Annotated in this window: 46 protein-coding genes, 1 tRNA gene and 3 pseudogenes; 27 read left to right on the top strand and 23 right to left on the bottom strand. The window is 49.8% G+C overall.

Features of this window, described 5'->3' with window-relative positions:
• Positions 1-75: 75 nt before the first annotated feature.
• Positions 76-1,611, bottom strand: coding sequence for a carbohydrate porin (locus NXT09_RS10070; RefSeq protein WP_205554080.1), 1,536 nt, complete (start codon positions 1,609-1,611; stop codon positions 76-78).
• Between the two features lie 198 nt (positions 1,612-1,809).
• On the bottom strand, positions 1,810-2,733 hold the full coding sequence (cscK, locus tag NXT09_RS10065) for a fructokinase (RefSeq protein WP_268579591.1): 924 nt from the start codon (positions 2,731-2,733) through the stop codon (positions 1,810-1,812).
• Between the two features lie 459 nt (positions 2,734-3,192).
• Here cscK and NXT09_RS10060 point away from each other — a divergent pair, with 459 nt between their 5' ends.
• From NXT09_RS10060 to NXT09_RS10045, 4 genes are all read left to right on the top strand, one after another.
• Complete coding sequence (locus NXT09_RS10060) at positions 3,193-3,744, top strand: bactofilin family protein (protein ID WP_268579590.1); 552 nt, start codon at positions 3,193-3,195, stop codon at positions 3,742-3,744.
• 157 nt (positions 3,745-3,901) lie between these two features.
• Positions 3,902-4,213, top strand: a complete 312-nt coding sequence (locus tag NXT09_RS10055; protein WP_039504225.1) for a type II toxin-antitoxin system HigB family toxin — start codon at positions 3,902-3,904, stop codon at positions 4,211-4,213.
• Positions 4,210-4,626 (top strand): helix-turn-helix domain-containing protein, encoded by a 417-nt coding sequence (locus NXT09_RS10050; protein WP_095993507.1) that lies wholly within the window; start codon positions 4,210-4,212, stop codon positions 4,624-4,626. Before NXT09_RS10055 ends, NXT09_RS10050 begins: the two co-directional genes overlap by 4 nt.
• 207 nt (positions 4,627-4,833) lie before the next feature.
• A complete protein-coding gene (locus NXT09_RS10045; protein WP_014913932.1) occupies positions 4,834-5,292 on the top strand; it encodes a hypothetical protein in 459 nt (152 codons plus the stop codon).
• Positions 5,293-5,386: 94 nt separating this feature from the next.
• Here the strand turns inward: NXT09_RS10045 and NXT09_RS10040 are convergent, their stop codons facing one another.
• Positions 5,387-6,739, bottom strand: a complete 1,353-nt coding sequence (locus NXT09_RS10040) for a pyridoxal phosphate-dependent decarboxylase family protein (protein WP_268579589.1) — start codon at positions 6,737-6,739, stop codon at positions 5,387-5,389.
• Between the two features lie 53 nt (positions 6,740-6,792).
• The gene (locus NXT09_RS10035) at positions 6,793-8,049 is read right to left on the bottom strand and encodes an MFS transporter (RefSeq protein ID WP_268579588.1); all 1,257 of its coding nucleotides are present in this window, start codon (positions 8,047-8,049) and stop codon (positions 6,793-6,795) included.
• 152 nt (positions 8,050-8,201) lie between these two features.
• On the opposite strand from NXT09_RS10035, the gene NXT09_RS10030 reads away from it, so the two are divergent.
• The 3 genes from NXT09_RS10030 (at position 8,202) to NXT09_RS10020 (ending at position 9,894) form a co-directional block, all read left to right on the top strand.
• Positions 8,202-8,648, top strand: coding sequence for a winged helix-turn-helix transcriptional regulator (locus NXT09_RS10030; protein ID WP_268579587.1), 447 nt, complete (start codon positions 8,202-8,204; stop codon positions 8,646-8,648).
• 9 nt (positions 8,649-8,657) lie between these two features.
• On the top strand, positions 8,658-9,104 hold the full coding sequence (locus NXT09_RS10025) for a YhbP family protein (protein ID WP_268579586.1): 447 nt from the start codon (positions 8,658-8,660) through the stop codon (positions 9,102-9,104).
• A 136-nt stretch (positions 9,105-9,240) separates the two neighbouring features.
• Positions 9,241-9,894, top strand: a complete 654-nt coding sequence (locus tag NXT09_RS10020; protein WP_205554319.1) for a Rossmann-fold NAD(P)-binding domain-containing protein — start codon at positions 9,241-9,243, stop codon at positions 9,892-9,894.
• An 11-nt stretch (positions 9,895-9,905) separates the two neighbouring features.
• Here NXT09_RS10020 and nrdG read toward each other — a convergent pair whose 3' ends face one another.
• The 5 genes from nrdG to pyrB all read right to left on the bottom strand — a co-directional run bounded on the left by nrdG (position 9,906) and on the right by pyrB (position 14,891).
• Positions 9,906-10,370: an anaerobic ribonucleoside-triphosphate reductase-activating protein gene (nrdG, locus tag NXT09_RS10015; protein ID WP_268579585.1), complete on the bottom strand. Its 465-nt coding sequence runs from the start codon at positions 10,368-10,370 to the stop codon at positions 9,906-9,908.
• An 81-nt stretch (positions 10,371-10,451) separates the two neighbouring features.
• Positions 10,452-12,590, bottom strand: a complete 2,139-nt coding sequence (gene nrdD / locus NXT09_RS10010) for an anaerobic ribonucleoside-triphosphate reductase (RefSeq protein WP_268579584.1) — start codon at positions 12,588-12,590, stop codon at positions 10,452-10,454.
• Positions 12,591-12,990: 400 nt separating this feature from the next.
• Entirely contained in the window at positions 12,991-13,377 is a 387-nt protein-coding gene (ridA, locus tag NXT09_RS10005; RefSeq protein ID WP_014913940.1) for a 2-iminobutanoate/2-iminopropanoate deaminase, read from the bottom strand.
• Between the two features lie 98 nt (positions 13,378-13,475).
• A complete protein-coding gene (gene pyrI, locus NXT09_RS10000; protein ID WP_268579583.1) occupies positions 13,476-13,940 on the bottom strand; it encodes an aspartate carbamoyltransferase regulatory subunit in 465 nt (154 codons plus the stop codon).
• A 15-nt stretch (positions 13,941-13,955) separates the two neighbouring features.
• Entirely contained in the window at positions 13,956-14,891 is a 936-nt protein-coding gene (pyrB, locus tag NXT09_RS09995; RefSeq protein ID WP_268579582.1) for an aspartate carbamoyltransferase, read from the bottom strand.
• A gap of 449 nt (positions 14,892-15,340) precedes the next feature.
• Here pyrB and NXT09_RS09990 point away from each other — a divergent pair, with 449 nt between their 5' ends.
• Positions 15,341-15,808, top strand: coding sequence for a NanQ anomerase/TabA/YiaL family protein (locus tag NXT09_RS09990; protein WP_268579581.1), 468 nt, complete (start codon positions 15,341-15,343; stop codon positions 15,806-15,808).
• A 47-nt stretch (positions 15,809-15,855) separates the two neighbouring features.
• Here the strand turns inward: NXT09_RS09990 and argF are convergent, their stop codons facing one another.
• Entirely contained in the window at positions 15,856-16,863 is a 1,008-nt protein-coding gene (gene argF / locus NXT09_RS09985) for an ornithine carbamoyltransferase (protein WP_268579580.1), read from the bottom strand.
• Between the two features lie 305 nt (positions 16,864-17,168).
• On the opposite strand from argF, the gene rraB reads away from it, so the two are divergent.
• Positions 17,169-17,594, top strand: coding sequence for a ribonuclease E inhibitor RraB (gene rraB, locus NXT09_RS09980; RefSeq protein WP_010298271.1), 426 nt, complete (start codon positions 17,169-17,171; stop codon positions 17,592-17,594).
• Positions 17,595-17,718: 124 nt separating this feature from the next.
• On the opposite strand, the gene NXT09_RS09975 is transcribed toward rraB, so the two are convergent.
• On the bottom strand, positions 17,719-18,222 hold the full coding sequence (locus NXT09_RS09975) for a GNAT family N-acetyltransferase (protein WP_268579579.1): 504 nt from the start codon (positions 18,220-18,222) through the stop codon (positions 17,719-17,721).
• A 422-nt stretch (positions 18,223-18,644) separates the two neighbouring features.
• Between NXT09_RS09975 and NXT09_RS09970 the strand changes: the two genes are divergently transcribed.
• The 4 genes from NXT09_RS09970 (at position 18,645) to NXT09_RS09955 (ending at position 24,255) form a co-directional block, all read left to right on the top strand.
• The gene (locus NXT09_RS09970) at positions 18,645-19,823 is read left to right on the top strand and encodes a YjgN family protein (protein ID WP_268579578.1); all 1,179 of its coding nucleotides are present in this window, start codon (positions 18,645-18,647) and stop codon (positions 19,821-19,823) included.
• A 9-nt stretch (positions 19,824-19,832) separates the two neighbouring features.
• The gene (locus NXT09_RS09965) at positions 19,833-20,870 is read left to right on the top strand and encodes a M48 family metallopeptidase (RefSeq protein WP_268579577.1); all 1,038 of its coding nucleotides are present in this window, start codon (positions 19,833-19,835) and stop codon (positions 20,868-20,870) included.
• Between the two features lie 474 nt (positions 20,871-21,344).
• A complete protein-coding gene (locus tag NXT09_RS09960; RefSeq protein ID WP_268579576.1) occupies positions 21,345-22,424 on the top strand; it encodes an alpha/beta fold hydrolase in 1,080 nt (359 codons plus the stop codon).
• Between the two features lie 211 nt (positions 22,425-22,635).
• Positions 22,636-24,255: a methyl-accepting chemotaxis protein gene (locus tag NXT09_RS09955; RefSeq protein WP_205554044.1), complete on the top strand. Its 1,620-nt coding sequence runs from the start codon at positions 22,636-22,638 to the stop codon at positions 24,253-24,255.
• A 73-nt stretch (positions 24,256-24,328) separates the two neighbouring features.
• Here NXT09_RS09955 and NXT09_RS09950 read toward each other — a convergent pair whose 3' ends face one another.
• The 4 genes from NXT09_RS09950 to pepA all read right to left on the bottom strand — a co-directional run bounded on the left by NXT09_RS09950 (position 24,329) and on the right by pepA (position 29,931).
• Positions 24,329-24,892 carry an RNA 2'-phosphotransferase gene (locus NXT09_RS09950; RefSeq protein WP_268579575.1) on the bottom strand — a complete coding sequence of 188 codons (564 nt, stop codon included), beginning with the start codon at positions 24,890-24,892 and terminating at the stop codon, positions 24,329-24,331.
• A 105-nt stretch (positions 24,893-24,997) separates the two neighbouring features.
• Complete coding sequence (locus NXT09_RS09945; RefSeq protein WP_268579574.1) at positions 24,998-27,853, bottom strand: valine--tRNA ligase; 2,856 nt, start codon at positions 27,851-27,853, stop codon at positions 24,998-25,000.
• A gap of 12 nt (positions 27,854-27,865) precedes the next feature.
• A complete protein-coding gene (locus NXT09_RS09940) occupies positions 27,866-28,315 on the bottom strand; it encodes a DNA polymerase III subunit chi (RefSeq protein WP_010284626.1) in 450 nt (149 codons plus the stop codon).
• A 104-nt stretch (positions 28,316-28,419) separates the two neighbouring features.
• Entirely contained in the window at positions 28,420-29,931 is a 1,512-nt protein-coding gene (gene pepA, locus NXT09_RS09935; protein ID WP_010284628.1) for a leucyl aminopeptidase, read from the bottom strand.
• A 282-nt stretch (positions 29,932-30,213) separates the two neighbouring features.
• Here pepA and lptF point away from each other — a divergent pair, with 282 nt between their 5' ends.
• From lptF to NXT09_RS09910, 5 genes are all read left to right on the top strand, one after another.
• Positions 30,214-31,329 carry an LPS export ABC transporter permease LptF gene (gene lptF / locus NXT09_RS09930; protein WP_268579573.1) on the top strand — a complete coding sequence of 372 codons (1,116 nt, stop codon included), beginning with the start codon at positions 30,214-30,216 and terminating at the stop codon, positions 31,327-31,329.
• The gene (gene lptG, locus NXT09_RS09925; protein WP_119880592.1) at positions 31,329-32,405 is read left to right on the top strand and encodes an LPS export ABC transporter permease LptG; all 1,077 of its coding nucleotides are present in this window, start codon (positions 31,329-31,331) and stop codon (positions 32,403-32,405) included. The genes lptF and lptG overlap by 1 nt, the downstream gene beginning before the upstream one ends.
• A gap of 218 nt (positions 32,406-32,623) precedes the next feature.
• A tRNA-Leu gene (locus NXT09_RS09920) sits at positions 32,624-32,708 on the top strand.
• A 220-nt stretch (positions 32,709-32,928) separates the two neighbouring features.
• Positions 32,929-34,182, top strand: coding sequence for a tyrosine-type recombinase/integrase (locus NXT09_RS09915; protein ID WP_268579572.1), 1,254 nt, complete (start codon positions 32,929-32,931; stop codon positions 34,180-34,182).
• Positions 34,183-34,260: 78 nt separating this feature from the next.
• On the top strand, positions 34,261-35,493 hold the full coding sequence (locus tag NXT09_RS09910) for a hypothetical protein (RefSeq protein ID WP_137740703.1): 1,233 nt from the start codon (positions 34,261-34,263) through the stop codon (positions 35,491-35,493).
• 209 nt (positions 35,494-35,702) lie between these two features.
• Here NXT09_RS09910 and NXT09_RS09905 read toward each other — a convergent pair whose 3' ends face one another.
• The 7 genes and pseudogenes from NXT09_RS09905 to NXT09_RS09875 all read right to left on the bottom strand — a co-directional run bounded on the left by NXT09_RS09905 (position 35,703) and on the right by NXT09_RS09875 (position 40,226).
• Positions 35,703-35,987 (bottom strand): helix-turn-helix domain-containing protein, encoded by a 285-nt coding sequence (locus NXT09_RS09905; protein WP_137740704.1) that lies wholly within the window; start codon positions 35,985-35,987, stop codon positions 35,703-35,705.
• On the bottom strand, positions 35,977-36,297 hold the full coding sequence (locus tag NXT09_RS09900) for a type II toxin-antitoxin system RelE/ParE family toxin (RefSeq protein WP_005971241.1): 321 nt from the start codon (positions 36,295-36,297) through the stop codon (positions 35,977-35,979). The genes NXT09_RS09905 and NXT09_RS09900 overlap by 11 nt, the downstream gene beginning before the upstream one ends.
• Before the next feature lie 285 nt (positions 36,298-36,582).
• A complete protein-coding gene (locus NXT09_RS09895; protein ID WP_268579631.1) occupies positions 36,583-37,671 on the bottom strand; it encodes a helicase RepA family protein in 1,089 nt (362 codons plus the stop codon).
• 63 nt (positions 37,672-37,734) lie between these two features.
• Positions 37,735-38,619, bottom strand: a pseudogene (locus NXT09_RS09890) (primase-helicase zinc-binding domain-containing protein); the annotation flags it as partial.
• Positions 38,612-39,148 (bottom strand): ash family protein, encoded by a 537-nt coding sequence (locus NXT09_RS09885; RefSeq protein WP_268579571.1) that lies wholly within the window; start codon positions 39,146-39,148, stop codon positions 38,612-38,614. The pseudogene NXT09_RS09890 and the gene NXT09_RS09885, both read right to left, overlap by 8 nt.
• The gene (locus NXT09_RS09880; RefSeq protein ID WP_005971237.1) at positions 39,145-39,345 is read right to left on the bottom strand and encodes a helix-turn-helix transcriptional regulator; all 201 of its coding nucleotides are present in this window, start codon (positions 39,343-39,345) and stop codon (positions 39,145-39,147) included. Before NXT09_RS09880 ends, NXT09_RS09885 begins: the two co-directional genes overlap by 4 nt.
• A 2-nt stretch (positions 39,346-39,347) precedes the next feature.
• Positions 39,348-40,226 carry an integrase domain-containing protein gene (locus NXT09_RS09875; RefSeq protein WP_268579570.1) on the bottom strand — a complete coding sequence of 293 codons (879 nt, stop codon included), beginning with the start codon at positions 40,224-40,226 and terminating at the stop codon, positions 39,348-39,350.
• Between the two features lie 1,020 nt (positions 40,227-41,246).
• On the opposite strand from NXT09_RS09875, the gene NXT09_RS09870 reads away from it, so the two are divergent.
• The 9 genes and pseudogenes from NXT09_RS09870 (at position 41,247) to NXT09_RS09830 (ending at position 56,281) form a co-directional block, all read left to right on the top strand.
• Complete coding sequence (locus NXT09_RS09870; RefSeq protein WP_039277280.1) at positions 41,247-41,606, top strand: type II toxin-antitoxin system RelE/ParE family toxin; 360 nt, start codon at positions 41,247-41,249, stop codon at positions 41,604-41,606.
• A complete protein-coding gene (locus tag NXT09_RS09865; RefSeq protein ID WP_268579569.1) occupies positions 41,590-41,913 on the top strand; it encodes a helix-turn-helix domain-containing protein in 324 nt (107 codons plus the stop codon). Before NXT09_RS09870 ends, NXT09_RS09865 begins: the two co-directional genes overlap by 17 nt.
• A gap of 112 nt (positions 41,914-42,025) precedes the next feature.
• Positions 42,026-43,108 (top strand): DUF262 domain-containing protein, encoded by a 1,083-nt coding sequence (locus NXT09_RS09860; RefSeq protein WP_268579568.1) that lies wholly within the window; start codon positions 42,026-42,028, stop codon positions 43,106-43,108.
• A complete protein-coding gene (locus tag NXT09_RS09855) occupies positions 43,105-44,241 on the top strand; it encodes an AAA family ATPase (protein ID WP_268579567.1) in 1,137 nt (378 codons plus the stop codon). Before NXT09_RS09860 ends, NXT09_RS09855 begins: the two co-directional genes overlap by 4 nt.
• A complete protein-coding gene (locus tag NXT09_RS09850; RefSeq protein ID WP_268579566.1) occupies positions 44,241-45,185 on the top strand; it encodes a hypothetical protein in 945 nt (314 codons plus the stop codon). The genes NXT09_RS09855 and NXT09_RS09850 overlap by 1 nt, the downstream gene beginning before the upstream one ends.
• A 499-nt stretch (positions 45,186-45,684) precedes the next feature.
• Positions 45,685-46,868 (top strand): annotated as a pseudogene (locus tag NXT09_RS09845) (tyrosine-type recombinase/integrase).
• 1,137 nt (positions 46,869-48,005) lie between these two features.
• Complete coding sequence (locus NXT09_RS09840) at positions 48,006-52,715, top strand: hypothetical protein (protein ID WP_268579565.1); 4,710 nt, start codon at positions 48,006-48,008, stop codon at positions 52,713-52,715.
• Positions 52,712-54,943 (top strand): hypothetical protein, encoded by a 2,232-nt coding sequence (locus tag NXT09_RS09835; protein ID WP_268579564.1) that lies wholly within the window; start codon positions 52,712-52,714, stop codon positions 54,941-54,943. Before NXT09_RS09840 ends, NXT09_RS09835 begins: the two co-directional genes overlap by 4 nt.
• 238 nt (positions 54,944-55,181) lie before the next feature.
• Positions 55,182-56,281 (top strand): annotated as a pseudogene (locus NXT09_RS09830) (IS3 family transposase).
• Positions 56,282-56,777: 496 nt separating this feature from the next.
• On the opposite strand, the gene NXT09_RS09825 reads toward NXT09_RS09830, so the two are convergent.
• Positions 56,778-57,293 (bottom strand): hypothetical protein, encoded by a 516-nt coding sequence (locus tag NXT09_RS09825; protein WP_268579563.1) that lies wholly within the window; start codon positions 57,291-57,293, stop codon positions 56,778-56,780.
• Between the last annotated feature and the right edge of the window lie 378 nt (positions 57,294-57,671).

The following is a 57,671-nucleotide window of genomic DNA, read 5'->3' as shown; positions in this document are numbered from 1 at the left end:
TTCCTCTTTTTCAATAGGATATGCTGTTTCTTTGGCGTCGATTAGCGCGTAATCGACGCCAAGTTTAGGCCATTATCAGAACCAGGTTTCCATCTGGATACCGAAGTTCCATTCGCCGCCTGCTTTAAAGCCGGTGGAGCCAAACGTATCTTCACTGGAGTAGTTATCTAGTCGTTTATCCCAGTCCATGTAGCTGGCAAACACGCGCAGTTCAGGGCGGCTAAAGAAGTTACCGATATCACCGACCTTGAACGTCGGTGCAAAGGTCAGCTTGTAGAAGCCGCCGCTAACCTGATTCAGGCTCCGATAACCGCGCGGATCGAGATCCATGTATTGATAGCTGCCTTCATAGGCCAGTGCAAAGTTTTCGGTGATTTCCTGAATCAGGCGCGCATTAAACGTCACCCATTCGTAGCTATCCCCGCTGACGTAACGGTCTTTACTGGTTTGCGCCAGAATGGACGGCGCGAAGCTCCAGGTCTTGTTCAGCGCCGTTGTGCCGTAGGTCGCAAAGCGCCAGGTGTTGGCATCGTTGGTCAGGTTGCCATCGGCGCCGATGTTCTTCACTTCGCCGCCCAGTCCGTGACCGTAGAGGATCGCGGTTTTCGATGTCCCGTCGCGTAAGCCGTAGAAGCTGTCGCCATGGTAAGCCACCATCGCGTGATAGCCTTTGTCGCCTGCATTGGTGTTGGTGACGACAGTGTTATCGCGGCTTGTTCCGGTGTTTTCTTTTACATCGTTGTTCTTCGCGGTTAATCCGCTCAGCATGAACTGGAATGGCCCGACGTAGTTGTTAGCGGTAAAGACGTAGTTTTTGATGTCGTTATCCAGCGAGGTAATTTCGCCGAGGCTGCGGCCATACAGCGAGAAGTTACTCTTGGCGCTATCCGCCCATTTCACGTCATAGATCCCGCCGCCGGTGCCCGCGAGGAAGACCACGTCGCTGTCCAGCCAGTGAATATCGAAGTTATCGCGATCGAAGCGTTTACCCGCCCACAGCGTGGTGTCCTTAAAGGCACCGGTGAAGGTTGGCAGTGAGCCCAGCTCGACGAAGGCTTCACGAATGTTCAGGTCGCTGGTGGCCGCTGTCCAGTCGTTATAGCTGCGCTGGCCGTCCGCCATCATCACCTTGAAGCGGGTGGTTGCGCCGTTATCCAGCTTCTGTTTGTGCTCCAGTTTAATTTCGACGTAGGTGTCGTCTTCATTGCCTAAACGGCCAATATGTCCGCCAGTTTGACCGGCAGGGGACATGCCCGGTCCGATATCGGTTTTGGCGCTGGTGGCAGAATCATTGATCGACAGGCCAGAACGCGCGTAGCCGTGGAATTCAAATCCATCGGCAAACGACTTCTGCTTGGCCAGCGCCGTTGTACGCTGTTCCACCTGCTGGGTTTTTTGTTCGGTTTGGGTGGTGCGGGTTGCCAGCTGTTGGGTTTGCTTTTCTGCGGCGTCGGCTCTGGCTTCGGCGGCCTGAGCGCGGGCTTCAGCCTGTTGCAGACGCTGTTCCATAGCGTTCAAACGGGCTTCAATACTGTCGGTGTTGGCAGCGGAAACATAAAACGGGGAGGAAAGTAATAATCCTATCGTCACAGCAAGGTGGCTTGGCTTCATTTTTTCGTTCTCGTCGTGAAGGAGATTTATTGTTTTTGGATTTTTCTTGTTTAGCTAAATTGCTAAACCGGTTTTTCATGAGGAAAATAAAAGCCAAAAGAAGGGTTCGCAAGAAATTTCACTCACCCGATTCTGTAACTGTGATCCTGACTACAAAACCGGGCGGTAACCGTATCAAACGAGGGGATTAGGGCTTGGCTAAGGGCGTGCGTGCAATTGCTGAGCGTAGGGGAGTGCGGTCATCGCGCCTTTTGCTGTGGTCGCCAGTGCACCGCACTGCTGCGCCTGCTCGATAATAGGGTCCCAGCTCAGCGGTTGTGACAGATCGTCATACTGCGCCAGGCCGTGCAGCAAACCAGCGACGAAGGCATCCCCCGCGCCAGTGGTATCGACGGGCGTCACCAACGGCGCGGCAAAATGCCGTAGCTGACGGCGGTCGTGCAGCCAGACGCCTTCGCCGCCCAGCGTCACCAGCAATAGTTGGGTAGGGTAGCGCTGCATAAACTGCTGAATCCCCGCTTCAACATCCGGTGTTGAACAGAGAAAGGCCAGTTCTTCACGCGATAGCTTTACCACGTCGGCTAGCATCAGCGCCTGTGTCAGACAGTCGCGCAGTTCCTGCTCGCTTTGCCAGAGGTCGTCACGGATATTCGGGTCGAAGCTGATCCATCCCTGTGTCGCTTTCACCTGCTGCATCGCCGCAAATGCGGTACTGCGCGAGGGTTCCTGCGAAAGTGCGATGGAACAGAGGTGCAGCCACTCTCTCTGGCTGAATTCTGGTAGGTCTTCCGGCTGTAAAAACAGATCGGCACTCGGGCGAACCATGAACGTGAAGGTGCGTTCCCCTGCTTCATCAAGGCTCACGACCACGGTTGAGGTTCGATGGAGCCTGTCGTGTGCCATATAACGGGTATCAACGTTTTCCTGTTCCAGCACCGTTTTTAGAAAATGGCCAAAAACATCGTCGCCGACGCGACCAACAAAGGCGCTGTTTCCCCCGAGTCTGGCAATGCCGACCGCCACATTGGCGGGCGCGCCGCCGGGGCATTTCAGATAGCGTTCCGTATCTTCCGGGATGAGATCGACAACCGCGTCGCCCATGACCCAAATTCTGTTTGCCATAACGTTACTCTTATCAATGATAATTAGACTGTTTGCTAAAATAGAAGAATCGGTTTAGCTAAGCAATACTCTTCACCGCAGAGACGCACCCACATCAATAAAACGCACATTTCCACATCGCGTTGGCGAAAATTCATGCGATAGTCATCACGTTGCCACGCTCATCGGACTAAATAAAAGGGCTTGTCATCCGATATCCTATGGGGCGTGGCGAAATCAAGCTGCAAAAAGGACGAATGGAGAAGGATATGCATTACCCCACCTCTTTCCGGGTTTGCCCCGGTGCGTAATTACAACCTGCTTTGGGGAATATGGGCGATATGGGCTTTATTGGTGATCGCCTGGCTTATTGATATTTATAGCGAACTTCCCCTTCGATATTACGGTCAGGGAGTGGCTGCCGTACTAGCCGCAAGTGCCACGATCGCATTTTTCTATACTGTTAAAAGGAATAACACGATGTTTTCATTTGATAAAAACAAAAAAGACGCCAAAGAACCGCAAGAGCGCAGTGAAATAAACAGCTCTCCCGCTATCAGTCCATCGAACGAGTTGATTAATTCAGTGAACCCTGTGCGCGTGAAAAAAGACACCTTCATTTCTCAGGGCGCGCGTATGACGGGCTCTCTGGCTGTGGATGGCAACATTACCGTGGAAGGTCGGGTAGAAGGTGATGTGCAGTGTGATAACACGATTAAAGTGGAGCACACTGGTCAGGTCAACGGCGAAATGAAGTCGCAGCAGATCGTCATCAACGGCCGCGTGGAAGGACGCATAGCCGCCAGCATTGTAGCCATTCTGGCGCAGGGAAAAGTATTCGGAGACATTTTCACCGATGAACTCTCCATCGAAAAAGGCGGCGTCTTCACTGGCCAATCCCATCCGCTGACCCCGCCAGCGCAGAATCAGGAAAAACTGACCTACGTGGAAAAGAAAAAAGAGAAACCCGGCAAAGCCCCCGCAGAGCAAGAGAACGTCGTCGCGCTAGCGAGTAATGCGCCAACAGCGTGAGGTTCTCCCTTACTCTCTGGATGTAAGCTTAGTATTCCCCGCTCTGCGGGGATAAACCGAACTGCAGGGATGTAGATTATAACGGTTTCCTTATTGTCAACTCGTTCCATTTACGGCATATTGTTTCCAATCTGGAAACATCAGGGAGTGAATCCAGATGCATGTTATTTCGCGGGCACCTTTCGACACTGCAACCACTCAGTTTCCGAATCAGGCGGCAGCACTTGCTGACCTATATCGGGTTATCAAACGCGAAATGTATGCAACACCGGACGATATGAAAAAACGTTTCCCTAGCCTAGATAGGATGAAATACCGGGAAAAATGGTGGGTTATTGATATTGGTGGCGGGCATCTTCGAGTGATGTTTTTTGCTGATTTTGAGCGGGGGAAAATCTTCATCAAGCACATTACATCTCATGCAGAGTACGACAGGCTGACAGAGTATTACCGGAGGAATAAAGAATGATGTACGCAGACGCTATCAAAGCAGCTAACAACCTGACGAGTATCGTACCATTCCTCGGAGGCAGCACCTCTCGTAAGGATTATGAGGATGCGCTGAAACTCACTGAATACCTGATCGAGAGTGAGCCTGATAGTCCGCTAATCGATATGCTGACTGCCAAAATTGACAAATACGAGAATGATGCACCGGAGTTTGCAGCCTTCAACGAACGTGTTAAAGCACTCCCGGCCGGTATCGCTTTACTGCGCGTCCTTATGGATCAGCATCAGCTAACGCAGAGTGATTTTGAAGCTGAGATTGGTAAAAAGTCTCTGGTATCCCGCATTCTAAACGGTGAGCGCACTCTAACGCTTGATCACATGAGAGCGCTTGCTAAACGATTCGATATTCCTGTGAGTGCTTTTGTTGATTGACACGACTGTTCTGCGATTTTTGCTAAGAGCAGCATAATTCACCGCGCTATAACGTGTTCCCACATCAGCGGGAGCAAATCCCGCTTCTGGCTGGCGCGATGGGGGATTGCGTGTCAGTATTAAAGCACGCCATTTATTGCACCCACCGTCACGGTGAGGCGCTATGCCAATGATTTTGTCTTCCATACGTTACCGTAAGGAGGTGATATGAAAGTTGAAGCCGCAGAGTCGTCCGTTTTTGCCAGCCAGCAGGTGATGGCGAAGCGTTCGACAGAGCATGCAGAGAAAGCGGCGCTGTCCGAACAGCTTCAGTCTTATCAGGCGGGCAGCGGTGCCGTTCCTGTCGGTCAGACGACGCGGTATGATTTCACTCGCATTAGCCCTGCCGAACTGTATGAAACGGTTGAAGGCCTTGTCAGCAGTGGGCGGTTGGGACGTGAAGAAGGTTCCGCGCTGCTGGGTTTTGTCTCGTCGCCGAGAGCCGAAGGGGGAAGTATTCCGCCTTCCAATGTGTTCCAGCCGATTAATGTTTTCGACACCATTCAGCAAGGTGTCGCGGGTGCATCATCCCGTAGCGAAGTGCAGAATACCGAAAGCCTGCAACGTGCCGCAGAGGCGCTGAACCGCTTTCAGGGGCAGGTTTCCAGCATTAGCGTTTACGTCTAGCGTATTCCGACGCACCGTAGTCTGATGACGTCTCTCTATCCCCGCATTTGCGGGGATAGTCGTTTTATACCATGCTCGATGCTTTGGGCTTCGCTCAGCATTGGGCCTGAGCTTTGATTTCCGTCAGCAGCGTGATTAGCGCCTGTACGTTGTCATCCTGCGTGCGCCAGGATGACACGCTGATGCGCAATGCTGGGCGCCCCTGCCAGACGGTGCCGCCAAACCATGCTTTGCCCGACGCCTGCAACGCTTCTCGTATTGCTGTCGTTTGGCCGTCGGTTTCCCCCCGTAGCAGAACCTGATTAAGCACAACCCGATTCAGTATCTCAAATCCCACATGGCGCAGGCCGTCGGCGATGAGGGTTGCCTGCCGGCAGTGTCGCTCGACCATCTCCGCTACACCATCGCGCCCCAGCGTACGCAGTGCTGCCCACACCGGAATGCCGCGCGGACGACGGGAGAATTCGAGCGTCAGGTTCTTCTGCGCATCTCGTGCCGCACTAGAATAGACGGCATCCGCGTTCATCGCTTCCGCCAGCACGTCTGCATCGCGGCAAATCGCCATCGCACAGTCGTAGGGCGTGTTCAGCCATTTATGCGCGTCGGTTGTCCAGCTATCGGCCAGCTCGATGCCGTCGGTGAGCGCCGCGTGGGACGAGGCTCTGGCCCACAGCCCGAATGCGCCATCAACGTGAACCCAGGCTCCCGCTGCTTTCGCGACGGGAATGATCTGCGCAAAGTCATCGAACTCGCCCGTGTTGACCTCGCCGGCTTGCAAACAAAGAATCGTGCGGTTATCCAGTGGAGGAAGCTGTGCCACGTCGATCTGCCCAAACGCATTCACGGGCGCGATAAGTAAATGGCGTAGCCCAAAGCCGAGTACGCGTAGGGCTTTCTTCACGGTGATGTGCGTCAGTTCCGAAATCACGACCTTAATTTCAGGTGCGCCGATCAGCCCATCGTTGTCAAAATCCCAGCCCTGTTTTGCCAGCAGAGCACGACGCGCAGCGGCCAGACAGGAAAGCGTGCAGGCTGTGGCGCTGGTGCCGAAACCCACGGCGCTGTCTTTGGGTAAGTTCAGAGCATCGAGCACCCAGCGGCTGGCGAGGCGTTCCAGCGTGGCGGATACCGGCGAGTTATCGAAGGTGGACGCGCACTGATCCCAGGCGATCATTAATCGCTCGGAAGCGGCGGCGACCGGCAATGAGGCACCGATAACAAAGCCGAAATAGTTCGGGCCATTGGAGGCGGTGGTGGCCGGTGAGCCGACCTCATCCAGCAGTGTCAGCGTGCTTTCGGGCGAGAAGCCCTGTTGCGGCAGCGCTTCATCAAAACGTGCCAGCGCTGCGAGGGCATCGGCATCGGGGAAAACCCGACGCTGTGCAGTCTCAGCCAGATAACGTCGGCCGCGCTCGTCGGCATCAGCCAGTAACGTCAGTTCGCTCATGCTTTTCCCTTATCAATCGGATGGTGTGTTTATCAAGCAGCGTTGTTCCGCTATCACGATGGCGTGGAAGTGGCCGGTGACGGCGCTGAGGCGTGCAGCGTCATTTTCCAGAAAAGCAGCGCCAGCAGGCTGACGGCTGCGCCAAGGAGGCACACGCCTGACCAGCCGGCAGCGTCATATGCCGCTGTCGTTGCCATCGCGCCAAGCCCGCTGCCGATGCTATAAAACAGCATATAACAGCCAACCAGACGGCTGTGCGCATCAGGATGCGTCTTGAAAATCATGCTTTGGTTGGTGACGTGAATGGCCTGTCCGCCCAGATCGAGAACGATGATGCCGACCACCAGCGCGAAGAGAGAATAGGGCGCTAACCACAGCGGCAGCCACGATGTCAGCAGCAATAACAGGGCTATGCCGCTGACCCACTGTTCGCGGCCTTTATCGGCCAGCGATCCCGCTTTCACTGCCGCCAATGCGCCGAGAATCCCCACCAGACCAAACGCACCGATAACCGTATGAGAGAAGAAATACGGTTCGCGACTCAGCGGCAGAACCAGGGCGCTCCAGAAAATGCTCAGGGCAGCAAACATCAGTAAAGCGATGGTGCCACGTATTTGCAATACCCGCTCTTGACGCAGCAGGGTCAGCATAGAAAGCAGCAACGCGGCATAGCGGGGACGCTGCTGGGCAAGCGGCTGGTGCGGCAGCGCGCGCCATAAAAGTACGGCAAGCAGGAGCATCAGCAGCGCAGAGAAAAAGTATACGCTGCGCCAGCCTGCTAGATCGGCGATGAAGCCGGATAGCACGCGCGCCAGCAACAGCCCAATCACCACGCCGCCCTGTGCCGCACCGACTACGCGCCCGCGCTCCTGCGGGGCGGCAGCCGTCGCGGCATAAGCAATCAGGCCCTGCGTCATTGCCGTGCCGAGCATGCCCACAGCCAGCATGCCGATCAATAAAGACAGGGGCGTGGTGGATAGCCCAACGGCGATCAGCGCCACGATGAGCGCACCCAACTGGGCGAGCATCAAATAGCGCCGATTGAGGATATCGCCCAGCGGCACCAGCAGAATTAACGCCAGCGCACAGCCAAGCTGTGTTGCGGTCATCACGCCGCCAATGGCAGCGATACTGATGTGAAAATCTATCGATAATGCATCCAACAGCGGCTGTGCGTAATACACATTGGCGACGCTGAGGGCGCTGGCACAGGCAAACAGCAAAACTAAAGCGCGCGGCAAGGCCGTCTGCGTGCTGTAAAGATCGCCTTCGGTAACGGATGACGTGGTATGAATAGGGCTTGTTTTCATGGTATTGGCTTTCATTGCTCAATTTGGTTTCAAAATAAAACCACTTGAAGCATAAATACTCTGGTTTTATTCTGCAACCAAAAAACGTGCGGTCAGTTTTCAGCTTGTGGGTAGGCAGGCAGGATGAACAGGAAAAAGGAGAGGAAGTAGTTATGGTGAAGCGCAAAAGTCTGAAAGAGGATGCGTGTCCCGTCGCTCGCGCGCTAGAAGTGGTTGGCGATCGCTGGGCGTTGCTGATTATCCGCGATGCTTTCGACAATCGCCGCCGTTTCGGCGATTTTCAGCGCAGTTTGGGCGTTGCCAAAAATATTCTTACCGACCGTCTGCGCGCCTTGGTTGAGGAAGGTATTTTGTCCGTTCAGCCCGTTTCTGAAAGCTCGGCCTATCAGGAATATATCCTGACGCCAAAAGGAGAACAGTTATTTCCGCTCGTTGTGGCGCTACGCCAGTGGGGGGAACAGCAGCTGTTTGCAGAGGGAGAACCGCACTCCCTGCTATTGGATAAACACACCGGCCAGCCTCTGCAAACTATGCTGCCGCACTCTGCGGAAGGGCAGTTAGTGGTCGGGCAGCATACGTTCGTTCAGAAGGTGGATTGAGGCAGCGTAATGCAGAAAGAACTGAGAGAAACAGATAGCGATCTTGAGGCAATCTCCCGCTATTTGAAGAAGTTGCACGTACTGACGTTATGCGTGGGTGAAAATTCGGAATTATGGTGTGCGAGTTGCTTCTATACTTATGACGATCAACAGATAGCCTTCTATCTAATGACGGAGTTGCAGACGCGCCACGGTGAAATAATGGTAAGGCTGCCGCAGGTGGCCGGTACGGTGAGCGGTCAGCCGAAGAGCGTCATGCTGATTAAAGGCGTGCAGTTTCGGGCGCAGGCGGTGCAGTTGGAAGGGGATGACGCGGAGCAGGCAAGAGCACGGTACAACGCGCGTTTCCCTATTGCCCGGGCATCGCAAGCACCGATCTGGCGGCTCGATCTGACAGAAATCAAAATGACGGACAATACGTTGGGCTTTGGTAAGAAACGCCACTGGCAGCGCTAACATTCTTCAGAGATAACTGTCGTTACAGAGAGCATTTGTCACAGATAACGTTTGTCATAACTAACATTTGTCACAGATAAGAACAGAAACGTAAAAAGATGGGATAGTGAAAGACGCTGAGCAAGGGGGAAAACCGATGAGCCGGGTATTGTTATTAGGCGCAACGGGGTTAGTGGGGCACGAGTTGTTACAGCTGTTGAAAGCCAATAATCGGGTTGAGACGATCTATGCGCCGACCCGTAAGCCGCTGGAGCCTTCGGAGAAGGTGGTCAATCCGCACGATCCCGATCTGTCTGCCGCGCTGGCGCAATTGACCGATCCTGTCGATATCGCGTTTTGCTGTCTGGGATCGACGCTCAAGACGGCAGGCAGTAAGCAGGCGTTCCGCTATGTGGATTACACGCTGGTGGTGGAAGGGTCAAAGGTGGCGCTGGCGCTGGGCGCGACGCACCTGTTGGTCGTCAGTTCGCTGAGTGCGAGTGCGACGTCGCCTTTCTTCTATTCGCGAGTGAAGGGAGAAGCAGAAAAATCGCTGCGTCAGCAAGGTTGGCAGCATCTGACACTGGCACAGCCGTCGATGCTGCTGGGGGAAAGAGAAGACAGCCGCCCGCTAGAAAGTCTGGCCGCACCGCTGTTTCGGCTGTTCCCGGCAAAATGGCGAGCCATTGAAGGGAAAACGGTCGCGCAGGCGTTGCTGAATCAGGCGTTTTCACCCGAGCCCAAAGCGCGGGTCACCGTGCTGGAATCCGATCAATTACGTTCACTGGGTAAACAGCAGGCGCTTCAGTAGCCGCTTGTCGATCAACGCAGGCGGTGGACAACCTGATTGCTGCTGCCGCGCCAGATCAGTGCGGGATCTTTCAGATCTTGCACAAATTTTCCATCGACTAATACGTTGATGAGATCGACCACCCGCTGTTGCTCCGGTGTGAGTTCCGCCAGCACGTAGCCCGTCCAGACCCAGATATCTTTGCCTAGGCATTCCGCGCGTATCCGTTCGACCAGCCGCAGGATGTCAGGCACGTTCTGCGGATGAAGCGGATCGCCGCCAGAAAGCGAAATTCCCTGCCGGGGGATTTCTGTATCCTGGAGATCGGCGATGATCCGATCTTCCTGTTCCTGCGTAAACGGCTGACCGGAGTTGAGTCGCCAGGTGCTTTTGTTGTAGCACCCCACACACTCATGCACGCAGCCCGCGACAAACAGCGTACAGCGGGTGCCGGGGCCGTTGACGACATCAACGGGATAATACTGGTGGTAATTCATGCTGTAGAGCCCATGTTATGAAGCGGGCGCGTGTTGACGGTGCCGCGAAAGGTGGGCCGCATTGCTGCGGCCCGGAAGGGATTACCCCAGTTGACCGTTTCCTAAATGCTTGATTCGACGCTTCACTTCTTCCTGCTTACCGGCGTTGAACGGGCGTGCATCCGGGCTGCCGAGGTAGCCGCACACGCGGCGCGTGACGGAAACGCGGGCCGAATCGTGGTTACCGCATTTCGGGCAGGTGAAGCCTTTGCTGGTGCACTCGAATTCACCGGTGAAGCCGCACTCGTAGCATTCGTCGATCGGCGTGTTGGTGCCGTAGTAAGGCACGCGGCTGTAGCTGTAATCCCACACGTCCTCCAGCGCTTTGAGGTTGTGCTGCAGGTTAGGGTATTCGCCGTAGCAAATGAACCCACCGTTAGCCAGCGGCGGATAGGGCAGCTCGAAGTCGATTTTCTGATAAGGGTTCACCTTCTTCTCCACATCGAGGTGGAAGCTGTTGGTGTAATACCCTTTGTCCGTCACGCCCTGCACAACACCAAACTCGGCGGTATCCAGACGGCAGAAGCGGTCGCACAGGTTTTCACTTGGCGTGCTGTACAGGCTGAAGCCGTAACCCGTTTCGTCTTTCCACTGCTCAGTGGCGGCTTTCAGGCGAGTGATAACGGCCACGGCTTTGGCACGTAGCGCTTCGTCATCAAACACGTGCGTTTGGCTACCGAATAGCGCGTTAATCGTTTCATGCAGGCCGATGTAACCCAGTGAAATTGAGGCGCGTCCGTTCTTGAAGATATCTGCAATGCTGTCGTCCGCTTTTAAGCGTACGCCGCACGCGCCTTCCATATACAGGATTGGCGCGACGCGGGCTTTCACGCTTTCCAGCCGCGCAATGCGCGTCATCAGCGCTTTCTTCGCCAGCGCCAGACGCTGGTCGAGCAGCGTCCAGAAGCGAGTTTCGCTGCCTTCGGCCTCCAACGCGATGCGCGGCAGGTTCAGGCTGATTACGCCCAGGTTATTGCGGCCGTCGTGAATCTGCTGGCCATCTTCTTCATAAACGCCGAGGAAGCTGCGGCAGCCCATTGGGGTTTTAAACGAACCGGTGACGTTCACGACCTGATCGTAGTTCAGAATATCCGGGTACATGCGCTTGCTGGCACACTCCAGCGCGAGCTGTTTGATATCGTAATTCGGATCGCCCGCTTTGTGGTTCAGACCGTCGCGAATCGCAAAGACCAGTTTTGGGAAGACCGCCGTTTTGTGGTTTTTACCCAGCCCGGCAATGCGGTTGCGCAGAATAGATTCCTGAATCAGACGCGATTCCCAACTGACGCCGAGCCCGAAGCCAAAGGTCACGAACGGCGTCTGACCGTTAGCGGTATGCAGTGTATTGACTTCATATTCCAGTGACTGGAAGGCGTCGTAGCACTCTTTTTCCGTGCGGGTTAAGGCGTAATTTTCCGCATCTGGAATCTGCCACTCTTCTGCCACGGCTTTATGTTTCTCATGGCTGGCGGTGACGAACGGTGCCAGGATTTCATCAATACGGTTTATCGTGGTGCCGCCATAAATGTGGCTGGCGACCTGCGCGATAATCTGCGCGGTGACGGCGGTAGCGGTTGAGATCGACTTCGGCGGCTCAATCTCCGCGTTGCCCATTTTGAAGCCATTGGTCAGCATGCCGTTCAGGTCGATCAGCATGCAGTTAAACATCGGGAAAAAGGGCGAGTAGTCGAGGTCGTGATAGTGAATCTCACCGCGCTCGTGCGCCAGTACCACATCACGCGGCAGGATGTACTGTTTGGCGTAATGCTTGGCGACAATACCGGCCAGCAGGTCGCGCTGGGTGGGAATCACTTTACTGTCTTTGTTGGCGTTCTCGTTCAGCAGCGCCATGTTGCTCTGCTCAACCAGACCGCGAATTTCCTGATTCAGGCGACCGTGGCGTTCACGCGCAATATCGCGGTCATGGCGGTATTCGATGTAGGTACGCGCCAGTTTTTTGTAATTGCCGGACATCAGCAGGTTTTCGACCGCGTCCTGAATATCGCGGATATCTACGCGCGATTTATCCTGCATTTGTTGAGCGACCGCACAGGCCACAGTTGCACAGTAGTCTGCATCATTGACACCGGCTGCATGTGCCGCGCGTTCGACCGCCTCTTTGATACGCACTTCATCAAAAGGCACCTGGCAACCGTCCCGTTTAATCACTACTGGTTTCACGTTTTCTTCCTCTGGAAAGGTTATCCACAGGCGAAAACCGTAACTGACAAGGGTTACAGAGGGCTGTGGATGACACTGTGGATAAACACTATATGTAGGTCATGTTTACAGGATAGGCACTATATATTGAAATTGCGTAGGAGTGTTTGCGCTTTTATCGCTGTAAAATTGATGTAGAGCAAAGAAATCCTCATGTCGCGGGGAATTTGAGCCTGAACAAAAAATAGTCAAAAAAGGCGCTGGGAGTGGGAAGGCTTGCTACGCGCGGCTTGGCGGAAATTTGTTTGTTTTTTGACCGTGATGTGTGATGGGAATGTCAATAATGTTGTTGTGGTGAAAGAAAGAACAGAAAAAAAGCGCACCGGTTACCGTGCGCTTTTTGGGGATATTACGGTGATATTTAGCGACGAACGGCGATCGCTTCGATCTCGATCTTCACGTCTTTTGGCAGGCGTGCGACTTCAACACAAGAGCGAGCTGGGAACGGTGCGCTATGCTCGTTGAAGAAGGCTTCATATGCGGTGTTGACCAGAGCGAAATCGTGCAGGTCTTTCACGAATACGGTCATTTTCACGATATCGGAAACTTTCAGGCCAGCGGCTTCTACGATCGCCTGAACGTTTTCCAGTGACTGACGCGTCTGAGCGGTGATGTTATCTGCTACCAGACCGCTTTTCGGGTGCACAGGGATCTGGCCGGACGTGAAGATCATGCTGCCAAGGTCGACGCCCTGAACATAAGGGCCGATGGCGGCTGGGGCGTGCTCAGTGCTGATAATGCGTGACATGGTATCTCCTTGATGGGGGCGTAAAAGAAACGCGGACGCCGCCATTATTCAAAAAAGCCCCGCGACAGGCAATGTCCATTGCGGGGCAATGCAGAAAACTAGCGATCTTGCAGCACTGCCTGACGCTCAAACTCTTTCTCGCAGTACTTACACTTCAGGTGAACGTCGCCGCCACGCTGTTTCACGCTGAATGACGATGACACCGGTTCGCTGCGGCTGATGCAGTTGCTGTTAGGGCAAGTGAGCACGCCAGTAATGTGGTCTGGCAGCGTCGGCACCAGCTTGCGTACGACATCATAATCATCGATCTGATTGACGGTCGCCTGCGGTGCATAGATCGCCAACTGATTCGCCTGTTGTTCGGTCAGGAAAACGTTTTCGATCTTGATCAGATCTTTGCGCCCAAGATGGTTGGACGGCAAGTTCAGGCCGATGGTGATGCGCTGGTCTGTCGCGGTCAATTTAAACAGCGTCAGCAGCTTAAAACCCACCTGTGCGGGAATGTGGTCGATCACTGTGCCACGTTTGATCGCTTCAACCTGTAATTTATTATCGTGTGTCATGATGGCTTCTTCCTCTTACAGAACCAGTTCGCGAGTCAGGACCAGCGCCAGCAGCGCCTGGCGGGCGTAAATACCGTTGCCCGCCTGCTGGAAATAGTAGGCGTAAGGCGTGGCATCCACATCAATGGTGATCTCATCAACTCGCGGCAGCGGATGCAGTACTTTCAAATTCGGGCGGGCGCTGTGCAGGTCGGCGGCGCGCAGAACAAACTGGGATTTGATGTTGATGTATTCGGACGGATCCAGACGCTCTTTCTGCACGCGCGTCATGTACAGAATATCCAGCTCGCCGACGACATCATCGATGCTGTTGTGCAGGCTGTAAGCGATATTCTTCTCTTTCAGCATGCTCAGAATGTAGTCCGGCATCGCCAGCGCATCCGGGGCGATGAAGTAGAAGCGGTTGCCTTCAAACTTCGCCAGCGCCTGCGTGAGTGAATGCACGGTGCGGCCGTATTTCAAATCACCGACCATCGCGATATTGATGTTATTCAGTCGACCCTGCGTTTCCTGAATGGTGAACAAATCGAGCAGCGTCTGCGTCGGGTGTTGGTTTGCGCCGTCGCCAGCGTTCAGAATTGGAATACCGCCGGAGAACTCGGTCGCCAGGCGGGAAGCGCCTTCCTGCGGGTGACGCATCACAATGGCATCCACGTATTGGCTGATGACGGAAATGGTGTCGGCCAGCGTTTCGCCCTTTTTCCCCAGCGACGTGTTGTTGCTGTCAGCGAAACCGACGACGGAGGCACCGAGGCGATGCATCGCGGTTTCAAAGGATAAGCGCGTCCGGGTAGAGGCCTCGAAGAAGCAACTGGCAATCACTTTATGTTTCAACAACTCAGGCTGCGGATTGGCTTTCAGGCTGGCAGCGACACGCAGCGTCAGTTCCAAATCTTCCCGACTGAGGTCGTTAATCGAAATAATATGTTTTTGATAGAGCGGATTGACCATGTTGTCTTTCTCCTAACGTGTACACAGGAAATGTTGTATCTGGTTGCCCGGATTGTGGGCCAAAAAAAAGCCCCTCATTGAGGGGCTTTCTTCATTGAATAATTGAGCAACGGAAAGGAAAACGCTGGCTGGCTGCCGGATGGCAGTTGTGGTTGAGAACCAACATAAGCAGCAGATTTTTTGGTGTAACGGTGCATGACCCCTCCCGGCAAACTGTCGGGAATTATACGCGCCGACTAGGCTATTTCAAGCAGAAAACGTGGTTTTTTACGCATCGCAATCGGTTGCGGGTCGCGTGCTGCATGCATAACATTCGTGAGTGGGAGAAGGCCGGTGGAGAAGAGTGGTGGGTAGTTCACTTTTTCGTATTAACACGCTGGCGGGCGTCACATTTGGAGAGTATAAGGATTGTAAAACAGGGTTTCATTTTTATATCAACGAGGGTTTTTATGATTACTGGCAACGTCCACCACCTTGAACTGGTTCCTTATCTGCCTGCCAAACTGCGCGAAGCGATTGAATACGTGAAGCAAAATATTACGGCAGACACGCCGCTGGGCAAGCATGATATCGAGGGCAACAGCGTGTTTGTGCTGATCTCCAACGACAGCACCGATCTGCTGGAAAAGCGCCGCGCTGAGTATCACGCCAAATATCTGGACATTCAGATTGTGCTGTCCGGTGTGGAAGGGATGACGTTCAGTAACCTGCCTGCGGGCACGCCGGATACCGACTGGCTGGCGGATAAAGACATTGCTTTCCTGCCTGCGGGCGAGCAGGAAAAACAGTTTGTGATGCAGGAAGGGGATTTTGTCGTCTTCTTCCCAGGCGAAGTGCACAAACCGCTGTGTGCCGTTGGTACACCTGCGCACGTGCGCAAAGCCGTGGTGAAAATCGACGCGTCACTGGTGGTGTAAACCGCTGGAAAGCCTCTCCCTCCCCACTCAGGGGAGGGAAGTAAACCTTAATCCTGTACCAGCGTGGCGACCATCACCGCTTTGATGGTGTGCATGCGATTTTCCGCCTGATCGAACACGATGCTGTGCGCGGATTCAAAGACCTCATCCGTGACTTCCATTCCACCGTGCAGACCATACTGCTCCGCCATTTGTTGGCCCATCGTCGTCTGATCGTCGTGGAACGCGGGCAGGCAGTGCAGGAACTTCACCTGCGGATTACCCGTCGCGGCGATCATTGCCATGTTTACCTGATACGGTTTCAGCAGCGCGATACGCTCTTTCCAGGTCTCTTTTGGTTCCCCCATAGAAACCCAGACGTCGGTATAAATAAAATCTGCGCCCGCGACGCCCGCGGCGATATCTTCCGTCAGCGTAATGCTGCCGCCAGTTTGTTCTGCCGCTGCCTGACACTCAGCCACCAGACCGTCATCCGGCCAGCAGGCTTTTGGCGCAACAAGACGTAAATTCAGCCCGGTCAGCGCCGCTGCTTCAAGCATCGTGTTGCCCATGTTGTTGCGTGCATCACCGACATAGACGAGCGTCATCTCTGACAGCGTTTTACCCGGCAAATACTCTTGCATCGTCAGCAGATCCGCCAGCAGCTGAGTAGGGTGGAATTCGTTCGTCAGCCCGTTCCAGACTGGAACGCCCGCGTATTGCGCCAGCGTTTCGACAATTTGCTGACCATAGCCGCGATATTGAATGCCGTCGTACATTCTTCCCAGCACGCGTGCCGTATCCTTGATGGATTCTTTATGGCCGATTTGGCTGCCGCTTGGGCCAAGATAGGTCACTTGCGCGCCCTGATCGTATGCAGCAACTTCGAAAGAGCAGCGAGTACGAGTCGAATCTTTTTCGAAGATGAGTGCGATGTTTTTACCTTGCAGACGGCGGGCTTCTGTCCCGTTTTTTTTGTCGGCTTTCAGTTTCGTTGACAGGGCTAAAAGATTGGCAATTTCTGCGGGTGTAAAATCCATTAACCTTAAAAAGTGACGCTTATAGAACGGTTGCATGATGTACCTCTCCATGTGGCTCAACACTATCCCCGTCATACTTCAAGCTGCATGTGCGTTGGCTTCTCTTACTCACCCCAGTCACTTACTTGAGTAAGCTCCTGAGGATTCGTGCGATTGCCGCCTTCCTGCAACTCGAATTATCTAGGGTATATCTATCGGATTAAAATCTATTCATTGAATTAAAATTCACTTTATATGTGTAATTATTCAAATTCAAGTGGTGATATCAAACTTTGTGGTGGAGCAAGCCGCAGGGCTGTGGGACAATAAGTAATATTACGTCGTTTAATGAGGACTGAGGCATGGCAAACCGCGAATTACTGGAAGAGCAACGGGAAGAAACACGCCTGATCATTGAAGAGCTGCTGGATGATGGCAGCGATCCTGACGCGCTCTATACCATTGAACACCATTTCTCTGCTGAGAAGTTTGAAGTGTTGGAAAAAGTCGCTGTAGAAGCCTTCAAGCTGGGCTATGAAGTGACGGATGCGGAAGAACTCGAAGTGGAAGATGGCGTGTTGCTGATGTGCTGCGATGCTATCAGTGAAGTTGCGCTGAAGGCGGAGCTGATCGACGCGCAGGTAGAACAACTGCTGGCGCTGGCAGAACGTCACGGTGTGAATTACGACGGTTGGGGCACCTACTTCGAAGATCCAGATGGTGAAGGTGAAGAAGACGGGGATGATGAAGATTTTTATGATGAAGATGATGACGGCAAGCGCCACTAATTATTGAATCATTAACTCGAAAGAACACGCCTCACTGAAAACGCCGCCGGAACCCCCGCGGCGTTTTTTATTCGGTATCACAACGCATTATTACCGTACTTTCAGCCTATTACAGTACCTTCAACTACAGTGCCTTCAGCATCGTCACTTCACAGTCGGTGTGGCCCGTGTTGCCCATTGAGTGGGGAATCAGCTCGAAGCCCAGTGACTCATACAGTCGGATCGCGCTGGTCAGGTGGCCAGTTGTTTCCAGATAGCAGCGGCGAAAGCCGTGCTGACGCGCAAAATCAAGCGCCTGTATCGCCAACTGACGTGCCAGCCCTTTTCCCCGCACGACGGGCAGGAAATACATTTTCTGTAATTCACACACATCCTCTTCACCTGCGACCAGCGGGGCAATGCCGCCGCCGCCAACCACGCGGCCTTCATATTCCACCACCCAGTAGGCGCTTTTCGGCTGGCTATAGAGGGCAAACAGCGCATCCAGATTAGGGTCGGAAACGGTGTAGCCTTTATCGGCCGTCAAACCAAATTCAGCAGAAACCTGACGGATGACCTGAGCGATAGCGGCATCGTCCTGCGCGGTGATTGGGCGTACCTGAAGATTGGCGGAGGTCGCGGTTGTCATAATACGTACTCTTGCTCTTACGGTTTACGAGGGGAATGATCCTGGCCGATTGTAATACCATTTCAGACCACATTGATGCAACGTCTATCCCCGTTCTTCCTGCTGTGCTTCGGGGGGTATCTGCGGTGATTTTTATTCTATATCCACACTAACGCGCCAGCATTTTCTACTGTTAACGTCATAACATGACACTCTGGAGCTCGAATTATCTAAGATATAAGTAAAATTTCCTGCAATCTCTCAAGATATAAATATTGAAGTGCGCTATTCCTTACGATTTATAAGACTATGCAGTTGTTTAATTACTGTTAACTTTTATTGTTGTTGTTAACAAGACATGCTTAAATAAGCCGCTTTTTGTATGCCAATAACGTGTCGAATGAAGCGTTTATAAGGCTTATTTCTTTTAGGATGAAAGGTCTATGACTATCAATACTTCAGAAAATAGCGCGCAGCATCGCGTGCAGTTTCATGGTAAGGCTGGGGAATATTTTGCAATTTGGCTGGTGAATGCATTATTAACGATAATCACCTTAGGTATTTATTCTGCCTGGGCGACAGTGCGCCGCCGCCGTTATTTCTACGGCAATACGGAAATTAACGGTGACCGTTTTGATTACCATGCGGATCCCATTCAGATTCTCAAAGGGCGTTTGCTGGTTATCGCTGGAATCATTCTGTTTTATATCATATTGAGTTTTTCACCCGTGCTTGCCACGGTTATCGCGCTGGCATTTGCGGCATTGATTCCGATTATCGTGATCCGCAACTGGCGTTATGACGCTATTATGTCCAGCTATCGTGGTATTCGCTTTAATTATCATTGCCAGACAGGTCGCGCGTATTGGGTGTTGCTGCTTTGCCCTATTCTGCTGCTGCTGGCTTTTTATGCTGTTTTAGCGGTGGCGATGATCATTGGTATGCAGAGCGATAGCCCGATTATCATTACACTCATCGTGCTGGCGCTGGTGGTTCCAGGGTTTGCAGCGGTCAATGGCATCATGAAAATGATGCAGCTTGATCTCTATGTTAATAACCTGTTCTTCGGTAAAACGGCGTTTAAAGCGGAGTTGACGAAAGCGGCGTTTATTAAATTCGCCCTGATTAGCCTGCTGATTTTTGTTCCTTTCTTGATCGCCGCGCTGTCATTCATGGGGTCGTTCTTTTTTACGCTGTATCAGATCATTATGATGGGCGCAGATTCGGAAACCATTGCTATGATGCTGCTGAGCAATGCCTTTAATTTTATTATGATGTTCGTTGTGGCGCTGCTGGGTGTGCTGGTTTCCAGCAGTTATCTGGTGGTTGCACAGCGTAATTATCTGTTTAACCAGACGTCGCTGAATGGTGGTGTGAAATTGCACTCTTCCATGCAAACGCTGTCTTACATGGGGCTGCTGATAACCAATAGCCTGATCACTATTTTCTCTTTGGGTTGGGCTGCACCAGTGGCAGAGATTCGCCATGCACGCTATATCGCAAATGCGACAGCGGTTGAAGGCGATCTGGCACTGCTGCATGTTCAGGCTCATCAGGACACAGCAAACAGCGCACTGGCCGAAGAAGCCGTGCAGGCGCTCGATTTGGGTGTCGGTCTCTAAGGCAGGAATATGAATATTAAGGGGCATTATCAATACCCCGGATTGGCGGCCCGCGTGGCCGCTTCTCTTCATTTATCGGACAACGGTTCGATGATAGTGCTGAACACCGGGTCATCGAATACGACATTTGCCTTAGAGCAGGTCACGGTTTCCGATGCGCTGGGCTCGATTCCTCTAACGCTCACATTTCCTGACGGTGGTCGCTTTGTTCCTGCCGACGATCCCACTTTTCGCGCGTGGTATTCCGCACGACGTCGCCCGGGACTTGTCCATCGTCTGGAACGCCATAAGCGTGGTGTCATTCTCACGCTACTCGCCACAATCTTGCTCGTCATAAACTACGTTTACGTGGTACTGCCGTGGGCAAGTTCTGCGCTGGCACTCCAGATACCTACTGCCATCGAACAGCAGCTAGGACAAAGTACGATGAAGCTGCTGCAGCACAGTGATTTTAAACCTTCCAAACTGCCTGCTGAGCGCCAACAGGCGATGCAAGCGCTGTTTCAGCAGGTTATGCCCGCGGATATGCGGGAAGACAAAACGCCGCTGCGCCTGGAGATCATGTCTGCGCCTATCGGGCCGAATGCTTTTATGCTGGCGGATGGCACACTGATTATCAGTGACGATCTGGTTAAGCTGGCGAAAAATGACAACGAGCTGGCCGCGGTGATGCTGCATGAAATGGGGCACCACGCCTATCGCCACCCCATGCGCATGGTGGTTCGTTCATCGCTGGTATCGCTGACGTTCATGTGGATGACGGGAGATGTCAGCGGCGTCGGGGATACCTTGTTGCAGTCTGCTGCTTTTATCAACGAGATGCAGTTTTCTCGCGATATGGAACGGGAAGCCGATGCATGGGCAATAGCAGAAATGCAGCAGCAAGGGCGTTCGCTTCAGTCGATGCAGGCGATGTATCGGGCGTTGATCAATAACGACCGCAGTCATGATGAAATTGATTCGCTGGATTTACCAGACTGGCTGAGTACGCACCCAGATATGGATGAGCGGCTGAAAGCCATTGAAAGCGAGATGAATAAGCACTAATCCTCAGATCTTGATTCTCACCTCCGATCTAACCCTGCCTTGTGTCAATCGTGTGCGGTGTCGCCGCACACGATCTCCTTCTATACTCGTCATACTTCAAGTTGCATGTGCGTTGGCTACGCTCACTCACCCGAATCACTTACCTGAGTAAGCTCATCGGGATTCCCTCGCTTGCCGCCTTCCTGCAACTCGAATTATTTAGAGTATGACTAGACATTTGAACAAAAAAAGCGCGCTTTGCTGTTTTTATAAACGCGAATGTCGAGCGCAAAGCATGAACCGCGTAGCCGGACGATTAACATGAATGCGTTAAATATCATCCTATTAAAAACTATCTGTAGAATCTCTCGCGTTAAATAAAAAAACCAGGCAATAATCTCTTTTTATTATTAGTTCGCTTATGTTTATTGGGATTTTTCCTAATAGACATTAAAATCGCGGCTTCACGACTTCATGATTACCGAAGAGTTATTTATGATTAATCGAATTCTATCAGGGGTGGTGGGCGCATTTCTGTTAATGCTGTCACCATTAACGTATGCACAGGCCAATTTCCCAGACCCCAAAGAAGGCGACTGGATTGCGCCAGAATTTACCTTCAACAGCGGCGAAAAATTAAAAGATCTGCGTATTCACTACTACACGATCGGTGATAAAACCAAACCCGCCGTCTTACTGCTACATGGAACGAACCAGCCGATTAAATCACTGCTAGCCAATGGCTTTGGCGGAGAGCTGTTCGGACCGGGTCAGGCGCTGGATAGCAGCAAATACTTTATTATCATGCCGGAGAGTATCGGTTCTGGAAAATCGTCAAAACCGTCAGACGGCTTACGGATGAAATTCCCGCAGTACGATTATAACGATATGGTGCAGGCACAATATCGCTTAATCAAAGAAGGACTGGGTATTAACCACCTGCGTCTGGTAATGGGATATTCCATGGGCGGCATGCAAACCTGGCTCTGGGGTGAAAAATACCCAGACATGATGGATGCGCTAGTGCCAATGGCATCGCTGCCAAATGAGTTATCTGGTCGTAACTGGATGATGCGCCGCATCTTGATTGAATCCATCAAGAACGATCCAACGTGGAATAACGGCGACTACACGCAGCAGCCACCAACGCTGAAAACGGCCAGCATTATGTTCAGTATCGCCACCACTGGCGGCACGCTGGCATACCAGAACAAAGCGCCGACGCGCGTGCAGGCGGACAAACTGGTAGAAGATCGCCTTGCGGCACCATCAACCAGCGATGCGAATGACTTTATTTATATCTGGGGCTCGTCTGCAAATTATAACGCGGCACCGGAACTGAATAAAATTAAGGCACCTGTTCTGGTGATTAACTCTGCGGATGATGAGCGTAATCCTATTGAAACAGGCATTCTGGAGAATGAGCTTAAGAAAATTAAGCAGGCAACATTGTTCCTTATTCCCGCCAGCAAAGATACCAGCGGGCATGGCACCATGATGTCGGCGAAGTTTTATAAAGATGAGCTACAACGTTTTTTAGAAAAGAATCCGTCTCAGAAAAATAATAAAAAATAAAAACGCATGACCGACAGAAAGTCTCTTTCTGTCGGTCATCGTTTTCTTTATACGTTTCTTTATTTTATTACGGTTTTATAACGAGTTTATTTCAGTTCGTGGAAATTCACGCGTCTGGAAATTGAATAACGACTATTACGTAAATAACGGAACGGCTCTGCTCTGGAGCTGGCGCTCATCCTTTCTTATTTTTAGGCCACAGGGATAATTTATGTTTCGTAAGATAAAGATCCGTACTGCACTCAGCATGATGGTGTTTTCGTTAGCGGCGTTACTGCTTTTCGTCGGCGTGTTAGGGTTGGTTGCCGTTCAGTCAGGGAATAAATCATTTGCTCGCGTCGATATGGAAGTGCTGCCAGGGCTGGTTGCGCTGAATGACAGCTCAGAATTGCTGTTGCGTGGTCGGTTGGATTTGCGTCTGTACGAATCATTAATGGGGAAAGGGGATGTCGAGGCAGCTAAAGTCGCGCTAGGGCGCGCCAGAGGCAAGGTCGACGGTGCCAGTGAAAAGTGGCAGGAATACCTGAAATACCCGCAATCCGAAGCGGAAAAAGTCATTTCTTCGGACATGGCCGAGAAACGCAATACGCTGATGCAGGAGTTTATCGATCCGGCATTTGCGGCGCTTAACGCAGGGAATCTGGATGAATATCGCCAGCGTGCCGGGAAATCGACAGTGCTGTATGCCGCGTTTGATAAATCCTCTAAAGCGCTGGTTGCCTTTAAGCTGAAGAGCATTGATGAAGCCTACGCGGATTCAAATGGGCGTGTGCAACAGATGGAAGTCATCCTGTACGGTGCGATTGCCTGTGCGCTGCTGCTGGCGGCACTGGCCTGGTCTGTGATGACCAACATGATCGTGAAACCACTGAATCAGGCGATTTCCGTCTTTGACCGCATCGCCGAAGGCGATCTGCGGGCGCAGATTGATAGCAGCGGAAAAAATGAAATCGCACAGCTGTTTGCCGCGGTTCAACGTATGCGTGACGGGCTGGAAAACATGGTGCGCGTAGTGCGTAACGGAACCGATGCGATCAGCGTCGGTGTCGAGGAAATTGCCTCCGGCAACATCGATCTCTCCAGCCGTACCGAACAGCAGGCGGCCTCGTTGGATGAAACTGCTTCAAGCATGGAACAGATCATGTCGACGGTGAAAAACAACGAAGACAACACGCGTAAAGCCAACGATCTGGCGCTGAAAGCCTCTAATTCCGCGTCTCGCGGCGGGAATGTTGTCTCCGAAGTGGTGGACACAATGCGTTCCATCAAGCAGAGCTCTGCCAAGATCTCCGACATTGTTGGCGTGATCGACGGCATCGCCTTCCAGACCAATCTGCTGGCGTTGAACGCTGCGGTGGAATCTGCGCGTGCGGGTCAATACGGTAAAGGTTTTGCGGTGGTGGCTTCCGAAGTGCGGATGCTGGCTGCGCGCAGTGCGACAGCAGCGAAAGAGATCGGCACTATGATCGATGATTCTCTCAGCCGCATTGAAAAGGGTGCTGGGCTGGTTGAAGTCGCGGGTAACACCATGGACGAAGTGCTGATGGATGTGAAAAAAGTGGTCGATATTATGGATGAGATCACGCTGGCTTCCAGCGAGCAGAGCCGCGGTATTTCGCAGATCAATATCGCCATCAATCAGATGGATGGTGTGACTCAGCAGAATGCGTCCTTGGTATCAGAAGTGGCGACCTCGGCGAATTCACTTCAGGAGCAGGTTATTAATCTGCAGCAGTCCGTTTCTCGTTTCCAGATCGCAAGAGAAAACATGGAAATGGACAACGTGCTGCCCGGTTTGCGCCGTAACATTGCGCTGGCCGATGCCCGCTAGTCGTTAAATGAGTTTATCGCCTGTTTTCGCTACTGTTATGGGGGCGGCGAAGACAGGCGATTCATACATGCATTCATTCATCAATCAATGGCGTGGACGCGATAAACGGCACAGGAACCGTCAGCGTTAGCCATACTCCGTTATCCGCCTGATAAAAAACAAACCCTTGTTGATGCATTTCTCGCGCTTTTATTTCTAATACCACGGGCTTGCCGTGCCGTTGGCCGACATTTATCGCTGTGGCTTCATCGGCTGACAAGTGCACATACTGACGTGAACCAGGAAGCAAACCCTGCTGATTTATCGAGTCAACAAATCGGGTTGCGGTGCCGTGGTAAAGCAACCCGGGCGGCGCTTTGGGCTCGTAACGCATATCGACCTGCGATGACGAGTGCCCCTGCGCTGCGCGAATCGATAACCCATCCGCCGAAATAGAAAAACGCTTTTTGTCGCTGCTGTCGACGACAGACTGAATCACTTCTCTGGTAAGAAGGCGTCCATCTTTTGCCGCACCGCTAATCAATTCCGCTATGTTTGCCCAGCCTTCGCTGCTCAGCGTTAGCCCAATGGCTTCGGGCTTATGCCGTAAAACGTAGCTAAGAAACTTGCTGACCTCAGCATGATTCGTGTTGCTCATTGTGTTACTCCATTTATACATCGTATGAAGCAAATAAAATAAAAAGCCTCGTTTTGCAACGAGGCTTTCGTACTTACCGTACTGCCGCTAGAAAATCGGTGAGCGTTACAGCGCAGCGATGACCGCGTGCTGCTCCAGCAGTTTAGCTTTCGCTACGGCGTAACCGTCCAGCTTCTCACGCTCTTTGGCTACGACCGCTTCCGGTGCGCGTGCCACAAAGCCTTCGTTGGACAGCTTGCTTTCGATGCGCTCAATCTCTGCTTCGATTTTCGCTACTTCTTTCGTCAGACGATCCAGCTCTGCCGCTTTATCGATCAGGCCTGCCATCGGAATTAACAGCTCGGCACCATCAATGAGTTTAGTGACGGAAACCGGACCTTTATCGCCCGAAGGCAGCAGCGTAATGCTTTCCAGACGCGCCAGCGTTTGGATAAAGCTGCGGTTCTCTTCCACGCGGCGCTGTGCTTCACCAGTGACATCACGCAGTAAGACTTCCAGCGGTTTGCCCGGCGCGATGTTCATTTCCGCACGAATGTTACGCACCGCGATAATCGCCTGCTTGATCCACTCTAGATCGTTCAGCGCCAGCGTATCTTCCTGCGCGGCATCGAACTCAGGGAACGGCTGCAACATGATCGTATCGGCGCTAATGCCTTTCAGCGCTTTAACGCGTAGCCAGATGGTTTCGGTAATGAACGGAATAATCGGATGTGCCAGACGCAGCAACGCTTCCAGCACGGTCACCAGCGTATGACGCGTACCGCGCAGTTCCGCTTCTGAACCGCCATTCATCACCGGTTTCGTCAGCTCCAGATACCAGTCGCAGAACTGGTTCCAGGTGAATTCGTACAGAATGTTGGCCGCAATATCAAAGCGGTAACCATCCAGCGCCTCGCGGTAGGCTTTCACCGTGCGGTTGAATTCCGCCAGAATCCAGCGGTCAGCCAGCGACAGTACTTTCTCGCCTGCACCAAAGCCGCAATCCTGATCTTCGGTGTTCATCAGCACAAAACGGCTGGCGTTCCACAGTTTGTTACAGAAGTTGCGGTAACCTTCCAGACGCTTCATGTCCCAGTTGATGTCGCGGCCAGTAGAGGCCAACGCCGCCAGCGTGAAGCGCAGAGCGTCCGTACCGTGCGGCTCGATGCCGTTCGGGAACTGTTTCTCGGTGCGCTTGCGGATTTTTTCCGCCAGCTGCGGCTGCATCATGTTGCCGGTACGTTTTTCCAGCAGCGCTTCCAGCGAAATGCCGTCGACCATATCCAGCGGGTCGATCACGTTCCCTTTGGATTTGGACATCTTCTGACCTTCATCATCACGGATCAGGCCGGTCATGTAGACGGTATGGAATGGCACCTGTGGTTTGCCGTCTTCATCTTTGATGAAGTGCATGGTCAGCATGATCATGCGGGCAATCCAGAAGAAGATGATGTCGAAGCCGCTGACCATCACGCTGCTTGGGTGGAACGCTTTCAGATCGGGCGTTTGTTCTGGCCAACCCAGCGTAGAGAACGTCCACAGCCCGGATGAGAACCAGGTATCCAGTACGTCTTCGTCCTGATTCAGAACGACATCGTCAGCGAGGTTGTTTTCACTGCGAACTTCCGCTTCGGTGCGGCCGACATAGACGTTGCCATTAGCATCGTACCAGGCCGGAATGCGGTGACCCCACCACAGCTGACGGGAGATACACCAGTCCTGAATGTCGCGCATCCAACTGAAGTACATGTTTTCATACTGTTTTGGTACGAACTGGATGCGGCCATCTTCCACCGCTTCCACTGCCGGTTTAGCCAACACGGCAGCACGCACGTACCACTGGTCGGTCAGCATCGGCTCAATGACAACGCCGCCACGGTCACCGTACGGAACGGTCAGATCGTGCGCTTTGATCTCTTCCAGCAGGCCAAGCTCATCGAATGCGGCGACCAGCGCTTTACGCGCGGCAAAACGCTCCAAACCCTGGAAAGCTCCAGGGATGTCGCTGCTGCAAACGGTGCTGGCTTCGCCATTGGTATCAAAAATTTCAGCGCTCTGGCGGATATCGCCGTCGAACGTCAGGATATTGACCATCGGCAACTGGTGGCGTTTACCGACTTCGTAGTCGTTGAAGTCGTGCGCTGGCGTGATTTTCACGCAGCCGGTACCTTTTTCCATATCGGCGTGTTCGTCGCCGACGATCGGAATACGACGGCCAATCAGCGGCAGGATCACTTCTTTGCCGATCAGATCTTTATAACGCGGATCTTCCGGGTTAACGGCGACGCCGGTATCACCCAGCACGGTTTCCGGGCGGGTGGTCGCGACGACCAGATAGTCTTTCCCGTCGGCGGTTTTTACACCATCGGCCAGCGGATAGCGCAGGTGCCACATCGACCCTTTCACTTCGCGGTTTTCTACTTCCAGATCGGAAATTGCAGTGCGCAGTTTTGGATCCCAGTTCACAAGACGCTTGCCGCGGTAAATCAGGTCTTCTTTATACAGACGGACAAAAACTTCTTTCACCGCGTTGGACAGGCCTTCATCCATGGTGAAGCGCTCGCGCTCCCAGTCAACGGAGTTGCCCAGACGGCGCATCTGATTGGTGATGTTGCCACCGGATTCGCCTTTCCACTGCCAGATTTTGTCGATGAACGCTTCGCGGCCGTAATCGTGGCGAGTTTTGCCTTCTTCTGCGGCGATCTTGCGCTCAACGACCATCTGCGTGGCGATACCGGCGTGGTCAGTACCCGCCTGCCACAGGGTATTTTTACCCTGCATACGCTGATAGCGAATCAACGTATCCATAATGGTTTGCTGGAAAGCATGACCCATATGCAAGCTGCCGGTGACGTTGGGCGGCGGGATCATAATGCTGAAGCTTTCTTTACTCGTGTCGCCGTGCGGCTTGAAGTAGCCTTGCTTTTCCCAGTGTTCGTAGAGCGGCTGCTCGATATCTTGCGGGTTATATTTCGTTTCCATTATGCTCAAAATTCAGTGAGTTGGCGGCGTAGCCGTGGTCAATTGGAAGCCGACGCTGCGATAGGTTTTATAGCGGTCGCGCGCCAACTGTTTCAAGGAGTCTTCGTAAGGGACAAAGTCTATCACTTCATGGAAAGCGGTGGCAAAATCTGCGAACTGCGGCAATAGGCTGATCAGCAGATCCCGTGGTGCGTTGCCACGCCGCTGCGGCCAGGCCAGTTCGACCGGTGCGCCGTGACGCGGCCCTTCGCCTGCCAGATTATGTGGCACGAAGGCGTTGGGATCGCGTTGCCACAGTGCCTCGTCCAGTCTGATGGCCTGCTGTTCGTCTTCACAGGCAATCAGCACGCGCTTTCCTGCTCGCCAACGTTCTGCCGCCAGATCGCATGCCAGTGCCTCATGGGCGCTGAGCTCACCGCTTTTGCTGTCGTGTTCGAGAAGATAGAACGTTGCGTTTTTCATTGTTTACACTATTGATAAGGGCCGGAATATCCGGCCCGATAGGCAATTACCTTATAAGGATAAGGCAATCGCTGGCTTTGGTCATCGCCGTTGACGTGAAAGTCTTATTCTACGTCGTTCTGTCCGGCGCGGTTAAGCAGGAACTGTGATAACAGCGCGACCGGGCGACCCGTTGCGCCTTTGGCTTTACCGGAACGCCAGGCGGTGCCCGCGATATCCAGATGTGCCCAGCTGTACTTACGCGTAAAGCGTGACAGGAAGCAGCCTGCGGTAATCGCACCGCCTGGACGACCGCCAATATTCGCCATATCGGCGAAATTGGATTCCAGCTGTTCCTGGAATTCGTCGGTCAGCGGCAGACGCCATGCGCGGTCGCCAGACTGCTCGGATGCGCTCAACAGCTCGTGTGCCAGCGGATTGTGGTTCGCCATCAGCCCGGTGATGTGGTGCCCCAGCGCAATCACGCACGCGCCGGTCAGCGTTGCGACGTCAATCACTACGTCCGGCTCATAACGCTCGACGTAGGTCAGCGTATCACACAAGACCAGACGGCCTTCCGCATCGGTGTTCAGTACTTCTACCGTTTGGCCGGACATCGTGGTCAGCACGTCGCCCGGACGGTAGGCGCGCCCATCGACCATGTTTTCACAGCCCGCCAGCACGCCGATGATATTCAACGGCAGCGCCAGTTCGGCTGCCATACGCATCACGCCGTAGACCGTGGCCGCGCCGCACATGTCGTACTTCATTTCGTCCATGCTGTCGGCAGGTTTGATGGAGATGCCGCCGGAATCGAACGTCAGCCCTTTACCTACCAGTACAATTGGGCGAGTTTCCGGGTTTGGATCGCCTTTATATTCGATCACGGACATCAGCGATTCATTCTGCGAGCCCTGACCCACGGCCAGATAGGCATTCATGCCCAGCTCTTTCATCTGCTGCTCACCAATCACGCGCGTGATGATGTTCTGGCTGTAGGTATCGGCCAGTTGACGCGCTTGCGAAGCCAGATACGCGGCATTACAGATATTCGGCGGCATGTTGCCGAGATCTTTCGCGGCTTTGATGCCCGCAGCAATCGCCAGACCGTGCTGAATGGCACGCTCGCCGCTGGTCAGCTCACGGCGTGTCGGCACGTTGAAGACCATTTTGCGCAGCGGACGGCGCAGTTCGACCTTGTTGCTCTTAAGCTGATCGAAGGTGTACAGCGTCTCTTTTGCGGTTTCGACCGCCTGACGCACTTTCCAGTACGTGTTACGGCCTTTCACGTGCAGCTCGGTCAGGAAGCAGACCGCTTCCATCGAACCGGTTTCGTTCAGCGCGTTGATCGTTTTCTGAATCACCTGTTTGTACTGGCGTTCATCAAGTTCGCGCTCTTTACCGCAACCAATCAGCAGAATGCGCTCGGAAAGAATGTTAGGTACATGGTGCAAAAGCAGTGATTGCCCCACTTTGCCTTCTAATTCACCACGGCGAAGCAACGCGCTGATGTAGCCGTCGCTGATTTTATCGAGTTGTTCGGCAATAGGGGACAGACGACGCGGTTCAAACACGCCGACGACAATGCAGGCACTGCGTTGTTTTTCCGGGCTACCGCTTTTTACGCTGAACTCCATGTACTCTCCTGAATCTTAAAGACAACGGCGGGGGCAACGGCTAGAATGTGACACTCCGTAATACTTCCCGCCGTTGCGTTAACATAACCTGTGTTAATCTTAACGACGTAACGAACCTGTTTTAGTGACTAATAAGCAGGTTCTGATACAACAGCTCAAACGCAGTGTGTTGTAATACAGTTTTAGCTAAGAGGGCAGCCAAAAATGAGTATAAATGGCGCGTTAGCGAAGAAACTATCGATTTTCCTGCAAAAAGACAAGTTTTCACAGGCGTAATTAAGCGTGATCATCATTCGATATCTGGTACGGGAAACCTTTAAGAGTCAACTGGCCATCCTTTTCATTCTGTTACTGATTTTCTTTTGCCAGAAATTAGTACGGATACTGGGCGCCGCCGTTGATGGTGAAATCCCGACAAATTTGGTTATCTCCCTGTTGGGATTGGGCGTGCCAGAAATGGTGCAGCTCATCCTGCCACTAAGTCTGTTTCTTGGCGTATTGATGACGTTTGGCCGCCTCTATGCGGAAAGCGAGATCACCGTCATGCACGCCTGCGGGCTCGGCAAACGCGTGTTGCTGAAAGCTGCTCTGGTCCTGGCGGTGTTCACTGCTATTGTCGCCACCATTAATGTCATGTGGCTCAGTCCGTGGTCGTCCCGGCATCAGGAAGAAGTGCTGGCGGAAGCGAAAGCGAACCCCGGCATGGCGGCATTGGTTGAAGGGCAGTTCCAGTCCGCACAGGGCGGCAACGCGGTGCTGTTTGTCGGCAATGTCAAAGGATCGGAGTTTGAGCACGTCTTTCTGGCACAGTTGCGCCCCAGCGGTAATGCACGACCTTCTGTCGTCGTCGCCGATCGCGGTCATATCAAGCAAAACGAAGACGGTGCGCAGGTCGTGACGTTGGATAACGGTTCGCGTTACGAAGGCACGGCGCTGCTGCGTGATTTTCGAATCACGGATTTCACCAACTATCAGGCCGTGATTGGTCACCAGAGCGTGACGCTCAATAATAGCGACGTGCAACAAATGGATATGCAGACCCTGTGGCATTCGGATGCGCACGATGCGCGTGCGGAGTTCCATTGGCGGCTGACGTTGATTATTTCGGTACTGATCATGGCGCTGATGGTAGTGCCGCTGAGTGTGGTGAATCCACGTCAGGGCAGGGTACTGAGTATGCTGCCTGCGATGCTGCTATACCTGATTTTCTTTCTGCTGCAAAGCTCGCTGCGTTCTAACGCCAGTAAAGGAAAAATCGATCCGATGGTATGGGTCTGGCTGACCAACCTGGTGTATTTCGGTATCGCAGTGATGCTTAACCTCTGGGATACCGTGCCGATGCGCAAAGTGCGCGCCTGCTTTAAGCCTCGTACTCTTAGAACACAAGGAGCGGCCTGATGTTTGGTGTATTAGACCGCTATATCGGCAAAACGATTTTCACCACCATCATGACGACGCTGTTCATGCTGGTGTCGCTCTCCGGCATCATCAAGTTTGTCGACCAGTTGCGTAAAGTTGGGCAGGGCGAGTATTCGGCGCTGGGCGCAGGGCTGTACACGCTGCTCAGCGTACCCAAAGATATTGAGATCTTCTTCCCGATGGCGGCGCTGCTGGGCGCGTTGCTCGGGCTGGGCCAGCTTGCGACCCGCAGCGAACTGGTGGTGATGCAGGCTTCCGGTTTTACCCGCTTGCAGATTGCGACGGCCGTGATGAAAACCGCGATTCCGCTGGTGCTGCTGACGATGGCGATTGGCGAATGGGTGTCTCCGCAAGGGGAACAGATGGCGCGTAACTACCGCTCTCAGATGATCTCCGGTGGGTCGATGATCTCTACGCAGGGCGGACTGTGGGCAAAAGACGGCAATGACTTTATCTATATCGAACGAGTGACGGGCGATAAAGAGCTGTCTGGCGTCAACATCTACCACTTCGATGATAAGAACAAGCTGCTATCTGTGCGATATGCGGCCTCCGCCGAGTTTGAAGATGACAGGAATGTCTGGAAGCTCTCGCAGGTTGATGAATCTGATTTGAGCGACGGCAAACAGATTGGCGGCAGCCAGACGTTCAGCGGAGAATGGAAAACTAACCTGACGCCGGATAAGCTCGGCGTGGTGGCGCTGGAGCCGGATGCGCTGTCGATCCGTGGGCTACACAATTACGCCAAATACCTGAAACAAAGCGGGCAAGAGTCGAGTCGCTACCAGTTGAACATGTGGAGCAAAATCTTTGCCCCGGTCTCAGTGGCGGTGATGATGCTCATGGCGGTCTCTTTCATCTTTGGCCCGCTACGCAGCGTGTCGGCGGGTTCACGCATCGTGATAGGTATCAGCTTCGGCTTCCTCTTCTACCTGCTGAATGAGATTTTCCGTCCGCTCAGTCTGGTCTATGGCATCCCGCCGATTCTGGGCGCTATCTTGCCGAGCTCGGTGTTTCTGTTCATCAGTGTAGCGCTGCTGCTAAAACGCCGATAGACCCCAGCAATCCCAAAAAAGCGCTGAGTGAATCAATCCTCGGCGCTTTTTTATTACTCTCAATAGCGTCCATTCCCACACACCTCGTGAAGGTAAAAAAGTCATAACACGTTGCTAAAGATGATTTTTTCAGCACTTAACCGAACACCGAGTGGATTAACGTTGCGCGTGGGCCGTCAAACGGTATAATGCACCCGTTTTCCGCATACTACTTCTGTGCCGAAGTGGCGAAATCGGTAGACGCAGTTGATTCAAAATCAACCATCGAAAGATGTGCCGGTTCGAGTCCGGCCTTCGGCACCATAGTATGAAAATCAAGTCACCTTAGGGTGGCTTTTTTTATGTTCAAAATCGTCCAGCAATGTCCATATATATCTGTAAAATAACAATTTTAATTTCATTTCCCTCTCTGCGTTTTTGTCTGTTTTATCCACAGTGGTCTTTTTTCGTCCATTGACATCCAGATGATTTGGGGGTCAAGATAAGGGTCAATTCACTTCGATTATGAGTTGACCCCCAAATTATGGCGCTGACCGACGTTGTTGCCCGGACTGCCAAGCCGCGCGAGAAAGCCTATAAACTCGCGGACGCGCATGGCCTGTATCTTTTGGTGAGTCCTAACGGCTCTAAGCGCTGGTATCTCAAATACCGCTTTGAAGGTAAGGAAAGTCGGATTGCGTTCGGTGCCTATCCGCTAGTCTCGCTGGCAAAGGCCAGAGAGAAGCGTGATGAGATACGATTGCTGCTGTTGGAGGGTATCCACCCAACGGAAAAGCGTGAAGAAGAAAAAGAGCAGGCGCAAGAAGCGTTGAATACTTTTGCGAAGGTCGCGCAGGACTGGCACCGAAATATTAGCCAAAACAGGTGGTCAGAAACGCACGCCGGACGGGTATGGCGCGATATGGAACGAAATCTACTGCCTGCTATCGGGCATCGCCATATTGCCGACCTGAAAACTAAAGACCTGCTGGAGCCGCTGAAAGTCGTCGAACAGAACGGTCATCTTGATTTGGCGTCACGATTGCGCCAGCGCGTCACCGATATCATGCGCTACGCGGTGCAGAACGACCTGATAGAACGCAACCCCGCGCAAGACCTCTCCGGGGCGATAGCCGCGCCAAAAGCCACCCATCGGCCAGCCCTGAAGCTGAATAAACTGCCTGATTTTCTGGCAAGGATAGAACGCCACAAAGGGCGGGCGTTAACCAGACTGGCGTTAAAACTCACGCTGTGCGTTTTTATCCGCTCCAGTGAGCTACGTTTTGCCCGCTGGCCGGAAATCGATTTTAAACGCGCTATGTGGACGATACCGGCTGAACGTGAAGCTATCCCCGGCGTGAAGCACTCACAGCGCGGCGCAAAGATGCGCTCTGAACATCTGGTGCCGTTATCCCGACAGGCTTTAGCACTACTGGAAGAGATTAAGGCCATCAGCGGCGCTCATGAACTAATCTTCCCCGGCGATCGTCGGCCAACCAAACCGATGAGTGAAAACACCGTCAACAACGCATTACGAACCATGGGCTATGACACTACTACAGAGATTTGCGGACACGGCTTTCGCACCATGGCCTGTAGCGCACTGGTGGAGTCCGGCCAGTGGTCACGGGATGCAGTAGAGCGCCAGATGAGCCATCAGGAACGCAACGGCGTTCGTGCTGCCTATATCCACAAAGCGGAACATCTGGATGAGCGCAGGCTGATGCTGCAATGGTGGGCGGATTATCTGGATGCCAATCGGGAAGAGTATGTGGTGCCGTATGAGTTTAAAAAATGATGTATTGAATATTCTACTTTATAGGATCTAATTATTTTATTGATTATTAATAGATTATTTTTCTAGGCAGAGGGATATATGGAAGGAATCAAAGAGATTGAGTTAACACAATTTTTTAATAATGCTAAAAAATGTTTTTTTTATGCGCTAAAAATTTCACCTATATACATACTATCCTCCATAGTTATTGTTTGGGGTTATTTAGGGCATTTTTCACGACTTGATCTGTTAATTGGCGCAATTGAAAGTAAAACAACACTTATTTCAATATTTGGTTCGTTTTTATTCATGTCAGTGTTAATGTCTTTTATATTTGTACTTCCAAGTGTTAATTTAATATTGTTTTCATCCTTTGTTAAAGAAAGTTATATCAGCAGCACAAAGTATATGCCATATATCACTTTGATGATGATAATATCTATGTTGATCTCTATCTTTATATTATCGTCTGACCTTTTTGCTTCTTTTGCTAAAGAAAATATTTATTTAGAAACAGCTTTATTCTATATAAGCGAACCATTTCGCTCTTTACTTATATCTTTTATTCCTCCCATTTTATTTATGGTTTTTACTTGCAAGGTGAAGAATACTCATGCCAATATCCGTGAAGGATTTAGTAAATTAATTAGGGTGGCTTGCTCTATCGTTGTCACTTCTTTTATCTGTTTTTTATCTTCAATATCAATAACACTATCTATTTCTTTGCTCTTGATGAATATGGATGGACATACTTTTTCTGGATTTTTATACGCTTTATTTTTTCTCTCTTTTTATTCTATTTTATCATTGTTTCCAGCTATGATTTTTTATTCAAGAAATTTTTCTTTTGGAAATAATGATCTTTTTAATATTAAAGTTGCAAAAGAGACTATTTTTTCCGTTTTGGCTTCATTGTTTTTAATTTTCTTCTTTTGGCCTAATGGTTTTTTATTTATCAGCTCAAATACGTTAAGTGTAATCGGCATATTAGATAAAAGAACTCATTATTACCATGTTACATCTGATAAATACTATAAAGAATTATTTCCTAATTCAATATGGGATACACAATCCTTAAAAGATAGAAGTGATTTCTTCATTAAGGCTGTTAATATGTTCTCGCTTGATGGAAAAAATCTAATTTGCCCCGAATATGTAGAGAATCTTAGAAGAAAAACATTGATTTCAAGTTTCGATCATTTTCCTCCAAAGCAAGATAAAAACCTTACTGAGAATTTTAAATCTATGGCAAAAGGTTGTGTAGTTCTTAGTAGTGACGAATTTAAACAGTGGGATACAATTATTAATGCGGAAGGGAAATTTAAAATTTGAGGATATATTATCCACCGCGCCAGCCCCTTGTTTGGGAGGGGCTGGCGCTCATTTTTCTTATGTGGGTGATTTTCCTGCTGCTCATCATACCTAGGTATCATTTCCACCAGATCGTTTTCCACCGTATAGAAGTAGCAAGCCGGAACCTGTAGCACCGATGCTAACTGGCAAGACAGTAAAAAATCCGGCTTATAAATACAGCGCTGATCTTAACCCAGTGACAGCTTAAGCTGCATCCCGCAAGCAGCGGCATACCGTTGTAAGGTTGAGATACTCGCACTGGAAACATTTCTCTCAAGGCGGCTCACCGCAGGTTGGCTTACACCCATGCGAGCGGCGATCTCTGTACTTGTCAGACCTGACTTGGACTTCATTTCGATCAGAACAGCGCGAAGCGCTTCTTCTTGAGCTTCGTCCTCATACGCTTTTTTAACTTCAGGATTAGAAAGCGCTTTTGCTTTAACTTCAGAGAAGTTGATACCTTTAACTGCCATCTTTCAATTCCTCCCATCTTGACTTTGCCAGCGCTATTTCAGCTTTCGGGGTCTTAGGGGTTTTCTTTACGAATGTCCTTAAAATATAGATCTTACGTCCTTTTGCGTAAGCAAAAAACGTTCTGCTTATGTCTTTTCTACCAACCCGTAGCTCAAACAACCCACCTTCGATGATGTCCGTGTCTGGATATCTTAGCTCGGGCCCTTTAGCTTCAAGTTTTTCAAGCCCTTTAAGCGCTTTTGCCTGCATAACAGGTTCGAGGTCATAAATTTCGCTTGCAGCTTCGGGGTGAAAAATCAATTCATACATGTCAGTCCCCTTATTAACGGGGAATATAACTCATAAGTTATAATAACTCAAATGTTATATTTAGCGTATATCGGCAGAGTAAAACATTATCAAACTATCCCCCACCTTTCCCCCACTTGGTCAGGGGTCACGGCTTCCCCCACTTGATTTTTATGACTTTGTTAAAAATGTTTATTTATTAGTTAGTTAATATATTCCCCCACTTCGCACCTATATATGCGTGGGAAGTGGGGGAAAATGCCGGATAGAAGGACTTCTTATCCGTTTGCCCCCACTTTCCCCCGTTTAATCCCCCACCTTATTTCGTTGCGATAGTGGCGTAATTCGCTCACCCTCAAAGGCGATCAGGCCATCCTTTTCCAGCTTGTCCAGCCAGCGGGTAAACTTCTTGTTTACATCAAAGCCCATTGCCCGCATATCATCCCGCACTAATGAACGGGTGCAGCCTTCACCGTTGGCCGTGCGTGAGCGAATAGCCTGCCACAGCGCAAAATGATTTTCCGTAAGCCGTGGGATACCGACTAAATCGGGATCGCTGGTAGCCTCATCCTCTCTGACTTCACGGCCTTCATCATTCAGCACCAGCGAGGTGATCTGGTCGCCATCATCGTCCACGTACAGATCGACGGCATTCAGGTCATAGGCGCGACGCGGCGGCTCTTCCGCATCCTTCATCTTGGTGCAACTGAGGAGCAACGCGCCGCCTTCACCTTCACGCCTGACGTTAAATTCTACGTCCAGCGCAGCACGGAATGCGCTGGATCCCCGCGCCCCTTTGTCCTGATCTTTACCGGAATGATGGATAATCAGCACCGTGGCCTGTGTTGCCGCTTTAATCGCGTCACATCCCTGAATGAATGCGCCCATATCTTTAGCCGCGTTCTCATCCGAACCGCCAAAACAGCGGGCGAGCGTATCCAGAATAATCAGGCGAACTGGCATACCGGAGGCGACTTTCACATCGCGGGCGGCACGTATCACCTGCTGTACGCTCTCTGGGCTGGCCGGAAAAATCGGGCAATCGACACGATACAGCGCATCAATCGGGCTACCGCCATTAAGCGTCTGCTCCCATGCCCGGATACGGCGGGGAACGCCAATCCCACCTTCACCAACAACATAAATCACCGCGCCCTGTGTCACCGGCTTGCCCGCCCACGGTTTGCCGGTGGCGATATGGCATCCCCACGATACCGCCAGAAACGATTTATACGAGCCGCTGGCACCGTAAGCGCTGGCGACGGATGAACTCGGCAGATAGCCTTTAATCAGGTAGTCCTGCCGCGTATCAAAACCGTCAGAGCCTTTGCGCAGGGGTAAGGCGGTGTTGAAGGCCGGTGTCGCGGAATCGGTGCGGACTAGAGGCGTATACATCGTGTCGGGCTGATAGCGTTGTTTGTTGAACGCGGATTTGGTGGCCTCAAGCCCGTATTGCTGACGGTAATCATCCCAGTCACAGAGCGTTGTGGTGGGCGGTAACGATACCCAGCCGTCCACCGCGAGTGCGGCTTTTTCAGCCTGTTCCTTACCGATATTGGTTGAACCGTCGGCATGCAGGTCATGATCGCCCGCCAGAATAATAGTGGCATCGGGATACCAGCCACGCAGCGCTTGGGCGACGTTTATCAGGTTATTGGCCGACACCGCCGCGACCACCGCCGCCGTGGTGATCTGGCTGATGGTCAGGCCGGTTGCATACCCTTCGGTGATCACAATGGTGTCCGGCTCTTTCGGGTAATGCACCGCAATGAAAGCGCCTTTCAACTGCGAACCGGGCAGCAGGCGTTTTTCTCCGTCGTCGTTAATCAACTGTGCGCCGATCAGTTCACCGGAAACGCGATGCAATTTCAGCAGCAGGCTTCCCTCATCAAACAGCACGCCGCCGATGCGCATTTTTTGCTGTGCAGTCAGGCGGGCATGGACGATAGAGAACCCTTTGGCTTTCAGGTAGGCGCTCTCGCCGTTCTTTGAATGGGTCAGCATCTGCTTGATTTTATCGGCCAGCGGCGGGCGCTCAGCAGCTTTTTCCCTGGCTGGCGCAGTTGAGGTGGGGAGTGTCAGCGCGGCCACCTGTTTTGCGGCATCTGACAGGTCACAGTTTTTCACCCGTGCGACCAGATCAAGGCCATCACCATGACCGCATTGATTGCAAAACCACGTTCCCCGTCCTTCTTTGTCGTCAAAGCGGAAGCGATCTTTGCCACCGCAGGCAGGACAAGCGCCGTGTTTACCACCGGAAGGCACCGGAATAGCCAGCGTGGACAGAATGGCAGGCCAGCGGTGGCGCGACTGTGCGGTAATATCTGAAACGAATTTACTCATCGTCAGTCACCTCCGCTTGCAGCGCGTCATTCAACTGGTTCAGACGCTCCCACAGGATAAAGATCAGCAGCTCTTTCGCGAGCGCGTTGTCCAGTTCAATGATGGCGTAGGCCAGCGCCCGACAGTGATCGACGAGTTCTTCTAACGTCAGGGGAGTGGGGTCATACATGATGTACCCCCGCAGAAAAAAAGAAAGATTGCGGGTAGAGAAAGGGAAGGATCGTAGCCATAAGGCAGCCTCCGTGGTAAGCAGGGTATCACTACCACCTGAGACGCCAACCTCGATGGTGGTAGCCCAGACGGGGTTGGCGTAACCGGTTACCACGTAGCCCGGCGCTCCTTGCGGAGCCCCCGCCTGAGCCACCATTGACAGGTATGCGCAGGCATCGCCTAATAAAAGACACGTAATAAATCCGTGTCTTTTAGGCAACGTGGTAAGTGTCGGAACGCCAATTCCGGCTGCGGATTTTGCCGCAGCATCAGCAGTATATCGTAAATTGCCCGCCAGAAAAAAATAACAATGCATCATGGTTTAACCTCCCCGCGCTGGCTGATACGCGCCGCGATCCAGTCATTCACCTCACTTTCCACCCACGCTACCGAGCGAGCGCCGATTTTGACCGTCTGAGGGAATTCCCCCTGCTTCATCAACAGGTAAATCCATGATTTCCTGAGGCCAGTCTTTTTCATCACACCCGATAAGCGAATCAACGTGTTATCCGTCATGTTCAATCCTCCTTCCGGGTGTAAACCCGCTCGACATAGCGCCCCCGACCATCACCGTGGCCGAGATCCATAGAGGTTAATGCTCTGGCTTCACTGCGGGAAAAGCCCTCTGACAGGTAATAACGCATGGCATCCTGCGCCCAAGCGTAGCGCAGGCTGTGTGGGGAGTAGTGGCCGGTCAGCCCTAAGCGGGTGGTCTGCGTGCGCCAGAAGTTCATGGCGGTTTTCAGGTCGGGTTTATCGATCAACCTGCCATTACGCGCTTCGGCCACCTTTAGTGCATCTTTTACTGCCCGTTGAATCGCTTCGCGATCGATAATCCGGGTTTCGCGTGGCCTGCCGCCTTTGGTGCCAAATACCACGGTCAGCGTCTGTTGATGGCGCTCAAGCTGCTTTTCCCATGTCTTCAATGAACTGGCGCATTGCACCGCTTCCTGAGAACGCAGCCCCAGCAATCGGGCAAGCTGAAGTGCGCAGGCCAACCCTTTATCACGCTGTTGCGCTGCAAGCAGAACGGCCTGATAACGTTCGTCCGGAATGGCGAATTTTGTCCCGGCACGGCTTGCCCCACTCAGCCCCAGCGCGTTATTGGTCAGGCGGTCGGACGCGGCGAGCTTTTCCCGCCCTCCCTGCTTAAATACCGTGCGCAGCGCTGCCATTTCGTTGTGCAGGGTACGAAGGGCAATCTGCTGTGACAGGCGTTCGGCGACATAACTTTCGATATGTCTGGCTTTGAGATACTTAACGTCACGCACCTGAATATTCAGCGCCAGCAGGTGACGGCACAGCCTGTCCATGATGCGGATACGATCATGAACCGTCTTGTAGCTCCCGCCAGCCTGTTTCGCCAGCGTGGTCATTTCACGACTTAATTTACTCATGCAACTTACCTCTCATAATTCAACTGGATGCTTTTCTCTGGCGCATGGGAAAGGGCAGAAACAATCGCAATTGACCTGCCTTGAACGATACCTGTGCGCCAGAGCGGACAGCAGTTGAGGTCTTGGGAGGTGTCGGCGATGCACTCGGTGCGGCCGCCTGCGGTTGCAGGATTTCCTCTCAGGCCGTTAGGCCTGCCCCGGTATCGGTTCAATCTCCTGTAAAAAAAGCGATCAGTCCGGCACAAACGGGTGTGTCAGATTCATGACGCGGCGGTTGAGGTGCATGTCTCAGGGGCTGATGGGGTCTTCGGCTGCGGCGTCACTTTCATCCGTTGACACGGAAAAGTGACGCCGGTGCAGACGTTGCAGGCAGGCGCGTAGCAGATGCCTGACGGCATAGCAACGCGCAGCCAGCACGTTCACACGCGCAGACGCAAATCATTGAGACGAGTAAAATCGAAGTCGCGTGAAAACGCGAACTTACGAGGATAAGCGCTGTTTAAGCCGCTTATGAAGTGAAATCACCACAACGATAAACGTTGCAGCTACGGCCAGTCTCCTACGGTATGGAAGCCGCTCTCTGGCTGGGTATAGTGAAGCCCACGGCAATGTTGGGCTTGAAGTAAAGTTTAGCGTAACCTTCATCGTCACGCTCGTAGCGGCGTTCAAACTACCTGACGACATCTGCTTTCAAAGGATGGCAGATTTACCGCGCCTCTTAATCACGCTCCCTTCCTTTCAGGCGATGGAAGAGTAAAAGTGTCGTGTGGTCGCCCGAAGGCGTCAGTCTCAGACCACGCTCCATTCCTTATGACTTTGGCAATGTGACCACCCGAAGGCGCTTCTCACAGGTCACTCATATCATCCCGATACTGGAAACATTGGTGGCTGTCATCGACAGCAGGTTTTCACGGTCAAAAATACGACAAAGTTTTGCAGACTTCAAGCGCTTTGACTCTGCCTGAAAAACGAGTAATCTAGCACCAAGTGCTATAGTTAAGGTTACAGGATGTTAGCCTGATGCGTGTATTCAAGACCAAATGGTTCACTAAGGCGGCTAAATCCCACGCCATCAAGGATAGCGAGTTATATGAAGCTATTGAGGCAGTGATGCAAGGGAAAGCCGACGATCTCGGCGGCGGTGTTTATAAGAAGCGGCTGAACCAGAATCGCGATCGCGCCATCATACTGGCGAAAGGTGGACAGCACTGGTTTTACACGTTCCTGTATGCCAAGCAGGATATGGCGAATATCGATAATCGTGAACTGGCCGGATTCCGCGAGTTGGCGAAGCACTACGCAACCCTTGCCGATGAAAAGATTACGGCACTGATTAAGAGTAAAGAACTAGTGGAGATTTGCCATGACCGCAAAAAGTAAATTCAAGAGTCCTGCATTTGAGGCTATCCACAGCGCGGCTTCTGGATTATTCAGTGTCGACGCTATTCCACAGGAAACCATGCGCAACTTTGACAAAGCGTGTCTCAACAGCGTGGACGATCTTCAACCCCTTGAGATTAAGGCACTGCGTGAAAAGCTGAACGTCAGCCAGCCAGTTTTCGCCAGTTACCTAAACACCAGTGTTTCGACGGTACAGAAATGGGAAAGTGGCGTAAAACGCCCTAGCGGGTTATCGCTAAAACTGCTTACCGTGGTGCAGAAGTATGGGTTGAAGGTATTGATTTAATTAGTAACTAATATCATACTGACTATGATTATATTAAATATACTAATTTATGATTAATTAAACATCATAAATCAATAACTAAATTAACAGTAAAATACTCTGACCGGATAGAATGATGCAAATAAATATTAATGAGAATATAGAAGGTCTTGATAAAGATGAAGATATCTCTTTGGGTGATTATCCCATAGATACTGTATTAATAAGAAATGAGCCAAGGACAGTTCATGAGGTTATCCGAAGAATTGAAAAAGGTGGATATATAATGGACCCTGATTTTCAAAGGGACTTCATTTGGCCTGAAGATAAACAAAGTAAGCTGATAGAGTCAGTATTAATGAGAATACCATTGCCTGTATTTTATCTTGCTGAGAATAATAAAGGTCAAATGGTTGTTGTTGATGGATTACAGCGATTATCAACTTTTAGAAGATTTCTTAATAACGATCTTAAATTAAAATTACCGCATCAGAAAGAATTGAATAATAAACGCTTTGAGCAATTGTCACCTAAATTGCAGAATAGAATTGAAGATTGTAACCTAATCCTCTACCTTATTGATGCGAAAGTACCTTCGCAAGCGTTGTTAGATATTTTTGAGCGTGTGAATAGTGGGGTCCCATTAACACGCCAACAAATGCGTAATTGCCTTTATATGGGGGAATCAACACGATTCCTTAAGAGTGAGTCTGTCACTAATCTATTTCTTAAAGCAACAGGTGGTAGTTTAGACCCTAATAAAATGCGAGATAGAGAGTTTATTAATAGATTTTGTGCATTTAAAATATTAGGAATAGAAAATTACAAAGGTGATATGGATGATTTTTTAGCTAAAGCTTTAGATACAATGAATACGTTCAACCTACATCAAATTGAAAAGCTTTCTAATGAGTTTAGATTAAGCATGAAGAATAACTTAATTGTTTTTGATAAACATGCATTTCGAAAGCATCATCCCGGCCAAGAATCTAGAAGTGTCATTAATGCTTCTCTGTGGGATGTCATGTCTGTTGGTTTATCATGCTACTCAGATAGAATTGTTGAATCTAGAATCGAATCCCTCAGAGATTGTCTTTATGAACTATTTGATGATCATAATTTTAATGAAAGTATAACGCTAGGCACCAATCAAGTGAATAGAGTTCATATGAGATTTACCCTATTTCAGAACGTCTTGGATGAGGTTTTCTTATGATATCTAAAATTGGCCTCAAGCATTTTAAGTGCTTTGATTCGGTTCAAATACCATTAAAACCACTAACATTATTATCTGGTTCTAACGCATCAGGAAAATCATCCTTATTACAATCCCTTGTTCTCTTGAATCAAACAATGATAGAGCATGAGTGGTATAATAGACTAATGCTTAATGGTGATTCTTTATGCTTGGGGACAGTCTCAGATATAGTTGATAAAATAAATGGCAGGTCATCAATAGAGATTGAAATTTCTTCATCAGAGAAAGTTTTTAAATGGACTCTCTCTGGAGAAAGAGGGGATATGTCTATGGGTATTGATACAGTATCGATAAATGGAAATTTTTTCAATAACCCATCATTGTTACAACATTTAGTTCCACCAGATGAGAAAGATAGCGTAGTCGTAAAGACTTTACGTAATTTAACATATCTTAAAGCCGAACGTATTGGGCCAAAAGAGTTTTATTTGCTTGAGGATAAGATCAATACACAGGTTGTTGGTCCTACGGGAGAGTATACAGTATCGTTATTACATAGCGGAAGAGATGAAAATATATTAGACGAGCTTGTTTGCAATAATGTGGCGAATACTAGGCTACGCCAAGTAGAAGCCCGCATGCAACAGTTTTTCCCAAATTGTGGCCTAATTATAGAGCAAATACCTAAAGTTAACGCAGTTACTCTTGGGTTAAGAACTTCTGAAGATACAGACTTTCATCGACCGGTGCATGTAGGATTTGGATTGACACAAGTTCTACCTATTATAGTAGCATCCCTTTCCGCAAAAAAAGACGATCTATTACTTTTTGAAAATCCAGAGGTTCATTTACACCCATCAGCTCAAGTATTAATGGGGCAATTTCTAGCTGAAGTTGCAAACGCTGGAGTTCAAGTTATAATAGAAACACACAGTGATCATATATTAAATGGAATAAGACGAGCTGTAAAAAATGGAAAAATCGAACATGATAATGTTAGCTTTAATTTTTTTAAACCTAGAAATATTGACTCACAACAAATTGAATCTCCTCAGATTGATAAAGAAGGTAATATAGATTTTTGGCCTAATGGTTTTTTTGATCAATTTGATAAAGACATGAACTATTTTGCTGGATGGGAGTTAGATTAATGGATTTTTTATTTAATGAAACATCATTTAAAAAAGAAATAAAAAACAAGGATGATTTTTTGTTTCACATAAAAGAAATAATGATTAAAAGAGATGATATAAAGAAGTTTGGCAGTTTTTTTTATTGTGATAAAAGATTGATTGATAGTTGTTTTGAAAATAAAATACCAATAAAAAAATATATTAATGAACTTGACTTAAATAAAAAAAGAGCATTTGTAAGCTGGTTGGCTAATTTAGGCCCGTTCTGGAATGATAATAGAAGGCACAATGAAGATGATTATATTGAACTAAACGAAGAAATAATCACTGATACAGGTATTGCGGAAGCGGCAATTCGAATTTTCTACGGTGAAAAATCATTATTAGTGAGTATTGATCACGAGCAATGGAACATGGATAGTATAATCGTCGATTACCACGAAAATGAATTAAATAAAATAGATATACCCAACTTGATTAAAAGAGAAAAAATATTATCTATATTGTCAAATTCAGAACCTCCCATATCTTCCTGGGTTCAATTAAGAAGGGCTTGCTTAGATAGTTTCAAAAATATAACTTTTTCTGACGATTCATTCAAATTTATCGTCGATTATCCTTTTGTAAATGGAGCTGCAAAAAGTATATATGAAAAGTTACAAGTATTGGATAAAATAAAAACCTGTTTCATAGATAATGGAGATAGGAGCAAAGAAGGCCATGAGTTATATCAGAACTTCTTTACAGGTGATAAAGCTTGGTTTACGGACTCAACAGAAAATGAGAAATTGGACTTTAAAAGTGAAATGACATTCCGGTATTCAAGGGGCTCGGATCCGATTTTTTGTCCATGGCATGGTAAGATAAAAACTCCACAAATAAGAATACATTTTTCATACCCTATCACAGCAACAACTCCTTTATATATAATGTATGTTGGTCCAAAAATAACAAAAAGATAATAAATTAAAACATTGCCACCCATAGTTTAAAATAATCTTCGCTATTTTTATAGGGGATTCAACCATTATGTAAAAAATATAATGAGGAATACAGAAATTGATAAAACATTGTGGGTAAATACAGTGACATCTTCCACTATGAGAACGCTACTTACCAGATATCCGATGTAAATATTACTCGAAATAGCCTTGTATAAATCACCTTGGGGTCAATATGGTGGTCAAATAAATAAAATTTATTTTTAAAATTTTTTAAAATCAAAACAATATAGTGAGTTTCGAGTCCGGCCTTCGGCACCATAGTATGAAAATCAAGTCACCTTAGGGTGGCTTTTTTTATGTGTGAAATTCAGTATCCACAAGGCTTTCCTCGCTTTTCCACTCAACCTAAGTCAACCTGATTCAATCTACATCAACTTACTGATGCGGGTACAACTGCGGGTATATCCCGGTTCGATAATGTTTGTATCCACACAGAACCCTTGAATGGATACTCAACATGGCTCTGAGTGATGTGAAGGTTCGTACAGCCAAGCCTGAAGAAAAAGCCTATAAGCTTACCGATGGTGACGGCATGGTATTGCTGGTTCATCCGAACGGCTCCAAATACTGGCGGCTACGTTACCGCTTTGGCGGCAAAGAGAACATGCTAGCGCTGGGGAAATACCCTGAAGTTTCGTTAGCGGATGCTCGATCGCGGCGAGACGAAGCACGTAAGCTTTTAGCTAACGGCGTCGATCCCATTGAAAATAAGAAAGCCGTAAAGGTGGAACAAGAGCAGGAAGCGATAACGTTTGAAGTGGTCGCCAGAGACTGGCATGCCAGCAATCAAAAGTGGTCTGATTCGCATAGTGCTCGTGTATTGAAAAGTCTGGAAGATAATCTCTTTGCTGCTGTCGGTAAGCGGAACATTGCTGAATTGAAGACACGTGATCTGCTTGTACCAATCAAGGCTGTCGAGTCATCCGAAGTCGCCTCTCGTTTGCAACAGCGAACTACCGCAATTATGCGCTTTGCTGTGCAGAGCGGATTAATCGACTACAACCCCGCTCAAGAGATTGCCGGTGCGGTTGCTCGGCGAAAAGACAGCACCGTGCTGCATTAGAGCTTAACCGCATTCCTGAATTACTTCACCGCATTGATCATTACTCCGGCAGGCCTTTAACTCGATTAGCTGTCGAGCTCGCTTTGTTAGTCTTTATCCGTTCAAGCGAACTGCGTTTTGCCCGCTGGTCAGAAGTGGGTTTTGATACTGCCATGTGGACGATTCCAGGTGAACGTGAACCGCTGGAAGGCGTTAAGCATTCTCAGCGTGGTTCAAAGATGCGGACGCCTCATCTTTTTCCTTTGTCGCGGCAAGCCTTAACTATTCTGGAAAAGATTAAAAGCATGAATGGGAATCTAGAACTGATCTTTATTGGTGATCATGATCCGCGTAAACCCATGAGTGAGAACACGGTGAACAAGGCTTTGCGAGTGATGGGCTATGACACGAAAACGGAAGTCTGTGGGCATGTTTTCAGGACTATGGCATGTAGCTCATTGATTGAATCTGGATTGTGGTCGAGGGATGCAGTGGAGCGCAGGTTGATGCTGCAGTGGTGGGCTGATTTTTGGGATGTGAATCGCAATGAAGCCACATCACCTTATCTGTATGCAAAGATTAATGAACCGTTATCTTGATTGAATATAAACGGCCATTCAGTTATTTATCAATGAGATGGCTGTTTATACCCATGTTGTGCGCTGTATCGTCAACGGCAGTACGACCACCAGGCAACCTTTCTCCTCAAGGGCGGAGTTCAACATATTTTGATAATACTCTTTTTTAATGACTTCGCTGCGCCGGAGGCCATGTGTAACGTGGTTTAGAGTAAGTAATGTTGGTGATCTACCCCGAGATAGATTCTTCTAGTCATTAATATAAATTTATAACTGTTGGCTAACAACGCTGAACGGTTCTCTGCCAACGGCGGAGATAATCGGCTAGGTGTTGAAGGTGTCATATTCTTCCAGCAACCAAGTGGATTTGCCGACATTGCTGCTCGTGCTTGCTAGGCTCATCAAAAAATTAATCGCTTAAACGCGGCTATTGGATTATATACTGCCTATTTATCATCCAGCCAAACCACACAAACCATGTTAATGGTATGGTTTTATGCTTGTTCTTCAGCTCAGTCACGGTATGATTTAACAATTCGCCCTTCAGTTTATGCTATTTGCCTTTGCTAATAAGTAAGCAATTTGGGGAAGCATAGATCAGCTATTAATATCTTGAAATGGCTTATCAAAAGTCAACTTACCCCGGCGATTGAGACTGATGTGTAACCAACATTTTATTTGTTGTGGTCGATTCGGGAAGGTAGTCGAAATCGTTAGTGAAAAAACATCAATGTTGAGGCGAAAAATAGTTGGCAGCCATCTTGATCAGGCGATGAAGAGATGTGCGTTCATGTTGTTGTTCGTCAGGGACGGTTCACCATTTATCGGAAAGGTGACTGCCATATCACAAAGTGTGCTCAAATAGTAAACACGTTGTAGATATGGCCTATCCTGCACGGTTTTAAGACCGTCTCATTTGCTGTCGTAGTTGAAGTTGAAAAAACACGCTCGGGAAAGTTAAGCAGACGCTAAGCAATGCACTACAGGAAGGTTTACCACCTGAGTCCCGTCTTGCCAAGAGCATCGCTGAAAAGTGCCTCGAAAATATGATGAATATTTATCGAAGACGTTTTTGGCGTGGGAGTATGGATTATGGGTTTTTTACGTTGAGCGTTTGGCGGAGTGGTTGCAGGTGCATTTATATTAAGGGGAAGAAGAATGAGAAAAAGCTGGACTATAAAGGAAGATTGTAAGCTGCTTACCTTGGTACGTCAGCACTTTTCCTCGTTGGTCAGCCATATCCGGCTGAATGCCACAATGCCATTTAGCCAGCAGCTTCACGATGCGTTTGACTCACCTGATCGCGATGCCGCAGCATTGTTGTATCGACTCGAACAGGCAAAAATCCTGGGATTTGCCAGCCGTCCTGGAGGCGATCCCACTAAACAGCCGTTTCGCTGTCTGATAAACAATGATTTGGCGCTATACGATTACAGCCTCACCTTTCCCACTCTCAGAAAAGCATTGCATCCAGATACCGTTGCAGCAGCACTAAACCACTTCACGATTAGCAATCCACATGAACCTCTATCCAATACTATCAATGCAATTGCAACAGCCTTTCATCTTGCCCCCATGCAGGTGGAAAAGATTCTGCTCGAAAGCGGCCAAATAACCATCAATAGTTACCGTAAGTGTGAGCGTGTTGGAGAGAAAACTATCAATAATAATCTGCAAGATCTCATCTCCAGACAAATTCCTGACATAACGCTGGTCGATGATATTAACGCTTGCCGCGCCCAAGTCTCTCAACTTTACCACGTGCATGAACGTGATGGTGCTGAGGTCATATTCAGTTCCGATGGCACGGGATTCGGCAAAAGCTATGGCGTAATTCAAGGGTATGTCGAATATCTGGAGCGTTTCGCCAAAAACCAAAAGTCAGATGATCTGTTTCCTGAAGGTGGTTTTACCAACCTGCTGTTCATGTCGCCGCAAAAATCACAAATCGACCTGGACAGCAGCCAGAAAGATAAAATTCTGGCCTCTGGCGGCGAATTCATTTGCGTTCTCTCTCGTAAGGATATTGCCGATCTCGACTTTATGGACTGGGCCTCGGGCCTGAAAAATCGCGACCGCTATATTCAGTGGTACGAAGGGGCGAAAGGTAGCAAATATATCGGCAGCGCAATGCGTTCGCTCAATTACCATGTCTCACAAATTGATCGCTGTGAAGAGCAGTTAAAAAAGCTGACAACATATGGTTCTCAGGATACCAACTACGAAAGAGAAATTCTTGAAGAGCAGCTAAAAAACTGTCGTCATAGTATCCGCAATACGATTGAGTCAGCCTGTAAATTACTATTTGGACCAGATAGTGAAAAAGCTTCCATTAAAGAGTACATTCGTCGCGGGCTCCAGGCGCGCCAGGAGCGAATGCAAAACGCGGAGACAGCACGAAAACCAAGCAAGCCTGAACTAAGCGTACACGAAGTCTACTTCGAGCTTATCAAACAGGTATTGCCTTTCGAAGTTTGCCAGTACCGCCCATCAGTGCTATTAATGACCACGAATAAGTTCGACACATCAACTTACCGACTGGCGCCTCGTCAGCGAGGTGAAGGCGTGCGTTTTGAGTCCGTAGGTTTCGACTTGCTGATTGGCGGCAAGCTGACTCCCAAAGATCCACAGATCAGCACCGTTGCGGCAGCTGGTCATACCGGGCAGGTTGCTTATCTTCGTGATGAACACTTCAGACGTAATCCAGACAGCCCTTTTCGCCAGAAAAATATTCGCTTTACGGTAATCATTGATGAACTACATGAAGCCTACACCCGCCTTGAAGAAACATGCCATGTAAAGCTAATCACACAGGAAAATAATCTGGCGCATGTTATCTCTGTCGCGGGACGTATTCACAACGCGGTACTCAGCCTGGAGAGCCGGAACAAGCCCAAAGAAGCGCAAACGACCTTTGAGCAAGAGATGGTCAAATTCATCACCATCCTGCGAGAACTACTGGCGGAAAAGTGCGAATTATCATCCGGTACGACGCTGGGATCGATCCTGGAGATGTTTCGTGACCAGTTAGGGGCATTTGAAGTCAACGGCGACGCCGCCGAACGCATCATCTCAATCACCCGCAACGTATTCAGCTTTAACCCCAAAATGTACGTCAATGAAGAAGGGCTGAAACGCATTCGCATGCGCAACAGCGAAGGCGACATAACGCGCACCGAGCTGTATTACGAAGTCGAAAATGATGCCAATGATGCCAACCCCACCCTGCACGATCTGTTCCAGTTGGTCTCCGTCATCCTCGCCGCCTGTTCTGAAATCACCAACCGGCACTTTAAGCGCTGGGTAAAGAATGGCGGCCAGGATAACTCCAGCAGCCAGAATACGCCTTTGGGCCAGTTTGTTGATGCTGCCAATAACGTAGCCGGCGTGGTGCGACATATCTTCGATCGCACCACCGATAAAAACCTGTTGATTGATCATTTCTACACTTACCTGCAACCCAAAACCGTATTCACGATGACGCCTATAGCTGAACTCAATTACGTGAACAGGGGAGCCGAGCGCACAATTATTCTGGCGTTCGAAATGGATCTGGTACAAGAGTTGCCTGAAGCCATGCTGCTACGTTTATTAACGGGCACGCACAATAAAGTGATTGGACTTAGCGCCACCAGTGGTTTTAGCCACACCAAAAACGGTAACTTCAATCGTCACTTCCTGGAGCGCTATAGCCGTGACCTTGGCTATCGAGTCATTGAACGCAAAAAAACAGATATCGATACGCTTAGATCACTACGCGGGTTGAGAGCCAGTATCCGCAACGTCGACTTCAGGGTGTTTGATGATAAGCAGTTAAAATTGACCGATATCTACCAAAATTGTGAGATCTATCGCAGGACGTATGACAACTTTTTCGACGCGCTGAAGAAACCGCTGGAGTACGACCTGAAAAATACCTATAAACGGCGTCAGTACCAGCGGGAACTGGAAGCGTTATTGCTTGCCGCCTACGAGGGTAAAAACAGCCTGATTTTGTCCCTTTCTGGGACATTTAAGCGGGCCTTTATCAGCGCCTGGCGCACTCATCAATCAGCCTGGCGTCAGCAGTACGGTATGCACTCCCGGTGCGATGAAAAAACGGATAACGATAAGAAACATGACCAGATCCTGACTTTTACCCCATTCAAAGGGCGTCACACCGTCCATTTGGTCTTTTTCGATTCACCACTGGCTAATGTCGAAGATATCAGGCAAGAAACCTATCTCCAGAACAGCAATACCGTACTGGTATTTATGAGCAGCTACAAAAGTGCAGGCACCGGCCTCAACTACTTTGTTAAATACCATGACGGCGATATTAATGATATCAATGCACCACGCCTGGATGTCGATTTTGAGCGCTTAGTGCTCATCAACTCCTCGTTTTACAGTGAAGTAAAGGACAACAGCGGCAACCTCAATACATTACCTAACTACGTTACCGTGCTTAAACACTACGCCGATGACGATATTACCGTCCACAAGCTGGCCGATTTCAACGTTAATTTCTCCCACGGCGAAAACTATCGCCTGTTAATGGCCGAACATGATATGAGCTTATTCAAAGTCGTCGTGCAGGCCGTAGGGCGAGTCGAGCGTCGCGACACTCTATTGAAAACAGAAATCTTTTTACCCTGCGATGTGTTCCGTAATGTTGCATTCCAGTTCGCCGCTCTCAGTGAAGATAGCGGTAACGAGGTAGTATCAGAAAGCATGTCCTTGCTTAACCACCGCCTCATGGAGGAGTGCGAAAAGCTGAGTCAGAGCCAGTCATTTAGTGATGCAGAACAGCGGTATGCGTTTGAACAGGCTATCGTAGAAAATGGTCGCCGCATCGATGCTGTTCATAAGCGAGTCCTGAAAACCGACTGGATAAATCAGGTACGCACCGGCAACCTTGAATATCTCGAATTGTGTAATTTATTCCGCGATTCTGACTCCTTTACCGATCCCTTGCGTTGGCTGGAAAAACTTCAGGCTAATTCCTTGTATGCCGCCAATCGGCAAATGCAATCTATCCACCACGCCCTGTTTATCGACCGCCATCAGGGCAACCAAACTATTTTACTTTGCCACAAACGCGGCCCGGATGGACTTGTCCACAGAGATTATTCCGTCCTGTCGGATTTCGCTGGCGGCGCAAGAGAGTACCGGCCAGAGCTCACCCTCTTTCCACAGTATAGAAACGATGTCGATTTTACCCCCGGCAACCTAGTCGGCGAGTTGATTCGTGAATGTGACAACATCCAGGAAACGGCATTCAAAAAATGGGTACCCAACCCTAGGCTAGTTCCGTTGCTCAAAGGCAATGTCGGTGAATATCTCTTCGATAAAGTGCTAAAAAGTTATGGCGTTACCCCACTCTCCGACCAACAGGTGTTTGAACGCCTTAAACCGCTGGTATATGAGTTTTTTGACCGCTTTATTGAAGTGGGTGACGACCTGCTCTGCATCGACGTTAAACGCTGGGCGACGCAGTTGGACGATTTAACGCAGGCAGAAGAAACGCTTGAGAAAAGCAACAACAAGATTCGCCAGATCCGTAATATCACCAGCCAAAAGGCAGATACAGAGGGGCAGAAACAGCTTCAGGCTGTGCTGGCAGGCCGTTACGAACGCATTCGATTTGTCTATCTGAACGTCGCCTACAGCCAGAACCCCAATAATCTGATGTGGCAAGATAACGTGGATCACACGATCCACTACCTTAACCTGTTGCAAACCGACTACCAGTACTATCAGCCCAAAAATCGAGAGAGCGGACGAGCTCAGGAAAACTCGAAACTGAGCATGACATTGGACATTAACCCAATGTTACTAACCCTGCTGGGTGTAGAAAAGTTGCCGACTAAAGGAAAAGTCTCATGATCCCTAATCTGAATGAACTGACGGATACTCCGATTGCCCGAACCAATTTGATCAAGCTTGAAGAAGATCAGCTGACGACCATCCAGCGTCTATTGGCCCCTGTATCTAATATCTATACGATAGACTTTATGGTTCAGCGCTTTACTAAAGAGCGAAAAGAAAAATCCGCTGATTATTATGCGCGAATTCATCAGGAGGTAAAATCTTGCGTGCGGCAGAAGCTTGGGCTGGAGGCCGGGCAGGAGGTAAAATATGAGCTGCATTGCTTACCAAATTACCATCACGTCTTTTTTTTCCTGGCGCCTGCAACTAACCCGAACAGTCAGGCTCATAGGACGTTGGCAGAACGTATTGAAACGCTTTGTCAGCAACTCACCGCTGAAAATTATGACCTATCTCGCCTGATTCAGGGATTATTTAGTCTGCATTTGAAAATGGTAATGCTGGAAAAAGCCAGTGAGCGCTTTTCGGTATCGCCGACTTACTTCAACTCAACGTTTTACCTTAACGCTCGCCTGAGTCAGCCCGTCACACAAAAAAAAGGCACCGGGGTGATGGAAGCCTTTGAGCTCGACATTTATGCATCAGAATATAACGAACTCGCTTTTACCCTGCACAAACGAAAATTCCTGGTCGAACCGGCGGATGAGATGCACCTATCCTTGGACGATACCAGCGTGTGGTTTAACATCGATAATCGTCGGCTTAAAGCTCGGCGCAAACTTGATGCCCGTGATAGCAAACTGGATTTTTTTCGTGAGCGCAGCGGTTATGGCGAATGCCAAGCCTATACCTATAACGTGGTCATGAATGCTGCCTGCGAGCGGCTCAGTGAACTAGAGATCCCATATCAACCTATCCCATTCCAGGCTACACACGAGGTCAATCAGTTTGCTACCGACCTCGATCAACAGCTGGCTAATACGTTGTTGGTGGTTAATAACGGCGTCGAATTCAGCGCCACGCAAGAAGCTTATTTCTTTGACACATTGGCTATCCAGTTCCCCGGGTATCAACTTTGGCCTCTGGCATCGCTTAAACATTCCCGACAAACCGGATTTGCTGAGCTGCCTGCCAATACATCTATTCTGGTACTCAATGCGGTAGATGAAGAACGAAGCAACAGCATCCGGCAGCAAGAGAATGAATCTGTTGAGTACAATGATTTCTATGCAGCCTTTGCCGACGTCCGAAAACAACCTGAACTCAACTGGGATATTTATACCCAGCTTAAGCTAGATCGTTTGCAAGGGTGGCTAAATCAACAACCGCTGCCTGTGGTTTTACAGGGTATGAATATTGATCTAAGGTTGTTGGATTCGATTGATTTTATTAATGAACAATTGGTAAGCAACCCTGCGCAATACGAAATCGATCTTACGAAACCTCACAGTCGTCTCAAGTCAGCAGTTACATTATTAAAAAGTAAGGTACGCCGAACAAAAACCGAGCTATGGTTCAAAGAGAGCTTACTCAATCAACATAACATACCACTACCAGATTTGGCGGACGGGCACTATACCGCCTATGCAGTACGCAAAACAAAAAGCTATCTCTCCCTGCTTGGATATGTTGAACTAAAAATAGAGCACGGCCAACTTAGGGTGGTTGATACCGGGATCGCTGAAGGTGAATTCGAGTATCTATCTGTTGATCATCCATCTCTGGGACGACTAAAGAAATTATTCGACAAAAGCTTCTATCTCTACGACCACACAGCAGATGTGCTGCTTACCACCTATAACAGCTCCCGCGTGCCGCGCCTGATTGGCCCGGCGCAATTTAATATCGTGGATTCATACGCTTATCAGGAACAAGAAAAAACGCTGGCGGAGCGTAAAGGTGGTAAATTTAACGGGTACACCATCACCCGCTCAGCAAAATTGGAGCAAAACGTACTGCCCTATCTAATATCACCGGGCCGCTCGAAATACGACTCGTTGACCAAAAAGCAAAAGATGAAGCATCATCATATTTACCTGCAACCGCATGAGAATGGTGTGTTTGTTCTGGTAAGCGATGCTCAGCCTACAAATCCAACTATTGCACGGCCTAACCTCGTAGAAAATCTGCTGATATGGGATGCCCAAGGTAAGGCCGTAGATGTATTTAACCACCCGTTAACTGGTGCTTACCTCAATAGCTTCACCCTGGATATGCTCAGGAGCGGCGAAAGTAGTAAGAGTTCGATTTTTGCCAAGCTTTCCCGATTGATGGTTGAGAACTAACACGATCTATAACCTTCGTCCCTTAATCACGAATTCTCCTCCACTGACTCAGTATGGGGGAGTTGATCCATCTCACTTTTTAATAATTTTTTTTTGAAAATCATGCGCAATTTATGCGTATTACCTTCCATTTTGTCACTTTTCTGAGGGCCTTCATGATGATCTCTTCCCTTTGTTCAGTACCGGCGTAAAGTAGAGTTTTCGGCCCGTCTTCTCCATCAAAAAGAGGTCATCCGGCATGAAAAAGACACGTTATACCGAAGAGCAGATTGCGTTTGCCCTGAAGCAGGCCGAAATCGGCACACGGGTGGAGGAAGTCTGCAGAAAGATGGGGATTTCTGAAGCCACGTTTTACAACTGGAAGAAGAAATTTGGCGGCATGGGCGTGACGGAACTGCGCCACCTGCGCCAGCTGGAGGAAGAGAACCACCGCCTGAAGCGGCTGGTCGCCGACCTCAGCCTGGACAAGGAGATGCTGCAGGACGTCATCCGAAAAAAGTTCTGAGACCGGTGCAGAAGCGCGAAGCGGTGGAGTATCTGCTGGCGGCATACCGCATCGGGGTTCGCAGGGGATGCAGGCTGATGATGCAGAGCCGCACGGTCTACCACTACCGCAGCTGCCGCGATGACCGGGCCATCACCTGGAGGATACGCGAAATAGTGGAAACCCGGATACGCTATGGCTGCCAGCGGATCCATATCCTGCTGCGGCGCGAGGGCTGGCTGGTTAACCACAAGAAAACCCACCGGATTTACTGTCTGGAAGGGCTGAACCTGCGGGCAAAACGCCCGCGGCGGCACGTGACGGCCAGGCACAGGCGCGCTCGCCCGGCCGTCACCGCTGTGGTTCAGTGCTGGAGCATGGATTTCGTTGCTGATAATCTGTTCAACGGGCGGCGGATACGCGCCCTGACTGTAGTGGATAATTTTAGTCGTGAATGCGTGGCGATCGAGGTGGGTCAGGGGCTTCGCGGCGACGATGTAGTTGCGGTGATGGAACGGATCAGGCAGACACAGCAGCGGGTTCCGCAGAGGCTGCAGACGGACAACGGCAGCGAATTTATCTCGAAAACGCTGGACCGCTGGGCGTATGAAAACAGGGTAACTATGGACTTCTCCCGGCCCGGAAAGCCCACGGATAACACGCTTGTGGAGTCATTTAACGGCAGCCTGCGTGACGAATGCCTGAACGTGCACTGGTTCCTGTCCCTGGCCGATGCTCAGACGAAGATCGAGCACTGACGACAGGAATATAATCAGTACCGGCCACATTCTTCGTTAAATAACCAGACTCCGGCAGAATTTGTTCGAAGTCTGCAAAAAGGCCCGGATCTCTGATTTAGCCTGGCACCGATATTGGGAGGAGATCACCAGGATATGAACCTAATCAACAGAGGTTTTTGCACAAAACTACTTTAATAATCCAAATTATATCTTTAATAATTTATTGTGCCTTTATTTTTCAATTTGCACGACTCACAGGTAATGATTATATATCCTATATCAATAATAAATCTCAATGAATGATTTATACACTTGAGATGTTTGATAAAAGTCCATGTGCCAATATTAATATTGGTAAGGTTTCCTTTCTAGATGATGGCAATGTTCTGGTTGCGACTAAGAATAATGATAAATACTCATTAAAAGTCATGAAGTGCGAGATAAAATAGTAAATAATGCTTTGTTATGGTTATTATAGTATTCAATTTTAATAGGGAGCTTTGCCATTGTCTTAGCTTCCTTTACGCCGCATATTTCATATCTTGGGATGTGATAGTGCTAATTAGAGTACACCTATCGTTACTAAGCACTTTTTTTCTAAAATAAAAACCTAAACCTCTTTCGGCCCAAGACTTACAGACAACTGCCAGTTCTTAGAATTGGCTCTCTTTATTATTTCGGGTATTGTTGTCACCAATTTATCTTCCGTTATTTTGTTATGTAGTACAACTATATGCCTATCGCCGAGAAGTTCTGATGCTATTATTTCATTCTCAGTAATGGCAAAGAAAAAATTCCTGAAGTCAGGAGTGGTAACCCTTTTTTGATTGCAGGTTTTTAGTTCAATAAATGTTAATGATTTTAATATTCCGGCCAAGGAGCTAACGTCACTAAAGTCAACACTTACATTTTCAGGGATAGAAATAAAATCAAAGCTTGATGCCTTTATTTCAATACCTTCAAACTGCTTCAGCGCAGCTAGCAGATTTTTCATGTCTTTCCCTTTAGGTCTTTTTATCCATAAAGCTTGCGAGTCAAGTAAGCTACGTTCCCCTAATATTCCATTTTCTGAAGAATATCTGGCGATATGTGCCCTCTTTGATTCAATCAATTCAAGTAGACTCACCGTAATTTCCTTTTAGTTTAATATTGCATACAGAAATTTATCACATTTCCTTTTTAAGGCAATGTTAAACTGCTATTACTCTTCCGATTGCGGGAACAAATGGAACTCATGAGGGGCCGATTCTCGCTCACTGAGACAACAAGTTCTTCGATACAGCTCGTCTTGTGCCAAAGGATGTCGATGTTAATATTTGGATGTATCGATGAATGGGCGAAAGTTAGGAGGTATGATGGTAACTAGGGAAAGCATGAAGCTATGGATCATAGAGTGTCTTCGGGAACGGGGTGGTAGTGCTTGGCCACGTGAAGTTTCAAAGTACGTATGGGACAGATACGAGGCTGAGCTTAGGGATTCGGGCGATATGTTGTATACGTGGCA

The organism is Pectobacterium jejuense (genome assembly GCF_026800125.1).
In the GTDB taxonomy this organism is placed as follows: domain Bacteria; phylum Pseudomonadota; class Gammaproteobacteria; order Enterobacterales; family Enterobacteriaceae; genus Pectobacterium; species Pectobacterium jejuense.
Note: the sequence above shows the minus strand (reverse complement) of the source record. Positions and strands in the feature narration are given on the sequence as shown.

Excerpts from the sequence above, each read along its gene's own strand:
- NXT09_RS10050 (WP_095993507.1), top strand. The coding sequence starts at position 4,210 with ATGATGTACGCAGACGCTATCAAAGCAGCTAACAACCTGACGAGTATC.
- NXT09_RS09850 (WP_268579566.1), top strand. The coding sequence starts at position 44,241 with ATGGATTTTTTATTTAATGAAACATCATTTAAAAAAGAAATAAAAAAC.
- NXT09_RS09885 (WP_268579571.1), bottom strand. The coding sequence starts at position 39,148 with ATGATGCATTGTTATTTTTTTCTGGCGGGCAATTTACGATATACTGCT.
- NXT09_RS10045 (WP_014913932.1), top strand. The coding sequence starts at position 4,834 with ATGAAAGTTGAAGCCGCAGAGTCGTCCGTTTTTGCCAGCCAGCAGGTG.
- NXT09_RS09880 (WP_005971237.1), bottom strand. The coding sequence starts at position 39,345 with ATGACGGATAACACGTTGATTCGCTTATCGGGTGTGATGAAAAAGACT.
- pyrI (WP_268579583.1), bottom strand. The coding sequence starts at position 13,940 with ATGACACACGATAATAAATTACAGGTTGAAGCGATCAAACGTGGCACA.
- NXT09_RS09895 (WP_268579631.1), bottom strand. The coding sequence starts at position 37,671 with ATGTATACGCCTCTAGTCCGCACCGATTCCGCGACACCGGCCTTCAAC.
- NXT09_RS09950 (WP_268579575.1), bottom strand. The coding sequence starts at position 24,892 with ATGAGCAACACGAATCATGCTGAGGTCAGCAAGTTTCTTAGCTACGTT.
- ridA (WP_014913940.1), bottom strand. The coding sequence starts at position 13,377 with ATGTCACGCATTATCAGCACTGAGCACGCCCCAGCCGCCATCGGCCCT.
- nrdG (WP_268579585.1), bottom strand. The coding sequence starts at position 10,370 with ATGAATTACCACCAGTATTATCCCGTTGATGTCGTCAACGGCCCCGGC.
- NXT09_RS09945 (WP_268579574.1), bottom strand. The coding sequence starts at position 27,853 with ATGGAAACGAAATATAACCCGCAAGATATCGAGCAGCCGCTCTACGAA.
- NXT09_RS09970 (WP_268579578.1), top strand. The coding sequence starts at position 18,645 with ATGACTATCAATACTTCAGAAAATAGCGCGCAGCATCGCGTGCAGTTT.
- NXT09_RS10030 (WP_268579587.1), top strand. The coding sequence starts at position 8,202 with ATGGTGAAGCGCAAAAGTCTGAAAGAGGATGCGTGTCCCGTCGCTCGC.
- NXT09_RS09855 (WP_268579567.1), top strand. The coding sequence starts at position 43,105 with ATGATATCTAAAATTGGCCTCAAGCATTTTAAGTGCTTTGATTCGGTT.
- NXT09_RS09840 (WP_268579565.1), top strand. The coding sequence starts at position 48,006 with ATGAGAAAAAGCTGGACTATAAAGGAAGATTGTAAGCTGCTTACCTTG.
- NXT09_RS10025 (WP_268579586.1), top strand. The coding sequence starts at position 8,658 with ATGCAGAAAGAACTGAGAGAAACAGATAGCGATCTTGAGGCAATCTCC.
- NXT09_RS09865 (WP_268579569.1), top strand. The coding sequence starts at position 41,590 with ATGACCGCAAAAAGTAAATTCAAGAGTCCTGCATTTGAGGCTATCCAC.
- NXT09_RS09960 (WP_268579576.1), top strand. The coding sequence starts at position 21,345 with ATGATTAATCGAATTCTATCAGGGGTGGTGGGCGCATTTCTGTTAATG.
- pyrB (WP_268579582.1), bottom strand. The coding sequence starts at position 14,891 with ATGGTCAATCCGCTCTATCAAAAACATATTATTTCGATTAACGACCTC.
- NXT09_RS09860 (WP_268579568.1), top strand. The coding sequence starts at position 42,026 with ATGATGCAAATAAATATTAATGAGAATATAGAAGGTCTTGATAAAGAT.
- lptG (WP_119880592.1), top strand. The coding sequence starts at position 31,329 with ATGTTTGGTGTATTAGACCGCTATATCGGCAAAACGATTTTCACCACC.
- NXT09_RS09940 (WP_010284626.1), bottom strand. The coding sequence starts at position 28,315 with ATGAAAAACGCAACGTTCTATCTTCTCGAACACGACAGCAAAAGCGGT.
- NXT09_RS09965 (WP_268579577.1), top strand. The coding sequence starts at position 19,833 with ATGAATATTAAGGGGCATTATCAATACCCCGGATTGGCGGCCCGCGTG.
- NXT09_RS10055 (WP_039504225.1), top strand. The coding sequence starts at position 3,902 with ATGCATGTTATTTCGCGGGCACCTTTCGACACTGCAACCACTCAGTTT.
- NXT09_RS10070 (WP_205554080.1), bottom strand. The coding sequence starts at position 1,611 with ATGAAGCCAAGCCACCTTGCTGTGACGATAGGATTATTACTTTCCTCC.
- cscK (WP_268579591.1), bottom strand. The coding sequence starts at position 2,733 with ATGGCAAACAGAATTTGGGTCATGGGCGACGCGGTTGTCGATCTCATC.
- NXT09_RS09835 (WP_268579564.1), top strand. The coding sequence starts at position 52,712 with ATGATCCCTAATCTGAATGAACTGACGGATACTCCGATTGCCCGAACC.
- NXT09_RS09990 (WP_268579581.1), top strand. The coding sequence starts at position 15,341 with ATGATTACTGGCAACGTCCACCACCTTGAACTGGTTCCTTATCTGCCT.
- NXT09_RS09975 (WP_268579579.1), bottom strand. The coding sequence starts at position 18,222 with ATGACAACCGCGACCTCCGCCAATCTTCAGGTACGCCCAATCACCGCG.
- NXT09_RS09955 (WP_205554044.1), top strand. The coding sequence starts at position 22,636 with ATGTTTCGTAAGATAAAGATCCGTACTGCACTCAGCATGATGGTGTTT.
- NXT09_RS09875 (WP_268579570.1), bottom strand. The coding sequence starts at position 40,226 with ATGAGTAAATTAAGTCGTGAAATGACCACGCTGGCGAAACAGGCTGGC.
- NXT09_RS10035 (WP_268579588.1), bottom strand. The coding sequence starts at position 8,049 with ATGAAAACAAGCCCTATTCATACCACGTCATCCGTTACCGAAGGCGAT.
- NXT09_RS09910 (WP_137740703.1), top strand. The coding sequence starts at position 34,261 with ATGGAAGGAATCAAAGAGATTGAGTTAACACAATTTTTTAATAATGCT.
- NXT09_RS10040 (WP_268579589.1), bottom strand. The coding sequence starts at position 6,739 with ATGAGCGAACTGACGTTACTGGCTGATGCCGACGAGCGCGGCCGACGT.
- NXT09_RS10020 (WP_205554319.1), top strand. The coding sequence starts at position 9,241 with ATGAGCCGGGTATTGTTATTAGGCGCAACGGGGTTAGTGGGGCACGAG.
- rraB (WP_010298271.1), top strand. The coding sequence starts at position 17,169 with ATGGCAAACCGCGAATTACTGGAAGAGCAACGGGAAGAAACACGCCTG.
- NXT09_RS09900 (WP_005971241.1), bottom strand. The coding sequence starts at position 36,297 with ATGTATGAATTGATTTTTCACCCCGAAGCTGCAAGCGAAATTTATGAC.
- pepA (WP_010284628.1), bottom strand. The coding sequence starts at position 29,931 with ATGGAGTTCAGCGTAAAAAGCGGTAGCCCGGAAAAACAACGCAGTGCC.
- NXT09_RS09905 (WP_137740704.1), bottom strand. The coding sequence starts at position 35,987 with ATGGCAGTTAAAGGTATCAACTTCTCTGAAGTTAAAGCAAAAGCGCTT.
- argF (WP_268579580.1), bottom strand. The coding sequence starts at position 16,863 with ATGCAACCGTTCTATAAGCGTCACTTTTTAAGGTTAATGGATTTTACA.
- NXT09_RS10060 (WP_268579590.1), top strand. The coding sequence starts at position 3,193 with ATGTTTTCATTTGATAAAAACAAAAAAGACGCCAAAGAACCGCAAGAG.
- NXT09_RS09915 (WP_268579572.1), top strand. The coding sequence starts at position 32,929 with ATGGCGCTGACCGACGTTGTTGCCCGGACTGCCAAGCCGCGCGAGAAA.
- NXT09_RS09870 (WP_039277280.1), top strand. The coding sequence starts at position 41,247 with ATGCGTGTATTCAAGACCAAATGGTTCACTAAGGCGGCTAAATCCCAC.